General features: G+C 30.7%; 57 protein-coding genes, 1 tRNA gene and 1 pseudogene. 20 read left to right on the top strand and 39 right to left on the bottom strand.

Features of this window, described 5'->3' with window-relative positions:
• Positions 1-82 precede the first annotated feature (82 nt).
• Positions 83-163 (top strand) — tRNA-Tyr (locus tag CX675_RS14030).
• Positions 164-216: 53 nt separating this feature from the next.
• Here CX675_RS14030 and CX675_RS14025 read toward each other — a convergent pair.
• Positions 217-912 (bottom strand): SIMPL domain-containing protein, encoded by a 696-nt coding sequence (locus CX675_RS14025; protein ID WP_130735877.1) that lies wholly within the window; start codon positions 910-912, stop codon positions 217-219.
• Between the two features lie 40 nt (positions 913-952).
• Positions 953-1,585, bottom strand: a complete 633-nt coding sequence (locus tag CX675_RS14020; RefSeq protein ID WP_130735876.1) for a rhomboid family intramembrane serine protease — start codon at positions 1,583-1,585, stop codon at positions 953-955.
• An 83-nt stretch (positions 1,586-1,668) separates the two neighbouring features.
• Between CX675_RS14020 and CX675_RS14015 the strand changes: the two genes are divergently transcribed.
• Together CX675_RS14015 and CX675_RS14010 are read left to right on the top strand one after the other, a co-directional pair.
• Positions 1,669-2,541: a lysophospholipid acyltransferase family protein gene (locus CX675_RS14015; protein ID WP_130735875.1), complete on the top strand. Its 873-nt coding sequence runs from the start codon at positions 1,669-1,671 to the stop codon at positions 2,539-2,541.
• 2 nt (positions 2,542-2,543) lie between these two features.
• Positions 2,544-3,125 (top strand): non-canonical purine NTP diphosphatase, encoded by a 582-nt coding sequence (locus CX675_RS14010; protein WP_130735874.1) that lies wholly within the window; start codon positions 2,544-2,546, stop codon positions 3,123-3,125.
• Here the strand turns inward: CX675_RS14010 and CX675_RS14005 are convergent.
• Entirely contained in the window at positions 3,097-3,708 is a 612-nt protein-coding gene (locus tag CX675_RS14005) for a trimeric intracellular cation channel family protein (RefSeq protein ID WP_130735873.1), read from the bottom strand. The two genes, CX675_RS14010 and CX675_RS14005, sit on opposite strands and share 29 nt — an antisense overlap.
• 191 nt (positions 3,709-3,899) lie before the next feature.
• On the opposite strand from CX675_RS14005, the gene CX675_RS14000 reads away from it, so the two are divergent.
• From CX675_RS14000 to CX675_RS13985, 4 genes are all read left to right on the top strand, one after another.
• Positions 3,900-5,741 (top strand): DEAD/DEAH box helicase, encoded by a 1,842-nt coding sequence (locus CX675_RS14000; RefSeq protein WP_130735872.1) that lies wholly within the window; start codon positions 3,900-3,902, stop codon positions 5,739-5,741.
• 90 nt (positions 5,742-5,831) lie between these two features.
• A complete protein-coding gene (locus CX675_RS13995; RefSeq protein ID WP_130735871.1) occupies positions 5,832-6,605 on the top strand; it encodes a carboxypeptidase-like regulatory domain-containing protein in 774 nt (257 codons plus the stop codon).
• Positions 6,606-6,940: 335 nt separating this feature from the next.
• Positions 6,941-7,390 (top strand): hypothetical protein, encoded by a 450-nt coding sequence (locus CX675_RS13990; RefSeq protein WP_130735870.1) that lies wholly within the window; start codon positions 6,941-6,943, stop codon positions 7,388-7,390.
• Positions 7,391-7,404: 14 nt separating this feature from the next.
• Positions 7,405-8,976, top strand: coding sequence for a carboxylesterase family protein (locus tag CX675_RS13985; protein WP_130735869.1), 1,572 nt, complete (start codon positions 7,405-7,407; stop codon positions 8,974-8,976).
• A 62-nt stretch (positions 8,977-9,038) separates the two neighbouring features.
• Here CX675_RS13985 and CX675_RS13980 read toward each other — a convergent pair whose 3' ends face one another.
• From CX675_RS13980 to CX675_RS20165, 4 genes and pseudogenes are all read right to left on the bottom strand, one after another.
• Positions 9,039-9,695 carry an RNA methyltransferase gene (locus CX675_RS13980; RefSeq protein WP_130735868.1) on the bottom strand — a complete coding sequence of 219 codons (657 nt, stop codon included), beginning with the start codon at positions 9,693-9,695 and terminating at the stop codon, positions 9,039-9,041.
• Positions 9,696-9,726: 31 nt separating this feature from the next.
• The gene (locus tag CX675_RS13975) at positions 9,727-11,949 is read right to left on the bottom strand and encodes a TonB-dependent receptor domain-containing protein (RefSeq protein ID WP_130735867.1); all 2,223 of its coding nucleotides are present in this window, start codon (positions 11,947-11,949) and stop codon (positions 9,727-9,729) included.
• A gap of 66 nt (positions 11,950-12,015) precedes the next feature.
• A complete protein-coding gene (locus tag CX675_RS13970; RefSeq protein WP_130735866.1) occupies positions 12,016-13,314 on the bottom strand; it encodes a CDC27 family protein in 1,299 nt (432 codons plus the stop codon).
• Between the two features lie 86 nt (positions 13,315-13,400).
• Positions 13,401-14,618: pseudogene (locus tag CX675_RS20165) on the bottom strand (DUF4331 family protein).
• A gap of 106 nt (positions 14,619-14,724) precedes the next feature.
• Between CX675_RS20165 and CX675_RS13955 the strand changes: the two are divergent.
• The 9 genes from CX675_RS13955 (at position 14,725) to CX675_RS13915 (ending at position 24,438) form a co-directional block, all read left to right on the top strand.
• Positions 14,725-15,255 (top strand): RNA polymerase sigma factor, encoded by a 531-nt coding sequence (locus tag CX675_RS13955; RefSeq protein ID WP_130735863.1) that lies wholly within the window; start codon positions 14,725-14,727, stop codon positions 15,253-15,255.
• A complete protein-coding gene (locus CX675_RS13950; protein ID WP_130735862.1) occupies positions 15,248-16,030 on the top strand; it encodes an anti-sigma factor domain-containing protein in 783 nt (260 codons plus the stop codon). The genes CX675_RS13955 and CX675_RS13950 overlap by 8 nt, the downstream gene beginning before the upstream one ends.
• Positions 16,031-16,205: 175 nt before the next feature.
• Positions 16,206-17,552, top strand: a complete 1,347-nt coding sequence (gene purB / locus CX675_RS13945) for an adenylosuccinate lyase (RefSeq protein ID WP_130735861.1) — start codon at positions 16,206-16,208, stop codon at positions 17,550-17,552.
• A gap of 124 nt (positions 17,553-17,676) precedes the next feature.
• Positions 17,677-18,162 (top strand): MarR family winged helix-turn-helix transcriptional regulator, encoded by a 486-nt coding sequence (locus tag CX675_RS13940; protein WP_130735860.1) that lies wholly within the window; start codon positions 17,677-17,679, stop codon positions 18,160-18,162.
• A gap of 2 nt (positions 18,163-18,164) precedes the next feature.
• Positions 18,165-18,392 (top strand): YgjV family protein, encoded by a 228-nt coding sequence (locus CX675_RS13935; protein ID WP_130735859.1) that lies wholly within the window; start codon positions 18,165-18,167, stop codon positions 18,390-18,392.
• A gap of 102 nt (positions 18,393-18,494) precedes the next feature.
• Entirely contained in the window at positions 18,495-19,004 is a 510-nt protein-coding gene (locus CX675_RS13930) for a CAP domain-containing protein (RefSeq protein WP_130735858.1), read from the top strand.
• An 84-nt stretch (positions 19,005-19,088) separates the two neighbouring features.
• Complete coding sequence (locus CX675_RS13925; protein ID WP_130735857.1) at positions 19,089-21,536, top strand: CAP domain-containing protein; 2,448 nt, start codon at positions 19,089-19,091, stop codon at positions 21,534-21,536.
• Positions 21,537-21,748: 212 nt separating this feature from the next.
• Entirely contained in the window at positions 21,749-22,108 is a 360-nt protein-coding gene (locus CX675_RS13920; protein WP_205728636.1) for a cupin domain-containing protein, read from the top strand.
• 98 nt (positions 22,109-22,206) lie between these two features.
• Positions 22,207-24,438: a cation:proton antiporter gene (locus CX675_RS13915; RefSeq protein ID WP_130735855.1), complete on the top strand. Its 2,232-nt coding sequence runs from the start codon at positions 22,207-22,209 to the stop codon at positions 24,436-24,438.
• A gap of 107 nt (positions 24,439-24,545) precedes the next feature.
• On the opposite strand, the gene CX675_RS13910 is transcribed toward CX675_RS13915, so the two are convergent.
• From CX675_RS13910 to CX675_RS13860, 11 genes are all read right to left on the bottom strand, one after another.
• Complete coding sequence (locus CX675_RS13910) at positions 24,546-26,333, bottom strand: ABC transporter ATP-binding protein (protein ID WP_130735854.1); 1,788 nt, start codon at positions 26,331-26,333, stop codon at positions 24,546-24,548.
• Between the two features lie 71 nt (positions 26,334-26,404).
• On the bottom strand, positions 26,405-26,926 hold the full coding sequence (locus tag CX675_RS13905; protein ID WP_130735853.1) for a hypothetical protein: 522 nt from the start codon (positions 26,924-26,926) through the stop codon (positions 26,405-26,407).
• Positions 26,927-26,945: 19 nt separating this feature from the next.
• The gene (locus CX675_RS13900; protein WP_130735852.1) at positions 26,946-27,419 is read right to left on the bottom strand and encodes an STM3941 family protein; all 474 of its coding nucleotides are present in this window, start codon (positions 27,417-27,419) and stop codon (positions 26,946-26,948) included.
• 225 nt (positions 27,420-27,644) lie between these two features.
• Positions 27,645-29,117, bottom strand: a complete 1,473-nt coding sequence (gene guaB, locus CX675_RS13895; protein ID WP_130735851.1) for an IMP dehydrogenase — start codon at positions 29,115-29,117, stop codon at positions 27,645-27,647.
• A 128-nt stretch (positions 29,118-29,245) separates the two neighbouring features.
• Positions 29,246-29,458: a hypothetical protein gene (locus tag CX675_RS13890; protein ID WP_130735850.1), complete on the bottom strand. Its 213-nt coding sequence runs from the start codon at positions 29,456-29,458 to the stop codon at positions 29,246-29,248.
• Positions 29,459-29,462: 4 nt separating this feature from the next.
• Entirely contained in the window at positions 29,463-29,828 is a 366-nt protein-coding gene (locus tag CX675_RS13885; protein ID WP_130735849.1) for a rhodanese-like domain-containing protein, read from the bottom strand.
• Complete coding sequence (locus CX675_RS13880) at positions 29,825-30,139, bottom strand: DUF3817 domain-containing protein (RefSeq protein WP_130735848.1); 315 nt, start codon at positions 30,137-30,139, stop codon at positions 29,825-29,827. The genes CX675_RS13885 and CX675_RS13880 overlap by 4 nt, the downstream gene beginning before the upstream one ends.
• A gap of 1 nt (position 30,140) precedes the next feature.
• Positions 30,141-30,599 carry a hypothetical protein gene (locus tag CX675_RS13875; RefSeq protein ID WP_130735847.1) on the bottom strand — a complete coding sequence of 153 codons (459 nt, stop codon included), beginning with the start codon at positions 30,597-30,599 and terminating at the stop codon, positions 30,141-30,143.
• Positions 30,600-30,665: 66 nt separating this feature from the next.
• Complete coding sequence (locus CX675_RS13870) at positions 30,666-31,256, bottom strand: TetR/AcrR family transcriptional regulator (RefSeq protein WP_130735846.1); 591 nt, start codon at positions 31,254-31,256, stop codon at positions 30,666-30,668.
• Between the two features lie 677 nt (positions 31,257-31,933).
• Positions 31,934-32,203: a hypothetical protein gene (locus CX675_RS13865; protein ID WP_130735845.1), complete on the bottom strand. Its 270-nt coding sequence runs from the start codon at positions 32,201-32,203 to the stop codon at positions 31,934-31,936.
• Positions 32,204-32,814: 611 nt separating this feature from the next.
• Positions 32,815-33,237, bottom strand: coding sequence for a hypothetical protein (locus CX675_RS13860; protein ID WP_130735844.1), 423 nt, complete (start codon positions 33,235-33,237; stop codon positions 32,815-32,817).
• Between the two features lie 336 nt (positions 33,238-33,573).
• On the opposite strand from CX675_RS13860, the gene CX675_RS13855 reads away from it, so the two are divergent.
• Entirely contained in the window at positions 33,574-35,088 is a 1,515-nt protein-coding gene (locus CX675_RS13855; protein WP_240723643.1) for a sulfatase-like hydrolase/transferase, read from the top strand.
• A gap of 397 nt (positions 35,089-35,485) precedes the next feature.
• Here the strand turns inward: CX675_RS13855 and CX675_RS13850 are convergent, their stop codons facing one another.
• From CX675_RS13850 to CX675_RS13795, 12 genes are all read right to left on the bottom strand, one after another.
• Positions 35,486-35,926, bottom strand: coding sequence for a VOC family protein (locus CX675_RS13850; protein ID WP_130735843.1), 441 nt, complete (start codon positions 35,924-35,926; stop codon positions 35,486-35,488).
• Between the two features lie 54 nt (positions 35,927-35,980).
• A complete protein-coding gene (locus tag CX675_RS13845; protein WP_130735842.1) occupies positions 35,981-36,352 on the bottom strand; it encodes a VOC family protein in 372 nt (123 codons plus the stop codon).
• Between the two features lie 83 nt (positions 36,353-36,435).
• The gene (locus CX675_RS13840) at positions 36,436-36,870 is read right to left on the bottom strand and encodes a protease inhibitor I42 family protein (RefSeq protein ID WP_130735841.1); all 435 of its coding nucleotides are present in this window, start codon (positions 36,868-36,870) and stop codon (positions 36,436-36,438) included.
• A gap of 212 nt (positions 36,871-37,082) precedes the next feature.
• Entirely contained in the window at positions 37,083-38,501 is a 1,419-nt protein-coding gene (locus CX675_RS13835) for a di-heme oxidoredictase family protein (protein WP_130735840.1), read from the bottom strand.
• 34 nt (positions 38,502-38,535) lie between these two features.
• The gene (locus tag CX675_RS13830; RefSeq protein ID WP_130735839.1) at positions 38,536-39,708 is read right to left on the bottom strand and encodes an imelysin family protein; all 1,173 of its coding nucleotides are present in this window, start codon (positions 39,706-39,708) and stop codon (positions 38,536-38,538) included.
• A 225-nt stretch (positions 39,709-39,933) separates the two neighbouring features.
• A complete protein-coding gene (locus CX675_RS13825; protein ID WP_130735838.1) occupies positions 39,934-40,158 on the bottom strand; it encodes a hypothetical protein in 225 nt (74 codons plus the stop codon).
• Positions 40,159-40,247: 89 nt separating this feature from the next.
• Entirely contained in the window at positions 40,248-40,442 is a 195-nt protein-coding gene (locus CX675_RS13820) for a hypothetical protein (protein WP_130735837.1), read from the bottom strand.
• A gap of 25 nt (positions 40,443-40,467) precedes the next feature.
• Positions 40,468-41,100, bottom strand: coding sequence for an SGNH/GDSL hydrolase family protein (locus CX675_RS13815; protein WP_130735836.1), 633 nt, complete (start codon positions 41,098-41,100; stop codon positions 40,468-40,470).
• Between the two features lie 14 nt (positions 41,101-41,114).
• Complete coding sequence (locus tag CX675_RS13810; protein WP_370277769.1) at positions 41,115-43,553, bottom strand: TonB-dependent receptor domain-containing protein; 2,439 nt, start codon at positions 43,551-43,553, stop codon at positions 41,115-41,117.
• The gene (locus CX675_RS13805; protein WP_130735834.1) at positions 43,528-44,889 is read right to left on the bottom strand and encodes an HTTM domain-containing protein; all 1,362 of its coding nucleotides are present in this window, start codon (positions 44,887-44,889) and stop codon (positions 43,528-43,530) included. The genes CX675_RS13810 and CX675_RS13805 overlap by 26 nt, the downstream gene beginning before the upstream one ends.
• Before the next feature lie 14 nt (positions 44,890-44,903).
• On the bottom strand, positions 44,904-46,043 hold the full coding sequence (locus CX675_RS13800) for an imelysin family protein (RefSeq protein WP_130735833.1): 1,140 nt from the start codon (positions 46,041-46,043) through the stop codon (positions 44,904-44,906).
• A 55-nt stretch (positions 46,044-46,098) separates the two neighbouring features.
• Positions 46,099-47,304 carry a DUF4856 domain-containing protein gene (locus CX675_RS13795; RefSeq protein ID WP_130735832.1) on the bottom strand — a complete coding sequence of 402 codons (1,206 nt, stop codon included), beginning with the start codon at positions 47,302-47,304 and terminating at the stop codon, positions 46,099-46,101.
• A 149-nt stretch (positions 47,305-47,453) separates the two neighbouring features.
• On the opposite strand from CX675_RS13795, the gene CX675_RS20345 reads away from it, so the two are divergent.
• On the top strand, positions 47,454-48,194 hold the full coding sequence (locus CX675_RS20345) for a VUT family protein (protein WP_130735831.1): 741 nt from the start codon (positions 47,454-47,456) through the stop codon (positions 48,192-48,194).
• A gap of 3 nt (positions 48,195-48,197) precedes the next feature.
• On the opposite strand, the gene CX675_RS13785 is transcribed toward CX675_RS20345, so the two are convergent.
• The 5 genes from CX675_RS13785 to CX675_RS13765 all read right to left on the bottom strand — a co-directional run bounded on the left by CX675_RS13785 (position 48,198) and on the right by CX675_RS13765 (position 51,935).
• On the bottom strand, positions 48,198-48,581 hold the full coding sequence (locus CX675_RS13785) for a hypothetical protein (protein WP_130735830.1): 384 nt from the start codon (positions 48,579-48,581) through the stop codon (positions 48,198-48,200).
• 7 nt (positions 48,582-48,588) lie between these two features.
• A complete protein-coding gene (locus tag CX675_RS13780; RefSeq protein WP_130735829.1) occupies positions 48,589-49,452 on the bottom strand; it encodes a hydroxymethylglutaryl-CoA lyase in 864 nt (287 codons plus the stop codon).
• Positions 49,453-49,482: 30 nt separating this feature from the next.
• Positions 49,483-50,508, bottom strand: a complete 1,026-nt coding sequence (locus tag CX675_RS13775; RefSeq protein WP_130735828.1) for a quinone-dependent dihydroorotate dehydrogenase — start codon at positions 50,506-50,508, stop codon at positions 49,483-49,485.
• A 78-nt stretch (positions 50,509-50,586) separates the two neighbouring features.
• The gene (locus CX675_RS13770; protein WP_130735827.1) at positions 50,587-51,081 is read right to left on the bottom strand and encodes a hydrolase; all 495 of its coding nucleotides are present in this window, start codon (positions 51,079-51,081) and stop codon (positions 50,587-50,589) included.
• A gap of 89 nt (positions 51,082-51,170) precedes the next feature.
• Positions 51,171-51,935 carry an MBL fold metallo-hydrolase gene (locus CX675_RS13765; protein ID WP_130735969.1) on the bottom strand — a complete coding sequence of 255 codons (765 nt, stop codon included), beginning with the start codon at positions 51,933-51,935 and terminating at the stop codon, positions 51,171-51,173.
• Positions 51,936-52,051: 116 nt separating this feature from the next.
• Between CX675_RS13765 and CX675_RS13760 the strand changes: the two genes are divergently transcribed.
• The gene (locus CX675_RS13760) at positions 52,052-53,515 is read left to right on the top strand and encodes a TonB-dependent receptor (protein WP_165396059.1); all 1,464 of its coding nucleotides are present in this window, start codon (positions 52,052-52,054) and stop codon (positions 53,513-53,515) included.
• A gap of 54 nt (positions 53,516-53,569) precedes the next feature.
• On the opposite strand, the gene bcp is transcribed toward CX675_RS13760, so the two are convergent.
• Entirely contained in the window at positions 53,570-54,022 is a 453-nt protein-coding gene (gene bcp / locus CX675_RS13755) for a thioredoxin-dependent thiol peroxidase (protein ID WP_130735825.1), read from the bottom strand.
• Between the two features lie 71 nt (positions 54,023-54,093).
• On the opposite strand from bcp, the gene nth reads away from it, so the two are divergent.
• Positions 54,094-54,753: an endonuclease III gene (gene nth / locus CX675_RS13750; protein WP_130735824.1), complete on the top strand. Its 660-nt coding sequence runs from the start codon at positions 54,094-54,096 to the stop codon at positions 54,751-54,753.
• A 21-nt stretch (positions 54,754-54,774) separates the two neighbouring features.
• Here nth and CX675_RS19870 read toward each other — a convergent pair whose 3' ends face one another.
• From CX675_RS19870 to CX675_RS13740, 3 genes are all read right to left on the bottom strand, one after another.
• On the bottom strand, positions 54,775-54,918 hold the full coding sequence (locus CX675_RS19870; protein ID WP_165396051.1) for a hypothetical protein: 144 nt from the start codon (positions 54,916-54,918) through the stop codon (positions 54,775-54,777).
• A 56-nt stretch (positions 54,919-54,974) separates the two neighbouring features.
• Positions 54,975-55,559 (bottom strand): RNA polymerase sigma factor, encoded by a 585-nt coding sequence (locus CX675_RS13745; protein WP_130735823.1) that lies wholly within the window; start codon positions 55,557-55,559, stop codon positions 54,975-54,977.
• A gap of 258 nt (positions 55,560-55,817) precedes the next feature.
• On the bottom strand, positions 55,818-57,671 hold a 1,854-nt coding region (locus CX675_RS13740; protein ID WP_130735822.1), incomplete at its 5' end, for a glycosyl hydrolase family 18 protein.

The raw sequence follows: 57,671 nt of genomic DNA, 5'->3' as shown, positions 1-57,671 counted from the left end.
AAAAAATAGCTGATTTTTTATTTGCAAGTATTAAAAACTGTATTATATTTGCAATCGCTAAGTCAAAGTAGCGACACAGGCTGGGGAGATACTCAAGCGGCCAACGAGGGCAGACTGTAAATCTGCTGGGAAACCTTCGCAGGTTCGAATCCTGCTCTCCCCACAAAAAAAGCATCAATTTCTTGATGCTTTTTTTATTTATTGTATTTCTATTATTTATTCTAAAATAAAACTAATTGTTACACTTGCCGTAATTTCAATTTCACCAATTGCTAACGTTTCATTAGCAGCATCCATTTCTAAACCTTTTGCCATCACATTTCTGTACATTGGTTGTGGATAACTTGGTTGTGTTGTATCAGAAATTAAAATTGCTTTTCCTATTTTTTGTCCTAATACCGAAACATAATCTTCTGCCTTCATTTTAGCATCTAAAACTGCTTTTTTTCTAGCTTCAGTTTCGTAATGTTTCATTTTAGAAGATTTAAACTCTACTCCTTGAATTTGATTAATACCACTATTTACTAAATCCATCATAACCGCTTCATATTTTGACAAATCTTTTAAATGAATTTTTATAGTTTGACTGGCTACATAAGTATTCTTTTTTGTTTGATAATCGTAATTCTTATACAAAGAAACTTGTTGGGTTTGAAAATCAGAGACCGAAATTCCTTTACCTTTAATTGTTTTAATAACTAAATCTACAGTTTCATCATTCTTTTTCTTTACTTCTTTAGCATCTGAACCAGAATACTCCACTCCTACCGTTATGATAGCTTCATCTGGAGTAACTTTTATTTTTCCTTCCCCAGAAACTGTTACCTGAGGGGCTTGAATAATTCTGTTTTCTTGTGCTTGACTCATCATGGTTGTTACTACTAATACTAAGGTTAAAATTTGCTTTTTCATATTATTGTTTTTTGTTTATTTATTCAAAAGACGTGCCAAACTAGAGTTTGTTTGCCTTATTCATATAGAATAATATAGCAATTGGAACCATTAACAATACAATAATTTTCGTATTTGTCTCAAAAAGAGAAGGTTCTCTCATAAGTGTAATTAAATAACCTCCTATTGCTCCTCCAAAATGTGCGGTATGACCTATATTATCTCTTTTCGCTTTTATCCCATAAATAGAATAAAACAAATAACCAATACCAAAAATATATCCTGGAATAAAGCCATAAAACAGCATTTGTTGATCTACATCTAATAGAATAGAGGCGTAAATCACCCCCATTACCGCTCCAGAAGCACCAATAGCACGATAGGAATAATCATCCTTATGTAAATACAAGGTTAACAAACTACCAGTAATCATACTTCCAAAATAAACGTATAAAAAGTAAATATCTCCTATAAAACGAATTACATAAGGCGCGAAAAAATAAAGCGTAATCATGTTAAATAATAAATGCATGAAATCTAAATGTAAAAATCCAGAAGTAATCATTCTAATTTGCTCTCCAGCTCGAATTCTTCCTATATGAAGTTCGTATTTACGAAAAAAATCATAATCACTAAACCCTTTATAACTTATCAAAGCCGTTACTCCGATGATAGCTATTAAAATCATATCCATCTTTAGTCTTTTTTTCTGTAAATTTAATAATACTTTAGGTATTTTCTTATGATTTTAAAGAAGTATATTTGTAAAAAAATAATATGCAACTTTTACTATATATATTACTCTACCCAATTCTTTACCTTATTTCAATTTTACCCTTTAAACTATTCTATCTTTTTTCAGATATAATTTGTTTTTTAGTATATCGAGTAGTTGGATACCGAAAAAAAGTAGTTCGTGAAAATATAGCTCTAGCTTTACCTCTTTTATCAAAAAAAGAAAGGCTAGATATAGAAAAGAAATTTTATTCTCACATGTGTGATATGTTTTTGGAAATGATAAAAACGATGACTATTTCTAAAAAAGAAATTCAAAAAAGATTTAAAATTACTAACTTAGATGTATACCTTGAACTTGAGAAAAAAAATAAAAGTATTGCACTTCTCTGCGCACATTATGCTAGTTATGAATGGCTTATTTCTATGAACTACTACATTCATTACAAAGGATATGGAATCTATAAAAAAATAGCCAATACATATTTTGATCGTTTAGTACATAAAATTCGTTCAAAATTCAAAGCAAATTTAATCACCACGAAAGAATCTATCAAGGTAATGGAATACAATCAAAGAAATAACATTCTTGGTATTTATGGATTCGCTAGTGACCAATCTCCCAAATATTCCCACCGTATGCATTGGTATCAATTTATGGGTATTGAAACTCCTATACATATTGGTGCTGAATTATTAGCGAAAAGACTCAATATGAATGTTGTCTTCCTAAAAACTAAAAAAATCAAAAGAGGGTATTATGAAGCCACTTTGGAAATAATGACAGAAGATGCTCGTTCTATACCTAATTATGAAATATCTGAAGCATTTATTAGAAAAGTTGAAGAACAAATCTACGAAGCTCCAGAATATTATTTATGGACACATAAAAGATGGAAACACAAAAAGAGTTAATTATGAAATTAGTATTTGCATCCAATAATAAAAATAAAATAGCCGAGATTCAACAACTGCTTCCAGAAGGAATAACTCTTCTAAGTTTAGAAGAAATAGGTTGCCATGAAGATATTCCTGAAACAGCCACAACCATTGAAGGAAATGCTATTTTGAAAGCAAATTATGTTAGTGAAAAATTTGGGTACGACTGTTTTGCTGATGATACAGGTCTAGAAGTAGAAGCGTTACAAGGCGCACCAGGTGTTTATTCTGCAAGGTATGCTGGCGAACATAAAAATTCGGAAGACAACATGAACAAACTACTTCATGAATTACAACCATTTACTAATAAAAAGGCCCAATTTAAAACAGTTATCGCGTTAAACATAAACCAAGAACAACATCTTTTTACAGGAATTGCTAATGGTCATATTATTTCAGAAAAAAAAGGAAATAAAGGTTTTGGGTACGACCCTATTTTCCAACCAAATGAAGTAAATAAAACATTTGCAGAGTTAAGCATGGAAGAAAAAAGTTTTTATAGCCACAGAGCGAAAGCTGTAAAACAGTTACTTATTTTTTTAGAAAAACATTACCAGTAGGCAAACTCCAGTTTAATTTAAAAGCTATAATTCTAGCCGAAATAATAAAAACGCTTGATAACAGATAAATAAGATCTAAATCCAAACCCCATTTCAATAAAATAAAAAACAAAAGACCTCCTAAAATACTCAAAGTTGCATAAATTTCTTTTCGAAACAAAACTGGAATTTCGTTACATAAAATATCCCTGATAACACCTCCAAAAGTAGCTGTTAAAGCACCTAAAACAATACAAATTACTGGATGTAGATTATGCTCTATTCCTTTCTCAATACCAATTAATGTAAAAACACCAAAACCAATAGTATCGAAAAGAAATAAAGAAATTCTTAATTTTTCTAAATACTTATTAAATAAAAGAGACAGTATAAATCCGATAAAAATGATAGCTACATACTTTAAATCGAGCATCCATCCTACAGGAGTGTTTCCAATTAAAACATCTCGCAATGTCCCTCCACCCAAAGCAGTTACAAATGCAATACAATAAACTCCAAATAAATCTAATTTTTTATAAATAGCTGTTAAAGCACCTGAAATAGCAAAAACTAAAGTTCCAAGAACATCAATAATTTCAAACATAATCTATTGTAAAACAATTTCTCACAAAAGTATCGAATAATACTGTATTTTATTCTTTTATTTTTTTTACCAAAGCATTTTTTTTATCATAACTAACAATTAAAAAAACTCAATTATTTGAAAATCAATCACAAACAAATTAGTTTATCCAATTAAATAAACATACCTTTGCACCCAATTTAAAATATTTTATGAATAAATTTGAACAATTAGGTCTAAATGAATCGCTTCTGCTCGCGATTAAAGACCTTGGATTTGAAAATCCATCGGAAGTACAGGAAAAAGCGATTCCCCTATTATTGGAAAAAGACACTGATATTGTAGCTTTAGCTCAAACCGGAACAGGTAAAACGGCTGCATTTGGTTTTCCGCTTATTCAAAAAATTGATGCTGAAAATAGAGACACTCAAGCATTAATTTTATCGCCTACAAGAGAGTTATGTCTTCAAATTACGAATGAGATTAAACTATACTCTAAATACATTAAAGGATTAAATACTGTTGCCATTTATGGTGGCGCAAGCATTACAGAACAAGCCAACCAAATAAGAAGAGGAGCTCAAATTATTGTAGCTACTCCTGGTAGAATGCAAGACATGATTAACCGCAGCATGGTTAACATCAAAAACATTAATTATTGTGTTCTTGATGAAGCTGACGAAATGTTAAACATGGGATTCTATGAAGATATTACTTCTATCTTATCCGACACTCCAAAAGAAAAAAGTACTTGGTTGTTTTCTGCAACAATGCCACAAGAAGTAGCTCGTATTGCTAAAGAATTTATGAGAAAACCACTAGAAATTACCGTGGGGCATAAAAACTCAGGTAATGAAAATGTTTCTCACGAATTTTATTTAGTAAGTGCAAGAGACCGTTATGAAGCTTTAAAACGCTTAGCAGACGCAAACCCAGATATTTTTTCTGTAGTATTTTGTAGAACGAAAAGAGACACACAAGCTGTTGCAGAAAAACTAATCGAAGATGGTTATAGTGCAGCGGCACTACATGGAGATTTATCTCAAGCACAAAGAGATGGCGTAATGAAGTCTTTTAGAGGAAGACAAATTCAAATGCTAGTTGCTACCGATGTTGCTGCTAGAGGTATTGATGTAGATGATGTAACACACGTAATTAACTATCAATTACCAGATGAAGTAGAAACCTATACTCACCGTTCAGGGAGAACTGGTCGTGCAGGAAAATCAGGTACTTCATTAGTAATTATTACTAAAAGTGAATTGCGTAAAATTTCTCAAATTGAACGCATTATCAAAACGAAATTTGAAGAAAAACCAATTCCATCAGGAATAGAAATTTGCCAAATACAATTATTCCATTTAGCAAACAGAATTAAAGATGTTGAAGTAGACCATGAAATAGATGCTTATTTACCTGCTATTGAAGAAGTTTTAAAAGATATTCCTAAAGAAGAATTAATAAAAAAAATGGTTTCTGTAGAATTTAACCGTTTTATCAATTATTACAAAAAATCGAAAGACATCACAACCGATGGCGGTAACAGAAGAGACTCGGGAGTAATTCCAACTGATGGTGCCGTTCGTTTCTTTATTAATATTGGTTCCAGAGATAATTTTGATTGGATGACCTTAAAAGATTTCTTAAGAGACACTTTAGATTTAGGTCGAGATGATGTATTTAAAGTAGACGTAAAAGAAGGTTTCTCATTCTTTAACACAGATGCATCTATTGCTCCAAAAGTAATGGAAGTTCTAAATGCATTTAGCTTACAAGGACGAAAAATTAATGTTGAAATCTCTAAGAACGAAGGTGGATCAAACTCAAGAAGAAGAGATCACAATGGACGTGGTGGAGACAGACGTTCCGGCGGAGGTTTCAGAGGAGATAAAAACAGAGATGACAGACGTTCTGGAGGTAGCGACAGAAGATCTGGAGGCGATCGTAAATTTGACTCAAAAAAATCGGGAGATGGTGAAAGAAGAGGAAGAAGAAGCGACAACAACAATTCAAATGGTTTTTTCGACAAAGCAAAACGCTCTAGAAGAAGCTAATCAACAAATTCGTTAATTTTCTGATAAATTAATTATAAAGACTGTAAAATATCTCTTTTTGATTCGTATTTTTGAATCAATATTTAGCCCATGAGATACTTTACAGTCTTTTTATTTATAATATTGACCCATACAGTAGTAGGTCAAACAGACACCTTAACCAATACAATTCAAGGAACAGTTGTACATAGTCAAACTAAATTACCTATGAACAATGTACACGTAATCAATACAACCAAAGTAAGCGGTACAATTACCGATGGAAATGGTTTTTTTGAAATTGTAGCCAAGGCAAATGATACACTTCTCTTTTCATATTTAGGTTTTGAAACTATAAAAGTTAAAGTAACGCACGATTGGGTTAAGAACAAAACCTCTAAAGTATCATTAACCGAAAAAGCCTATGCTCTAGAAGAAGTTGTTATATCTAAATATAATTTAACAGGGTATGTTGAAGTAGACACTAAATTAATTCCAGTAAATGAAAGTGATTATCGCTATAGCATTTCAGGATTAGATGCAGGTTATGAAGCAGGAAATAAATCTCCAAGTGCTGTTACCAAAGTTCTAGGTGCTATTTTTAATCCAGCTGATTTTCTATACAATGCTTTTGGTAAACGTCCAAAACAAATGCGAAAACTCAAAGAAATGAAGAAAGATGATACTGTAAGAGAGTTATTATCTACTAAGTTTGACAGAGAAACCTTAGCGGCTTTATTAGAGATTGACAAAGATGACATTCCATTAATTCTTCAAAATTGTAACTATTCTCAGTATTTTATTAAAACGGCTAACGATTTACAAATCTTGGAAGCCATTAGCTCATGTTATGAAGAATATAAAATTTTGAAAAAGAATAAATAACAATATCACATTTTTCCATTACAAAGTCAATACTTATACGTATTGACTTTTTTATTTTATCAGTAAAGGTTCAATTAAAACAAAATAGCTATAGTTCACTAAAAAACAATTCAATTACTTACAAGACATATTATTTATAATTAAAAAATTAACATTTAAAACAAATAAATAAACAACTACAAAACCAAAACAAAACATTAAATTTTAACAAAAAATATATTTTATATGTATGCATAGTATTTTTTATTTTAATAAATTAGTAAAATAATTATTGATTTTTTATGAAAATCATAATTTCAAAACAAACTATTTATCAATAACAAAATCTTTAAACTATGCAACAAAAACTAAAGCGCATGCTATTCCTCGGAATACTACTGTATGCTTCTTGTGTATTTTCTCAAGAAAAGAACCACTTCTCACAAGAAGAAATCCAAACATTTATAAAAATTTACAAACATCAATTAGATCATCCTTTTGATATAGCTACTTCAATGGAAAAAGCTTTGGAAAAAACCACTTTATCAAAAGAAAGAATGACCGTTATTCTTCAAGCTCAATTTGCTGGCAATGAGATTGTATTAACCGATGCAGAAAAAAAAGAATTAGAAACAATTAAAGCTTTTATGGAAAAAGACAATGCTTTACATAAAGCTAATCTAAATGCATTGGTAAACGCTAACAACATGAAAACTAGCCGTTATCATGAAATAGAAAACTATTTTCATAATAATACCGACTTTCAAAACAAAGTAGCACAACTATACAACAAACAATCTAACTAACTCACAGCGGAAACATGAAAAAAATTATTCTCTCTATTATAGGAGTACTATTTTTTATAGTTACCTCCTTAGCACAACAATTGCCAAATCGTTATTTACAAAATATTTCTAGTACTTTTCAAGTAACTAAGGATGTTGTTTTTAGTACCAATATACCTACGGTAAAATCATTTAATTTATTTGGTAATCGTTTGGCTTATGAAGATACGTATGGAGATGTAAAAACAACTCTAAAAATGAATATTTACAGACCATCAAACGATACACTTACCAAAAGACCTGTAATTATATTTGCTTTTGGAGGTGGTTTTGTAAATGGCAGTAGAACAGAAACCAGTATGATTAAACTTTGCGAATCTTTTGCAAAAAGAGGTTTTGTAACAGCTACTATAGATTATCGTTTAGGAATGAACATTGGCGACAAAGAATTATCAAAAAGAGCTGTCTATAGAGCCTTGCAAGATGGTCGATCGGCTGTGCGTTTCTTTAGAAAAAATGCAGCTCTTTATGGTGTTGATCCAAATCAAATTTACATTTCCGGACACAGTGCTGGTGCTTTTTTAGCCTATCAAGCAGTTTATTTAGACAAAGATATTGAAAGACCTGCTTCCACTAGAAATTATTTTGGTAGACCCGATTTAGGTGGTTTAGATGCCATAGGTGATAATAAAACGTATACAAACGGTAATCTAGTAAGCGGTAAAGCGAATGGTGTTATGGGATTTGCTGGTGCATTGGGCGATTTAAGTTATATTGAAAACGCATCAGATATCCCAGGAGTTTATTTCCATAGTTCAAACGACAGTACCGTACCTTATAATAGTGGTGAGCCATTTTCATACATTAGTTGGCTACCCGGATTTAATTTACCAACGGTTTATGGTAGTAATCAAATGAATAATCGTACTAATGCATTAAACGCTCCACATGCATTTTATTCTTATACCAATCGTGGTCATAATGTTCATTTTAATGGTTCTAATTTATATTCCGACATTACTCCTAATGGAGCTCACTATTTTTACAACACATTTTTAAAACCAAACGGAATTACATTAGACGGGTACAGCTCTATTTGCAGTAGTTGTCTCACCCAAAGTTATTCAGTAATGGGCAATGCATTTTATTATGATTGGCAAATTACTGGTGGTACCTTAACCTACAGTAATCCTTTAGACAATACCGTTACAGTAACATGGGATTTGTATGCTACAAACAAAACCCTTACAGTAACACCATATAGTAGGCAATTAGCTAGAGGAACAACTATAAACTTAGAAGTTTCTGTTAATTCTAGAGGCTTTGCTAAAAATGAAACTGAATCATCAACAACATCTAACACCCTTGTTGCCCCAAATCCATTTACGAATACTCTAAATGTGACCATAACAAATGCTTATTTAGGTGAAGTTGAAATCGTAATTTACGATGTAACTGGTCGTATGATTGCACAAAGAAAAGTACTAAAAAATGAAACAGTCTTAACTGAAAATTTTGGTGATGCTTTTCAAAATTCAGGTATGTATTTTATGCAAATAAGTAGTGCTAAAAACGAACCTACCATTCACAGAATATATAAACAATAATTATATAGTTACTTTTTGATTAATTAAGGCTTGCTGACGTAGTAGTTAGTAAGCCTTTTCAATTATTCTTCATCATAAAATCGACTTTCAACAAACGCAATATCTTTTATAGATTTTCTGGTCCAATCTAATCGTTTCGCTATTATTTCATGTTCTGTTAATTTCCAATCAATATTAGAATTGCGTAATCTATTGGTCAAGTCTTGGATGATTATAGCAGCTGAAACTGATATGTTTAAACTTTCGGTAAAACCAACCATGGGTATTTTTAAAAACCCATCAGCTTGACGCATGACATCTTCAGAAAGTCCTTCTTTTTCGGTACCAAAAAATAAAGCAGCCGGTTTTGTTATATCAAATTCATGCAAAAAACAAGACTCATTATGCGGTGTGGTCGCAATGATTTGGTATCCTTTTTTTCGAAGTGAATTAATACAAGAAGCATTACTACCAAATTCATGAATATCAACCCATTTTTCGGCACCAAGTGCAATTTGCTTATCTATTGTTTTACTAAATTTTTGCTCAATAACATTCAAATCTTGGATACCAAAAACTTCACAACTACGCATTACTGCGCTTGTATTGTGCATTTGGTACACATCTTCAACTACAACAGTAAAATGACGGGTTCTATTGGCCAATATTTCAATAAAACGTTGCTTTCTATTTTCTGAAATAAACCCTTCTAAATATTCTAATAATGCTAAATCTTTCATTGAGACCAAATTTAGCAAACCAGATGAAAAATTAAAAGCTATAGCTTGCTTTTATTTTAGCAAAAAATGGAGTTCCAGGTGTAAAATGAATTTCTTCAACAGGTTGTGGTTCATTTTGCAAACGAGACGCTGTTAAAAACTGAGTTTCATTCCATGCTGTATCAAACAAATTTTGGATAATTATTCCTAAACTAAAACGTTTTGATACTTGATAAGTAAGATTGGCATCAGTTACAAAATACCCTTCTGCTATTACTGAATTGTCTTCGTTAGCTGGTCGATTACCTAAAAAACGGTATTGAATTCCTCCAGAAAAACGGTTATAATTCCGAATACTTATTCCTCCAACTGAAGTAAAATTTGGAGCCAAAGGTATGTAATTATTACCTTGTGGCTCATCAACACTTCTTGCAAAAGCATAATTCGCATCAAAGTCAAAAAAGACATAATCATTTAATTGATAACGAATTCCTAAATCAACTCCCCATCTTTTTGATTTACCAGAAGGTTCTACAATTCCTGCATCACCTACATATACAAATTCTTGTTCTGAATACAATGTCCATAAGGCTCCATTAATTAAAAGTGTTGTACTAGGCTTTAAAACAGCTCCTAAATCGATACCATAAACACTGGGTAAAATCTCTTTATCTTGTTGTAAAATAACTCTGGTATCATTAGAGTGAAAACCAATTCCTGTTTTCAAAAAGTAATTAATTTTTTCATTTTGAGCATAACTAAAGTTTAGTTTAGGCAATAATTTAATCTTATCATTAGCGAGTGTTTTATAATTTGGGTTCAATTTATCTTGATAGTTAAATTTAAAATACGCTAACCGAATGGCAGGATTTACAGTAAATTTACCGAATTGGAAATCGGTATTTACATAACCAAAAAAGTTAGATTCATCAATATCTCCTAATTGAATAGCTTGTAACACTTCATTTCTGTTTAAGGTGTGAGAGAGTTCAATATCTTTAATAGCGTTTACTTTTATCCCTACACCAGACTGCCATTTTAAATTAAAAGTTTCAAATTCTATTTTGGTATTATATTCTGAGTTAAAGCCATACAATGTTCTATTTTCTTTTTGTTTTATTTGATCTCCATGTACAGGGTCTTCTAAAAAGAATGTAAAATTTGAAAACAAAGTAAAATCGTATTTCGATAAGTAAGCGTTTGTTTTAATAGAACTCGTTTCATCAATCATTTTATCGATAACCAAAGCTAAATTAGTTCGTGATGTAAAACCACCTTCTGTATCATCTACTGCTCCAAAACGAGAAATCGTACCATTTTCGACCAAACGCATTGGAATTTGACCAGAAGCATCCCATTTACTAGTAAAATAAGAGCCTACAAAACTTATTTTGGTCTGATTTTCTAAAACTGAAGTATATTTCCCAAATACATTAAATCGGTTAAAATTTTGTGGTGATTCAAAAGGTCCGTCTGTAACAATATATTCTGAAGCTATATAAGCATTAGACTTTGATTGATTGCCCAGTAAATCAAATAAACCAACGGTACGAATCGTGTTAAACTGCCCTATTTCAGTACTAATTTTACTTTCTTCCAACCTATCTTTGGTAGAAAAATCTACATAAGCAGCTGTTGCAAAATTACCTTTAGAAGCTGTGTAAGGTCCTTTTCCAAAATCTATTTTATCTATGGTTTCAGGAATTACAAAATGCAAATCGGCATATCCCTGACCGTGAGCATGTGAAGGCATATTCACAGGAATTCCATCGGTAGTAATAGCTATATCAGTTCCGTGGTCTACATCATATCCTCTCAAAAATAACTGTTCTGCTTTACCACCACCAGCATGCTGACCAATAAATAAACCTGGCACTTTTCGCAATATTTCTTGAGAGGAATTAACCGGATTAGTGGATAAATCTATTTTAGTAAGAGTGGAATTAATATTAATAGAAGGGCTTAAAACCACTTCCGACAAGCTAAAAACATTATCTTCTAAAGTGATGGTAACTACTATCTCTAAAACAGTTATTTTATATTCTAAAGTTTTATAACCTAGTTTTGTAAATTTTATCGTTTGTCCTATACTTATTTTTGATAAATTAAAGCAACCTAACTCATTGGTATGAGCATGTAAATCTGTATCAATAGTATACACATAGACATCAGGTATTGGTTTCCCAAAAACATCAATTACTTTTCCATTGAAGTTTTGAGAAAAAGTAGAAAATGAAGCCAAAAAAAGAATATAAATAAAGAATTGCTTGTTCATTGTTTATTTGTTTGTTGTTTTGAAAATACAAGATGTTTACTAAATACTTACCATATCAGATGTAAATTAAATACTTCTAATTTGTTTTTCAAGATTAGGACCTAATTCATAAATACTTTCTACTAACTCATTTTTATGAGAATTATCTTCGTCTAATACATTATTTGCTTTTAAAATTAGTTCGTTATGATATAGGATTAAAGGTTCATGCGATTTATTTAAAGTATGTTTCTTTATAATATCATGCGCCCTTTTATAATCGCCATTATTGAAATAAGTCCAAGCTAATAAATCATATGATTCTGGTGTAGGTCTATTCATTATCTCTTTATTGGCTAATGCGAATGCTTTTTCTGTTTCACCTGGTGTTTCGGCATACAATAATGCATTGTATTTATTATACATATCTCCATAATTATGCTTGGATAAAACAGCAAAATAATCATTTAATGCCAGTTGTTTTTCTTTAGTATTGCCATTATAATCATATATATCCGCTTTTAGAAGGTATAAATCAGGCACAAGATGTTTGGATTCAATATAATTGATAATTTCAAGAGCTTGTGCTGTGTTTCTTTCGTAAGAAAAGCTAATCCATGCAATGCCTTTTAAAGCATAGGTATTATTGACATCAATGGCTAAGGTTTTAAGATAATAATCATACGATTCCTGAATTCTTCCTGCATGTCCATAAAAATCTGCAATATTAGAATAAAGCCATAATTTTAAGTCTTCATTCTTGGTTTTTTCAACCATAACCATAGCTTTTTCCATTACTTGAATGGCTGTATCCAAATCGCCTTTATGATCATTCCATTTAGCAAGTCTTATTAAATAATCAAAATCTTTAAAATCCTTAATTGCTGTTAGTTTCTCTTCTGCTAAATCATAATTCCCAAGTTCCATGTAAACGTCAAATAGCATTTTTTGAGTTCCCTTTTTATTTTCTCCAAGTTTATACGCTTTTTCCAAATGAGATAAAGCTTCTCTAAAACGATGTTGCGATATATAGTTTTTAGCAATGGATCGATGTATCCCTGCTTTTTCTCCATTTACTCGTTTATTACATTCTAAAAGAAGTGTTTCTGAATGCAATAAATCTTGAATTGCTCCATCTATTTCGAAACGTTGGGAATATAATCCTGAAAGCGTTAGTAAATAAGTAAATTGATTAGGTGCTTCGTTATATTTCTTTTCCCAGAAATCAATGTCTTTCTCAATATTTTTAAGCTTATTATTTTCCTTGGTACTTAAATATTTTTGAAAATCGTTTTTATGAGTTATTTGTAATGGCTTATCTGAATTACAACCAACCATAAAAACTATCCCTATTAATAAAGAGATTATATGCATTTTATTTTTCATGATGTTAGGTTTTAATTTGTTTATTTATAAAGAAAGAGCATCAGAGACACTCTTTCTTTATACTATAATATTTTAAGAGTATTGGCTTACCAAGGGGAAGCTAAATAAGGAAATGAGGTTAAAAATGCTTTGTCATTTGCATCAACATGATCAGAAGTTAATCCTGGGTTATCCGAATTATTTGGTCCACCAAAAATTAATATCAATTCAACATCAATAACGTCATCAGCTAAAGCTCTACCTGTTAATACATTGGTACCATCATAAAAAGTAGTGGTTGCTGTGGTAGAAACATTTAAAACATCGGTAGCTAAAACTCCTGTAAAAGCAGCAGCATCTAGTCCTAATAAATTTGTAGTATACCCAGCATTTAAAGCTAACAATTTAGATTGAAAAGCAGCTTGAAAATTTGAGTTCATAGTAGAAGGAGTGGTTGTATTAAAATTATCTTTATTGTTAGAGCTAACAAATACGGTATTAATTGCAGGTCTTCCCATTTGATCTTGTTGTGTATACGTTCCACTAAAATCTAATGGTTGTTCATATGTGATGGTATCATCATCACTACATGCAATTGAAAAAGAGGCAATAATAAGAGCAGTAAGTATTTTTTTATATTGTATTGATTTCATAATTTGTGTATTTAATTTAGTTTGTTATTTTCTTTTTGTTTCTACCCATGTATTCAAAGTACCTGTACCTCCTAACATAGATTTTGGTAGTTCTACCACTATAGACATTACATTTGAACCCGCAAAAGTATCTGTACCAGGGTTATTAAAGCTAGAGGCATTTCCTGCGATGATTTCAGAATATTGACCAAAATCAAAAAAGAAAGGATCATCTCTTAAGCCAGCAAATAAGTTTACACCAGACTGAACAGAAGTTATTGCATCAGAGCCATATGGTGTAATTTTTACATTCCCTAAAGCAGCATTTGTTTTAATAGTACTTGATGTTCCCGCAGTTCCTGGAGCTACTGGTCCAAAGAAATACATTCTTCCATTTCTAGGTATGGCTTGAATTACTAAATCTTCAACATTATCTCCATTGTTATCAATGTTAAATTCAACTAATACTCCTTCATCAAAAGAGGCAGAAGCACTAGCAGTAGGGCTCAATAATCCTTTTACATTAGCCACAAAAACCAGATTATTGGTATTGGCACCTTGAAAGGAATAAAAATCAGTAATATCTGCTGTACCACCTTGTACTGCTGGTGCATCAATATGATCGGCAGCAATTAAAATAATACTAGCTAATCCTAATAAAGAAATTCCTAAGAATAGTTTTGATTTTTTCATTTTGTTACTTTTTTAAATGTTTTATAACTACAGTTACGAGAAAAAGAATACTCTGGTTTTAAAAAGTTGTAATTTTTTTACTATATTAGTGATAACTTAGAAATTTATGGAACAAGAACTATTAGTTAAAGAATTACTTAGTAAAAGTAATCAGTCATTCACTTTACTATATGATAATTACGCAAAGAGTTTGTATGCAGTAATCTATAATTTAATCAAAAACCGAGAAGAAGCTGAAGATGTGCTTCAGGAAGTTTTTGTAAAAATTTGGAACAATATCGACTCTTATAATGAATCTAAAGGTAGACTATATACTTGGATGCTTAATATTGCTCGAAATACAACAATCGACAAATTACGTTCAAAAGGGTATAATAATAGTCAAAAAAACCAATCTGCTGAGAACTTCGTATATATGCTTGAAGACAATTCGAAAACTGTTAACAGAATTGATGCTATTGGAATTAGTCGGTTTATAAAAAAATTAAAACCAAAGTGTATTCAAATCATTGAATTATTATTTTTTCAAGGATATACACAACAAGAAGCATCCGAAGAATTAGAAATCCCTTTAGGAACTGTAAAAACGCAAAATAGAAATTGCATGAACGAATTAAGAACAATGATCAATGAATAGTAGAGAATTAATAGAATCTGGTACATTAGAACTCTTTGTTTTCGGAAAATTAACAGAAGAAGAAAACAAAAATGTAATAGATATGGCTAAAGAACACCCTGAAGTTCAGGAAGAAATTATTGCCATTGAAAATGCTGTTATTAACCTTTCGCAAAGTGTAGCACCTCATTTATCAGCTACTAATTACGAAAAAATCAGACAACGTATTTTAGCTAGAAAAGATGTAATAACAATGAATAGAAAATCATCTTGGACAAGTTATATTGGTTGGGCTGCTGCCGCTGTGTTTGTTATTGGATTTGGATTACAATACATGAAATTAAATGAATCTCAAACAGCGATTGATAAATTATCAAATGAAAAAAGCAGCATGCAAAAATCGATTGTCGATTTAGAATTTGAAAAACAAGAAGCTGAAACGGTATTAGCTGTTGTAAGAGACAACAACAACGTTCAGGTCGCTCTTGGTGGTCAGACTGTAGCACCTACAGCTTACGCAAAAGCCTATTATAACAAAGAAACAAAAGAAGTTTATATAGATGCTTCTGGTTTACCTGCTCCTCCTGAGGGAAAAGTTTACCAAGTATGGGGATTAAAATTAGAACCTTTAACACCGCAAAGCATTGGTTTATTAGAAAACTTCACCGCAAACAATACCAAACTGTTTAAAGTAGACAAAGCAGAAGATGCTGAAGCATTTGGAATTACGCTAGAACCAGCTGGTGGTAGTGAAAGCCCTACTTTAGAACAATTATATACTTTAGGAAAAGTATAGAAAAAAGCAACCTAAAAATTGAAAAAGCGTCTTTATGACGCTTTTTCTCATTAATACAAAGGCCATTTCTTTCAGATTCTCTCAGAAAAAAATTATAAAAAATAATAAACACATAACTCATAACTTACAACTTATAACTATTTTTGCACTTTGTTAAAAACTACACAACTACAACATGTCACATTTATCAGAACTAAATGCTATTTCTCCAATTGATGGAAGATATAGAAACAAAACACAAAATTTAGCCCCTTATTTTTCGGAAGAAGCACTTATTAAATACCGCGTTCTTATAGAAGTAGAATATTTCATTGCTTTATGTGAACTGCCTTTACCACAATTAACCAGTGTTGATGCCAAAGTTTTCGTCCCTTTGAGAGAAATGTATACTAACTTTTCTACCGAAGATGCGCTTTGGATAAAAGAAACAGAAAAAACAACCAATCATGACGTTAAAGCAGTAGAATACTTTATTAAAAGTAAATTTGATGCTTTAGGATTAGAACAATATAAAGAGTTTATTCATTTTGGATTAACTTCTCAAGATATTAACAATACAGCTATTCCATTATCAACTAAAGAAGCATTTGAAAATGTATATTTACCAACATTAATTGCTGTCATCCAAAAATTAAAAGAACTAAGTGTAGAATGGACCGATGTTCCTATGTTAGCCAGAACTCATGGACAACCTGCTTCTCCTACCCGTTTGGGAAAAGAAATTTTAGTTTTTGTAGAACGTTTGGAAGAGCAAATGCGCTTACTATTTAATATCCCCTTTGCTGCCAAATTTGGAGGAGCTACCGGAAATTATAACGCCCACAAAATTGCTTACCCAGCCATCGATTGGAAACAATTTGGAACCGATTTTGTAGAAAACAGTCTCGGATTACACCATTCTTTTCCTACCACTCAAATTGAACATTACGATCATTTCGCAGCCTTTTTTGATGCTTTAAAACGCATTAACACCATTTTGATTGATTTGGATAGAGACATTTGGACTTACGTTTCCATGGATTATTTCAAACAAAAAATAAAAGCTGGAGAAATTGGTTCTTCTGCGATGCCGCATAAAGTGAACCCTATCGATTTTGAAAACAGTGAAGGAAATTTAGGCATTGCTAATGCTATTTTTGAGCATCTTTCTGCCAAATTACCTATTTCAAGATTACAACGCGATTTAACAGATAGTACGGTTTTAAGAAATGTAGGTGTTCCATTTGGTCATACTATAATTGCTTTTGAAGCAACTTTGAAAGGATTAAACAAACTATTATTAAATGAAGCGAAATTTGAAGAAGATTTAGAGAAAAATTGGGCAGTTGTAGCCGAGGCTATTCAAACGATTTTAAGAAGAGAAGCTTACCCAAACCCTTATGAAGCCTTAAAAGAATTAACGCGTACCAATTCGGTTATTAATAAAGAAGCCATTCATAATTTTATTGAAACACTATATGTTTCAGATAACATTAAAAACGAACTAAAACAAATTACACCTAGCAATTATTTAGGTATCTAAACCTAAATTAATTTCCATTATAAAAATCCATTAGCATTTACTAATGGATTTTTTTATTCTTTTTTACTTACATATGTAACTAGTTACATATTTTTTATATATTTGCGTAACCAGTTACATAAAAATGAAAGATTATTTAATTGTATTAGAAATAGAAGGACTTAGCAGTCGCATTAAAAGATTGAGTGATGCTTTATTATATAGTACAAGAGATTTATATAAATCTGAAGACTTAGATATTGAACCCAATTGGAATTTAATATTCAGATTATTACAACAAAATGAAGCCATGACCATCACTGAAATAGCCGATGCCTTACAATTTTCACATCCTGCAGTTATAAAAATTATTAATAAGATGAAAAAAACAGGTTATGTTACAGCAAATTTGGACGATAAGGATAAAAGAAAACAAAACATCATCTTAACTCAAAAAGCAATAGACAAGCTCCCAATATTAGAGAACTATTGGAAAATTGGTACAGAAGTCATACAAAATTTAATCGATGATAGTCCTAATTTTTTAGAAGAACTATTAAAAATTGAAGAGAAAGTAAACCAAAAAAGTTATAAAGAACGAGCCTTAGAAAAGCTGAAAGAAACAAAATAAAAATGAAATTACTAATTGAAATTATAGGTTATATTGCTATTATTGCTGGGTTTTATGCGGCTACCAAAAAAGAAATGACACATTTTAGAATTTGGCATACTATTTCTAGTGTGTTTTATGTCGTCTATGGTTTTTTTCTAGATTCTATTCCTTTAATTATATCAGGAATTATTTTCTGTTTCATCCATATTTATCATCTTAAAAAGAAAGACAAAAGCGTAAGTAAATAATACAAAGCAATTTAAATCCATTAGTCCTAACGAATGGATTTTTTTATTAACATGTCATTAACAATTGGCACGAAATTTGATATCATATAAAAAAACTTTCTTATGAAAAATACTTTGTTTTTATTTTTGTTTTTCTTTAATTCATTGGTTGTTGTTTCACAAGAACTCCATTTAGATGATTCGGCCTTAGAAACTGAAATTTTACAATTAATCAACCAACATAGAAAAACGTTTAAATTAAACGCTTTAGAAAAAGATCCCGTTTTGTTAAAAGCTGCTCAAGATCAAAGTAATTATATGCTACAAATTAAAAAATTGTCGCACGAACAAGCTACAACTCAAAAAAAATATCCCAAAAACCGTATTAAATTTCATGGTGGCATCGATTTCTTTGCTTATGGTGAAAATGTGTTGTATTTAACCGTTGAACCAAAAGAATATACTAAGGAAGAAATAGCAACCTTAGCCCAAAAAATCTATAAACAATGGGAAGAATCGCCTCCACATTATCAAAACATGACCAGTAAAGATTTTGGTTTTGCTAGTTTAGCTTTTGCCTTTGATACTAAAGCAAAACGCTTATACGCTACAACAGTTTTTGGTAACAAATAAGTAACTTAATCGCCTTTATTAAACCTATACTTTATCAATTACAACATTGATAACAACCCAGCTATTAACGTAACCCAACCTTTTATGAAGTATTTTCTCTCTGTACTATTGGTATTGGTAACCTTAAAAACCACTTCACAAGAACTTACTATCGACTACAATAAACTAAGTGAAAAAGTAATAGCGCTTATTAATGAACATAGAAACCAATTACAGCTTTCAGAATTAAAAAAAGATGTTATTTTGTTTAAAGCTGCTAAAGATCACAGTCTTTATATGCTGGATCAAAAGGTTCTGTCACACGAACAAAATAATAAAATCAAACAATTTCCAAAAGATAGAATTTTATTTTATAAAGGCAATATATTTCATTCTTTTGGAGAAAACATCTTGTTTACAACCGTAGAACCTAAAAAGTACAACACAACAGAAACAGAAGCTTTAGCCAAAAAACTATTCTTACAATGGAAACATTCTCCTCCACATTATAAAAACATCATTAATTATAATTATGACTTTACTGACCTTGCTTTTTCGTATGATAAAAAATTAAAACGCTTGTATGCAACCAATGTTTTTGGAACAAAAGGAGTTATTATTCCCAATCAACTTTCAGAAAATGCTTTTGGAATAGACGAGAAAAGCCCTTTATGTAAAAAAATAACATTTAATGATAAAATTCACTTAGGAAATGGACTGCAAATGGAAGGTAATGATGTTATATTATATTATTATGACTTAGAAAAGTTTAAAACTATTTTAGATGAACCTAGTGATGCAATTGCTATCGATTTTATAGATTTAGAACAGTTTCAATGTGGACAAAAGAACCAGTTTGATGTTTCCACGATTTACGATGGAACACTCTCTAAACCCATTTATAGAAAAGAGTTATTAGAAAATAACAGTGCTAAAAATAAATTAAAGTTAATTACTAAAGTTGGTGAAGTACCACAACATTTAAGAGGTAAACAATTGGCTCTAAGCATAGTGTTTATCTTAAACAATTGTGCGTGTGAATATGTATCTCCTGTAAAAGTAGCCTCTAGATCTTTATCCTTATTACCCGTTGAACCAAAATTAGAAATACCAAAAAATACCGTTTTATCAAATAAAGGTATTATTAAAACAGACGAGCATCAATTTGCATTTGGACGAAATGAAATCATTGAAAAATTAGAAAATTCAAGAAGTGCGTTTTATCAGGAAAACAGTTTGCTTTTAGAAGATTTTGATATTGAAATTAGTTACGACACTATTCCTAAAGAAACTATAGAAGCCGATGCAATTGATGAAGCTATTGTACGAGATGGGGATATTGATGAAATGCCTTTTGAAATTTTAAATACGACCCTACATTCTTCCCAAATTTATAGTTTTAGCTCGGTTGAAGGAAACGAAACAAATAACATTACATTATATCAAGAAAGAGCTAAAGCCATTGAAAAGTATGGTATAGAAAAATTAGGCATCAATATAAAACCAAACAAAATTATAGCAGAGGAAAATTGGGAAACTTGTTACATTCAATTAGAAATGGAAAACTTAACTCATCTTGCACAGCAACCTAAAAGCGAGATTCGTAAATACATTAATTTACATAAAGAAAAATGGGAAAAATATTTAAATAAGCAACGCATATCTAAACTCGTTGCCAATTATTATGGAGAAATTAAGCCCATCAATCCAAATCATCCCGAGTATTTACAATTGCTATATCAGGTAAATCTTCGTACCGGAATTTATGAAAAGAACAACCCTAAAACCAATTTAGCTTTAGCAAAATTAGCGAAATTAGACTATGACTTCACTATTTTTGAAGAGCCTATTTTTCAAGAAATAATGACCAATGCTAGTTTAGTTCAAAATGCAGCAGCTGTTCTCATTCAAAATAACCATTATGATTATTTCAACACCATCCGTTTCTTAAAACATTGGTTTACACAATACGATACATTATCACAAAATACTCAGTTTAATTTACTCATCTTATATTGCGTTACCAATGACCAATTATTACATTCTTGGGATATTGAAACTAGTAAATTAATTAATGTAACCAAACCAAAAACCTTAGAAAGTCAATTCAATTTCTTTAAAACGAACCGCAATCTAATCGCAAATTATCATTATGTTTCTTTGTACTATTGCAATCATATTAACGATTATAATGGCATCAATTATTATTTTGAAAAAGTATATACCAGTTTTAAAAATAGTATTCAAACACCTAAAGATCGCGTAAACTTAGCGTTATTCTTAAACAAATGGAGTTCCTATGACTCCACTATTTCTCTCTTAAAAAACGAGATGAAAAAGCCTTCATTTAGCAAAGAAGAAGCATTAATACTAGCCCAAACATACCCAATAAAATTTGATGATAACGGACAAACTGATGCCGATTTAGAATACCTATTAAAAAAAGTCTACAGGCTTAACAAAAATGAATGGTGCGAATGGCAAAAAAACAACAGTAACCTTTTAAGAAACAACCTCATAAAAAGAGAATATTGCAAAATGTGCCATGAGTAACTAAAACAAGGTTATTTCATCTCTTTTCAGTATCTTTCATCAGAGAAAATAAAATTTTTACCAAAGAATTTTTATTCAAATAATTGGGCGTTACCACAAGGGTCGGGCTTTTTGTTACAATCTTTTTTTAAGTACTGTTTACTTAAAAAAAGGATTTACACTTCAATCCCTAACGCAAAAACAAAATAAAACAACTCATAAAACTAGTACTCTTGAAAAATTTAACAAAATCATTTGAAACCATTACGCACTATTTTTCTCCTAAAGTTATTGCAGAAGTAAACGATCAATATGTGAAAATTGCCAAAATAAAAGGAGAAGATATTCCTTGGCACAATCATGAAAACGAAGACGAACTCTTTTACATTATTGAAGGTAGCCTACTCATGGAAATTGAAAACGAACCCAGTTTTACCATGCACAAAGACGATGTATTTGTCGTAAAAAAAGGAGTCAATCATAGAGTTTCTGCTACGGAAGAGTGCAAAATTATGCTTATCGAAACTAAAACCACTTTACATACTGGAAAGGTACAAGCAGCTGTTACTAAAAGTATTGAAGAGCAACTTTAATTCTAAACTAATGCAACTTAAAAAGTATCTGTTAATTTTTCCTAAAAGCATTGGAGGCTTTTAGGTTATTTCTTATTTTTAAAAAAAGTCAATACCTTATGTTATTACCCCTATTTACTAATACCACCATTCATTTACCCGAATTAATCAAAGATTTAGGATTAATATTAGTAACCGCTGCAATTGCTGTATTAGTATTTAGAAAATTAAAACAACCTCTAGTATTAGGATATTTAGTAGCAGGTTTTCTAGCTAGTCCAAATTTTAATTTTTTCCCAACTGTTCAAGGTATTCATAGTATAGAAGTTTGGGCAGAAATTGGTGTTGTTTTCTTACTTTTTAGTTTGGGTCTCGAATTCAGTTTCAAAAAACTGCTAAAAGTGGGTGGAACAGCTTCTATAACTGCTTTATTTCAAATTATAACTATGCTTGTTTTAGGCTATTATGTGGGAAAATTAATGGGTTGGGAAAACATGAATTGTATTTTTCTAGGGGTTATTCTTTCTATTTCATCAACAACGATAATCTTAAAAGCGTTTGATGAATTAGGTGTCAAATCAAAAAAGTTTGTGAGCAATGTTATTGGTGCTTTAATTGTACAAGATATCGTCGCTATTTTAATGATGGTCTTATTATCAACGATAGCTGTGAGCCAACAATTTTCAGGTAGTGAACTTTTTAAATCATTATTAAAATTATTCTTTTTCTTATCCATTTGGTTTATTTCAGGTATCTTTTTTATACCTACTTTATTAAAAAAATTAAAAAAACTACTTACCGACGAAATGTTACTTATCATTTCGTTAGCATTATGTTTAGTAATGGTCATTTTTGCGGCAGAAGTAGGTTTTTCACCAGCTCTAGGTGCTTTTATTATGGGATCAATAATTGCAGAAACCAATGAAGCAGAACACATTGAGCACCTAGTAAAGCCTGTAAAAGATCTATTCGGTGCTATCTTTTTTGTATCGGTAGGTATGCTAATCAATCCGGAAACCTTAGTTATTTATGCGGTTCCAGTAATGGTATTAACCATAGTAACTATTTTTGGACAATCGATAAGTTCGACTATTGGTACTCTACTTTCTGGCCAATCGTTAAAACAATCTATCCAAACAGGAATGAGTCTTTCACAAATAGGTGAATTCTCATTTATTATTGCCACATTAGGGGCATCCTTAAAAGTAACTAGTGATTTTTTATATCCTATAGTTGTGGCTGTTTCTGCTGTTACAGCATTTACAACGCCATTTATGATAAAATTTGCAACACCTACAGCAGATTTTATTGAAAAGAAATTGCCCAAAAAATGGATTAAGAAAATAGAAATTTACAGTGCTAATTCACAAGCTATAAAAACGGTGAGCACTTGGCAAATTGTTATTAAAGCTTATGTTTTACAAGTAGCTTTATTTTCAATAATTATTTTTGCGATAATCTTACTCTCTAAAAATTTCTTATTACCTCTTCTACAAGATTTCATTTATGGCAATAGTATCGCTGCATTGATTACGTTTCTAGTTTTAGCTCCATTTTTATGGGCTTTATCATTAAAAAGAGTCGCAAGAAATGAAACACAAGAGTTATTAAAAAACAAAAAATATTACGGTCCTGTCATTGTATTGGTACTTTTAAGAATTTGTATTGCTTTACTGTTTATTGGAATGATGTTAAACAATTTCTTTTCTCCTGGAGTAGCTTTACTAGCATTTGTTATATCAATAGCATTTATGATGTTGTTTCCAAAAAAAATTAACACCTTATATCATAAAATTGAAAATCGTTTTATAACCAATTTAAATGAAAGGGAAAATACAACTCAGAAAATAAACCGAAATAATTTATCGCCTTGGGATGGTCATATGGCTAACTTTACGATTAATGCAGAATCTGATTTAGCAGGAAAAACATTAGAAGAGATTAAAATTAGAGAAAACATTGGTGTTAATATCGCTTTTATTAAAAGAGGTGGTTTACACATTTATATTCCTACAAAAGATGAAAAATTATATCCAAATGATGAAATTAGTATCATTGGAACTGATCTTCAAGTAAAACAATTTTCAGACTATTTAGAAGCACATAAGCTAGAAAATGAAAAAACAGACGAATCTGAAATTGCATTACAACAATTTGAATTAATAGAACAATCTTTTATTGGAAAAACAATTAAAGAATCGAAAATCAGAGAAATAACGCAAGGATTAGTCGTAGGAATTGAACACAATGGAAGGCGTATTCTTAACCCAGAATCTAACTTAATTTTAAGCAAAAATGATATTGTTTGGGTTGTAGGTGATAAAAAGAAAATTAAATTCTTTTTTTCTTAATAACTATACGAAATCTATTAAAAGAACAATACCATTCTATAAATAAAACCTAACTCATTTTCAAATGAGTTAGGTTTACAAATAGTTAAAACTGTCTTTTCTACAATTTAATATTCACTAAATTGTAACGTACTTAAGTTTTTATAAATTCCATTTTCTATTTCTAGTAATTCTTTATGTGTCCCGTTTTCAACAATCTTACCTTCATTTAAGACTAGAATAGCATCGGCACTTCTTATAGTAGACAAGCGGTGGGCAATAATAATACTAGTTCTTCCTTTCATTAAGTTTTCTAAAGCATCCTGTACTAATTTTTCACTTTCACTGTCTAATGAAGATGTGGCTTCGTCTAAAATTAAAATACTTGGATTTTTCAATAACGCTCTAGCAATAGCAATACGTTGTCTTTGTCCACCTGAAAGTTTGATTCCTCTTTCTCCTACAAGTGTATCAAACTTTTCAGGGAAACCGTTTACAAAATCAAAAGCATTCGCTTGTTTCGCTGCCAATATAATTTCTTCATCAGTAGCATTGGGTTTACCATACGCAATATTTTCGCGAATACTACCTCCAAAAAGAATAACATCTTGAGGTACAATACTCATATTCCCTCTAAGATCCTCTAAATCATAGTCATAAATATTTTTATCATCAATTAAAATAGAGCCACTATTTATATCATAAAAGCGAAGCAACAGTGAAGAAATAGTAGATTTTCCGGCACCACTAGGGCCTACAATAGCTATTTTCTGACCATAAGTTGCCGTAAAAGTTACGTCTTTTAAAACTTGAATTTCAGGTCTTGATGGATAGAAAAAACCAACATTAGTAAAACTTACATTTCCTTTTATTTTTTCTGAGGATACACTTTGAGTAGCATTAATTTTTTCAGGAACTTCATCTAACAATTCAAAAACACGCTCTGTTGCACCTACCGCTTTTTGAATTTGAGCGTATAATTCGGCTATACCTCCAAAAGAAGCACCAATAAACGTAGAATATAATACAAAAGAAATTAATTCTCCTACTCCATCAATATCACCATTGATACATAATGTAACTCCATACCAAACTACTGCTACTATAGCTCCAAATAAGCAGAAAATAATAAAAGAAGCAAAATAACCACGGTAAATTCCTCCTTTAATTGCCAGTTTCACCACCTCCTGAATTTTTCCTTTGTAACGAGCAATTTCGTACCATTCGTTAGCAAAAGCTTTCACATTCGAAATCCCTTGCATGGTTTCTTCAACTATAACCTGACTTTCCGCTACTTGATCTTGTACACTTTTAGAAAATTTTCGAATGAATCGTCCAAAAATAACGGCTGCAACTGCCACTACTGGAACAATGCAAAGCATTAATAAAGTTAATTTTAAACTGATGGTTGCTAAGAAAATAATGCCTCCAATAATTAATATAAATTGTCTTAAAAATTCGGCAATAGTTGTGGTTAAAGTATCTTGAATTTGCGTAATATCAGAACTGATGCGACTGTTTAATTCTCCCACCCGTTTTTGAGAGAAAAAATGCATCGGTAACTTGATTAAATTACTGTATAAAGCCAAACGAATATTCGCTAACGTATTTTCTGTAAAATTGATAAATAAAGACAATCTAAAAAAGGAAAAGAAAGATTGTAACAACAAAATGACCATCAATCCTAAAGCGATATTTCGAGCTTGTACTAAATCCTTATTGTTCACACAATCCACTAACATTCCTAATAACTTTGGAAAAGCCAAAGCCGTTCCTCCTGTTAGCAATAAGAAAAGCAAACCGAGATAAAACTTCCATTTGTGGTGGGTTGCATAGTTAAAAATTTGAAGTGCTTTACTTAATGTACTTGCATTAAGTTTCGATTTAGGCAAATCGTTTTCTTGGAATCGAGCCATTTGTTTTTTTATTTTTAATTATTTTAAAAAAGACGACAAAATTATAGTTCCATTATAGGATAAACAAAATTTTAACGTACTCCTTTTAATTTTAAATCGGTATAAACTTCTTGTACACCATGATATTTTTTACCAAACTGAATACCTATACTGTATTCTATTCGATATAAGTGTAATACTTCGTCTATCTTTCTTTTTCTATTCTCAACTATCTTAAGCTCATTTCTATGATTGTTTAATGCACCAAAAGCTAATCCTAATGGCAACAAACCTACCGACATAATAATAATTGGAGTTGTAGAAATTACTCCTTTATCTAAAGCATATTTTCCTAACAAGAAGCCACCTAAAATGACACTTAAACCAATGAACAAAAAAACAACAAAATAAAGGTAAGTTATTGGCTTTTCACCTATCAGTTTTTGATATTTTACATTACTATCTTTCAGTTTAGTTTCAAATTTTTCATGAAGTTCAATCTTAATACAGGTTGTATTAAAGGAAGGTTTTTTATCTGTTAAACCACAAGTAGTTCCTTGAATTAAGTCAATTTTTTGATGATCACATAATTCACAATGTCTCGTTAAGTCCATTTTATAGAATAGTTATCGTTTAGCTGTTTTTGGATAAACTTTTCATTTTATAATCCATCATCAAATGCAGTAAATCTTCTGTTGAAATAGTGTAAGTTGATTGAATAGCACCTTCCATACCCGATAATAATTTAGCCATTTTTTTTTCATTTTTCCATTTGGTATGCTCTTCTGTAAAATCAAAAAAAATCATCTTATTGCCATTTATATTTCCTCTTCTAAAATTAGTAACCTCAGACCATTTGGTAAAACTGGATCGAAAAAGAGTTTTTACTTCGAAACCTTCATCGTCCAATTTAAGGTAAGTGGCATTAGGAAAAAATTGTATTATAGATACAATAAGACTTAACCCAAAAAACAGGATGATACTCCATCCCAACCATGTTTTTTCTTTTGTAATAAAAATACCACCGCAAACAAAGAGCAGACTAATGATAAATAAAAAAAAACTTTTGAGTTTATTTTGATGAAAAATTTTAGCTTCTTTTTCCATAAATTATAGTTCGTAAAGTAATTAAAATCATAGCCTTTTTTCTATATGATTTCAAAAATACATTCAATTAATACAACCTTCAAATATAAAGCTAAAAATGACATAACATTGTTTAAAAAAACAAAACTTCCCGAAAAACGAGAAGTTTTTAAATATAATTATAATAAATAGGCAAAAGCTAATTCTTTCAAACTACAGACTCGAGGTTTTTGACTTTTGACTTAACTATCTAGAATAATTTGGTGCTTCTTTTGTAATGGTTACATTGTGCGGATGACTTTCCCCTATTCCACTAGTTGTAATTCTCACAAAACGTCCTGATTCTTGTAAAGTAGCCACATCTTTTGATCCACAATAGCCCATTCCTGCACGTAAACCTCCAATAAATTGTTGCATGCTTTCATTTAATTCTCCTTTATAAGGCACACGACCCACAATTCCTTCTGGAACTAATTTTTTAACATCATCCTCTACATCTTGGAAATAACGGTCTTTCGATCCTTCTTGCATCGCTTCAACGGAACCCATTCCTCTATAAGATTTGAATTTTCTTCCTTCAAAAATGATAGTTTCACCTGGAGATTCTTTAGTACCCGCTAATAATGACCCTAACATAACACAATCTGCTCCAGCTGCAATGGCTTTTGGAATATCTCCTGTGTAGCGAATTCCTCCATCTGCGATAACTGGAACGCCACTGCCTTTGATTGCTGCTGCAACTTCTAGTACTGCTGAAAATTGGGGAAATCCAACACCTGCTACCACACGTGTCGTACAAATTGAACCCGGACCAATACCTACTTTAACACCATCTGCTCCATTTTCCACTAAGTATTGGGCTGCTTCTGGTGTGGCAATATTTCCAACTACCACATCCAATTCTGGAAAAGCTGCTTTTACTTGTTTTAAAACATCAACTACACCTTTGGTATGTCCGTGAGCAGTATCTATGATTACCGCATCAACTCCAGCCTGAACCAAAGCGCTTGCCCTTTGTACTGCATCGGCGGTTACTCCTAAAGCAGCTGCTACACGCAAGCGTCCAAAAGAATCTTTATTTGCAATTGGTTTCTGTGTTAATTTTGTAATATCTCTAAACGTAATTAATCCGGCTAATTTATTACCTTCCGCAACAACTAATAGTTTTTCAATTTTATGATCTTGTAAAATTTCTTCTGCTTGTTGCAACGTAGTACCTACTTGAGCGGTTACTAAGTTTTCTGAGGTCATAACTTCTGTAATAGGTCTTTCATTTTTCTTTTCAAAACGCAAGTCTCTATTGGTTACAATCCCTTTTAAGGTTAGTGTATCGTCTACCACAGGAATTCCTCCAATACCATGTTCTTTCATGGCTCTTTTTGCATCTCCTACAGTTGCTGTTAAAGGCAACGTAACAGGATCGATAATCATTCCTGATTCGGCACGTTTTACTTTTCTTACCTCAGCCGCTTGCTGCTCGATGGTCATATTTTTATGTAAAACTCCTATACCTCCTTCTTGAGCCATAGCAATTGCCATTGCACTTTCGGTAACTGTATCCATCGCTGCTGATACAATAGGAACATTTAGTGTAATGTTTTTAGAAAATTTAGTTTGAATACTTACTTCACGTGGAAGAACTTGGGAATAGTTTGGAATAAGTAGAACATCATCGTATGTAAGACCTTCTCCGATGATTTTAGTTGTGTGTGCTTTCATCTTGCAATTTAGATTAAATTGCATGCAAATATAGGGAAAATTTAAAAGTTATACAGCAGAAAAAAGAAGTTTTTTTCTTTATTTCTCTACTTTATAAATAATTCATTTTATTATTTGACTTTAATCTATTAATCTTCTAACGCCACACATTCATGTCCGTTTTCGTTAAAAATTGTAATTACTTCATCTGATATTTCTAGTGGACTATCAATTCGGAAAATATTGTCACAATCTTCCAAATCAAAATTCCATTTGGTATAAGAGAATAACTTATTTAGTAAAGGTTTAATTTTTTGAATTTCATGTAGTGTACGAACACTGGTTTTAAAAACTAAAATCATTGCTCTATTTATTTAGTTTGACAATTTGTTCTTGTAACTCTTCCCAAGCACCACCATTACTCACTTTTTTAAAACCTCTCTCTTTCAATAGGTTTGCAGCTTTTACACTTCGCAATCCGTGAGAACAACAAGTTATATAGGTTACAGATGTATCTAACTCAATATACCTAGTTCTTAATTCGCCTAACGGAATAGAAATAGCTCCAGCAAGATGATCTTTTTCAAATTCAGATGGAGTTCGTACATCTAAAATTACTGCTCCTTCTTTTATTTTGGAAATTAAGTAAGGCTCTCTTGTAAAAAAAAGAAATGTTTTATATGATCCATATAATACTACGAATATAAGCATAATTATAAGGAATGTTTTCATGATTTCGAATTTATTTTACTTAAAATTTTTGTATCAATATAAAATGTTCCAAAAGGAATTAAACAAGCCAAAAGTACACGCCAAGTGGTTGCTTTAAATTTCCAGTTTTGTTCCACACCTACACTTAGTGTATTGAAAATAAAAAGCAGAAATAAAGCACCATGAATAGGTCCTAATACTTTTGTGACACTATCATCTTTAAAAAAATATTTCATTGGGGTTGCCCAAAATAATAACAGAAGTAAAGAAATTCCTTCTAAGGAACCTATTAGGCGTAATCTACCCACTTTTGTTTGTAATAAATGTTTCATATTATCTAAAATAAGGTCTGTTTGCAAGAGGTGAAAAAGGCCAAGGAATAGCCATAAGAATAAGTAGCAAGGCTATTAGAAACCAAATAAAAATAGTTTTAAACTGATCTTGGTCAGTCTTTTTTCTTTTGGCTAATGCTGATCCAATAGTAATAATAATTACTGCTAAAAACATCATAATGATGTGAATGAGACCAAAGAATAATAAATCCAGATGTTCTTTTGCTTCCAAAAAATGCTTCCAGAAATAAGAAATTATAGGACTTTTAAAATACAGTAAAATGCCTAAAACTAATTGAATATGAGCTACTGTTGCTGTCCAATGACGAAATGCATTATCTATTCTTGTAAAATGCGCTTTTTTTGTATAGCCTTTGTAAGCAGTATATATGGTATAAATCAAGCCCATTAAAAGCAACCAACGGGTAATCGAATGGAAAAATAAAAGGGAATGGTACATCGTATATGTTTTACGATGCAAATATATTCAAAAAACATACTAATTAGTATGTTTTTTGAATTATTTTCATTTTAAAGTCTCAAAATAGCGTTTAAGCTCCTCTAAATAAATGACATAAACTTCTTTAGAATTTTCTAGTTTCCCAAAATTTCGTATGCCCCAATAACCTGATAACACAAAAGTAGTGAGGGCTTTTGCATCAATACTATCCTTAATGACACCTTCTTTTTTACCTTTTTCTAAAAGATCTGTCATACTTGTAATCCAAAGTTGGGTAACTTCCTGTAAAGCAAGGCTAAAATCTATATTCCATGGTGTCATTTCTTGAGTAAAATTTGCCACTGGACAACCATAGGCAACACGTAAAAAATCGTTTTTTAATAACAAATGATCCATCAGATTGTAAATAATATCCAATGGATTCTCATTACTCTCCAAAGGTGAGATAAAACTAGTGGTGAGTGTTGGTTTTAATAATTCATTGATAATAGACACACCCATTTGCTCTTTATTTTTAAAATGGTAATAAAAAGCACCTTTAGTTACTTTTGTTGTAGCAAGAATATCATCTATACTAGTGGTTTGATATCCTTTTTCATAGATAAGTTCAAAGGCTTTTTGCAAAATATGCATTCGGGTTGTGGCTGCTTTCTTCATAAAACATACTTATTAGTATCTTTACAAAGTAAGACATACTCTCTGAATTTTACAAATAATTGCTTATTTAAAAATAAGTATCTGGTTTGTAATTTTTACTAAGACATTTTAGTCCTCTAATTTAGTATAAAAAACCAAAAATAAAATGATTACAAAAAAAAGCAATCTTTTGAATGTTATACTAAATTATTGTGTTAGTTTTGTTTGATGTGTTTTTATTTACTTTCGAAAAATCTTAATTAGAAAAAATATACCAAAAACCAATTGCGTGGCGATAGTAATTCCTACTGTTAAAAAAAACGCATAGGTTAGATATCTATTGGTTTTAATTGATCTTAAAATTTCTTCTAATGTTTTAGTCGAATGATTGTTTAACTTACCCAAGATGTAGCAAGTAAGAACGAGCCCAAGTATTGATATAATTACGTGTGAATTTAAAATCCAATGGCTCATTACAAGCCTATTATTTAAAAGGTAAAGATGAGCCAATCCTAAAACAACATAAAGGATAAAGAGTAAAATTCCAAAATGTGAGTTTTGAATGACATAATAAGTATCCTGTATATTAATATCGAAAGTTTCATTTGGTTTTCTATAGAAAAAGAATAATATGATAAAAGCAAACAAAAATAAATAGAAGTATGTTTTATTGAGGATATTCATGTTGCTTTATTTTTTTAATTGATAACCAATTCATCAAATACAAATGTAACAAAAGTAAATAGCAATAAAACTCCTGAGCTAAATAGTACAACTAATGAACCACCTCCTTTAAAATTTTCGACATCATAAAATAGAAATCCGTTTAAAGAAAGACTAATGATTAAGTAACTTATAAAACGAAATTTATTGCGCTTTGACTCACTTACTATTTTATAAATAATATAGCAACAAAGTAATCCATATAAGATGTAGAGCAATACAAATTCGTGATCAATCGGCAGCATGTTAAAAAATGAAATTATTATTATTGGATAGCATATATTTATTTTATTTTATTTCTCAACATGACATTTTTTTGAGAAGGAATGTCTCTTTTCTTTTGGAAAAGTAAATCTGTTTCCCTTTATTCAATTTTAGTATATATTTTTCCTCTCCAAAACATAAGCTTTGTAGGGCTTCTGGATGATTAAATTGCATATCAAATGTTGCTTTTAACACTTTTTTTGCAGCAACTTTTTGTCTATTTTCATGCTCCCTTGGTTACAAGTATATGTTTTTTTGATCCTGTAATACTATTCAACTCAATTCTTGGATTACCAATCTTATCTTGAACAATGTAAAATTTTAAAGTACTATGTGTTGCTTCATTGGCTAAAGTATAACATTCGATAGAATCTTTGCTCAACTGTTTGGCATAAATTGCTGTACAACCCGAAAACTCATATCACCAAGCTTCACATTCTAAAGACTGTTTTTTTGAAAATGAAAAATCCCCATCTAAATTCTCTACCTATTGTATGATTACATCTTTATAAAAAGAAGAAAATAAAATGTCCAAATAAATATAATAGTGTATTTCATTTTTATGTTAATATTCTAGTAACAATCAGATAATTTAGTTTTCCAACTGCAATTTTACCGTATCAATTAATATTCTATTGTGATCTAATTTATAAAGAGTTTTGGCATTTATCCAATTTTCATTCTTATACATTAGGATAGTATCTCCCTCTAAATCATACCATAATTCAAATTCAATTTCTTGCTGGTTAGTTGCATGGACTAAAACCAAATATTGATTCTCTTTTTTTAATTCTTCTATATCAACTTCAGCATTAATTGCTTTTAAATTAATATGATTCTTCCAAAAATTGGTATTATCAAATTCAGGAATTACAATAAATATGAGCTTTCTTTTTCCTATTTTTAATTTTGGAAAATCTTTATATTCGGGATACCAACTTTTAAGAATCACTTTGGGTTTTTGCATCAATTTAATGGTGTCTTGTCCATAACCGATGTTTGTGAATAAAGACATTGTAAAATATAAAAAAATAACTCTATTTGCCTGCATTTCAATTGATTAAAATTTTTACAAAATAATTCTATTTTACTTTTACAAACTAATTATTTTAATCTAATATACAACTATTCTTTAATAAACTCCAACAAATCTAAACTATTCCATATACCAAAATACAACAGTAACTCAAAATCCTCCTTCCCCATTCGTTCAAACTACCTAATTGTAAAAACAGGTAATTCTACGCTAGTATACAATTTCATTTTATTAGAAATTAGCCTCAACAAATGATAACAAACGTATTCTAAAAAAAAACGTATCATTTTTAATACAAACACTTTAAACTTGAACATGATGGATTTTAAACAAAAACTGAAAGAAATTACCGAAAAACCAGATCTGATTCTTATTATTACAGACGAACAACGTGCTACACAGCATTTTCCACCAAATTGGGAAAAAGAAAATTTAAAAACGCTTACTTTCTTAAAGGAAAATGGGTTTAGTTTTGATCGCGCGTTTTGCAATACGTGTATGTGTTCGCCAAGTCGTACTACTTTGTTTACGGGTATTTATCCTGCAAAACACGGTGTAACACAAACCCTTACAGAAGGAGGTTTATTATCACCTCAAGAACCTACTCTAGATACCTCATTACCAAATTTAATGAATACTTTTTGGGCAGATGGTTATGATGTACAATATCGTGGCAAATGGCACATGAGTAAAGGAGTTGCTCCTACTGGTACAAAAACAAATTATGAAAGTTTAACAGCTGCTGATATTTCATTATACGGTGCTATGGGTTGGATAGCTCCCGATGCTGGTGAAGATGTAAATCCGTTGAATTTTGGGGGTGGTTTTGCCAATCATGATGCGCGATATACCGCAGAAGCTATTCAATATTTACAAGAAGTAAAAGAAAGACGTAAAAAAGGAGATCACAAACCTTATTTATTAATTCTTTCTTTGGTAAACCCTCATGATGTATTGGCTTACCCAAAAACTGCAGGAACTTGTGGATATCATCCAGATAGTTGGTCTAAAAGAGATATTAGCTTACCAGATACCGAAAGTGAAAACTTATTATTGAATAAAAAACCAATGGCTCAGGAGCAAATTAAACTGAACATGGCCATGAGTTTGGGCGAAATTATTTCTTTGGAAGACAAATTAAATTATGTGAATTTCTACGCCTCTCTTTTAACAGAAGTAGACAAAGAAATTGGTCGTTTTGTAGACGAATTATACAAAAAAGATGAAAACGGAAATCGTTTGGCTGATTCAGCGATTGTTACCTTCACGTCAGATCATGGAGAAATGGGCTTAGCACATGGAGGTTTGCGTCAGAAAACGTTTGTTGCCTATGAAGAAGCTTTGCGTATTCCTTTAGTAATTTCAAACCCAATTTTATTTGATGGTGCTCAAAATAAAAATTCAATGAGCTTAGCGACTTTGGTCGATATTATGCCTACTTTCTTAGAAATAGCCAATGTTTCTAATGCGCCAACAGGTCTTGCTGGAAATAGTTTGTTACCTATTATTGAAGAAGACAAAGCGGTTCAGGATAGTATATTATTTACATATGATGATATTAAAGCTGGTTCAAATCACAATTGGAATATTGTAAGAGCAGCCAATCGTATTCGATGCATTCGTACCGAAAAATGGAAATATGCCTATTATTTTGATGTTTTTGGCGCGTATTACCAACAATATGAATTGTATGATTTGGAAAATGATCCTTCAGAATACAACAATTTAGCTTATGATCCAGATTATGCTGGTATTAGAGAAGAATTAGCGGTACAATTGCATCATTTAGAAATTGAAAAATTAAGAGTGCATACGCCTGCCCATCAATAAATATAAAGATATTCTTTAGTGTTAATCAAGGCTGTTAAAAATAGTTTGTTCACCGTAACCTTCAAGAACAATTATTTTGACAGCCTTACTTCTTGCATTTTTTTAAAGAAAACGTCCAAATTTGAATTTTTTAGCATAAAAAACACCCAAAAACCTAAAATTTTAAGTCCTTGGGGTAAAATTTTATGTCTACCAACCTAAAATTTTATGTCCTTAGGGTAAAATTTTACGTCTCCTAACCTAAAACTTTAGGTCCTTAGGGTAAAATTTTACGTCTACCAACGTAAAAGTTTAGGTTCTTAATCCAAAATGTTTTTTTTTGATGCGTAGGCATAAAATGATAAAAAATCGCACCAAGTAATGCGATTTTTTTATCATAGTATTTTATTTAAATCTTTTAGTCTTTAGGTTGCTCATCAAAATTAACCATCCAATTGATACCAAATTTATCAGTAAACATACCGAAATAAGCCCCCCAAAAACTTTGATTCATTGGCATTGTTATTTGTCCTCCTTCAGAAAGAGCTGTAAATAATTTATCTGCTTCTGCTTTACTTTCTGCATTAATTGAAATAGAAAAATTATTCCCTTGTTGAAAACTTGATGCCCATTCGCCACCAGTATCACTTCCCATTAAACAAGTTTCTTTACTAATAGGCAAGGTTACATGCATGATTTTTTCTGCGTCGGCTTCGCTTACTTCTGGGCATTCTTCATTTTTAGGCATGTCTTTAAACTTTCCTATATAAGGAAATTCACCTCCAAAAACCGATTGATAAAAGGTAAAAGCTTCTTCACAGTTACCATTAAACGTTAAATATATATTTACTGTTGCCATCGTATATTTCAATTTTTAGTTTTTAATTTTTAGTTTTTAATTTTTAGTTTTTAATTATCTGTGTTGGTCAATTAAAATTGAATTGCCATCAGGATCGGTTAACGTAATATATTCTGGCCCTTGAGTAGAGGCATCAGCTTCACGAGTTAATTCGATACCAGATACTTGCAATTGTTTTTGAATCTCCCTTACATCATCAAAAGTATCGAGAGGTTTCGCATTCCCATCCCAACCTGGATTGAATGTCATGATATTTTTATCAAACATCCCTTGAAAAAGACCAATAACCGCATTTTCATTTTTCAAAACAATCCAATTCTGATCTATATTTCCTCCTTTGTAAGTAAAGCCTAATTTTTCATAAAAGGCTTTCGATTTATGAATATCTTTAACAGTAAGACTAATAGAAAAAGCGCCTAATTTCATAAGTATATATTTTAGTTTAGCATATAAAGTTACTATTTTTTATACAAGAGACGTTACTAATGTAGTATTCTTTATAAGTATTTTTAATTGATTACCGTAACAAAAAATTCATTTTCAACACTACTGGTAGCTTCTGAGTATTCACTACATGGTTTCTTTTCTCGTAAAGCAGGACATTTGGCTATCTTAATAGTATAGTTCCCTTTTTGAGAGGCTTTAAAAGTTAAGGTCTTAATTTCCCCTGCTCCACTGGCTCCAAATAATCCGCTTAAACTGTTATGTGTTGCTTCATTTACTAATGTTACTCCCGTTGCTTGATTTTGGTTTATCCAACAATTAATATAACCTGTGGACGAGTTTTCTCTTAATTTAATTTGAAATGTATCACCTACAGTAACTTGAAAAGTGTCGCTTTCATTATAGTTGTAATACTCATAAAATCGAGTATATAAGAAGGTTACAATGATAGTTATGCTAATCAGTACGGCACTACTAATTTTAAAAAAGTTACTTTTCATTTTATCAATTTTAAATTTCGAAAGGCATATTTCTAATAAAAATAATCTTAATTAGTGTATTTTACAAAAATTACACCCATAACTCGTTTAAAAACAACACATCATATCATTTTAAGCTTATTTTTAAATTAAAAAAGCCGTAGCTGAACTAACAAAAACAGCTACGACTCTTTTAAAAATAGGGCTTACAAAAGTAGCCTTTGCATTTATCCTTATAACGAATTGATAAAATCCAATACTTTTTGACGGTCGGTTTGACTTAAATTTTTAAAGTTATTTTTGGCAGCAGTTGCTTCTCCTCCATGCCATAAAATTGCTTCTTCCACATTTCTTGCTCTACCATCGTGCAACAAATAGGTATGATTATTTACTGTAGGTATTAAACCAATTCCCCATAAAGGAGGCGTTCTCCATTCATTTCCATCGGCTAAATAATCGGGTGCATTATCTGCTAATTCTGGTCCCATATCGTGTAATAATAAATCGGTATATGGTCGAATTATCTGATTTCTAAATGCTTCTATATAGTAATTATTACTCGTTGTCATTTTCGGAATATGACATTTAGCACAGTCAATAGCATTAAAAATTTCTTTTCCTTTTAATACTTGTTGCGATTGATAATTACGTCTGGCTGGTACCGATAATGCACTAGAATACAATACAACTTTTTCCAAAGTTTCATCTGTTATTTCAGGTGTACCACCATTTGGAATGGAAGAACCATCATAACCAGCTGGTATATTTTCGTTTGGAAAAATAGAGGATGTAATACCAATATCCCCAGAAAAAGCAGCTGCAACTTGTTGTTTTACATTGGGTTGATTAGCTTTCCAACCAAACCTTCCCATTTGAGTAGTTTGAGAAACCACATCATAGACATAATTTACTTTTCCAGAAATTCCGTCACCATTACTATCAGTTATGTCTTGATAACTCAGTAAAGTAGCTTCTGGAATAGCTTCTAATAATCCCATTCCTACCATTTGGTTAGCCACTCTAGGAGAAATAGCTACTGAACCTGACAAAGCACCATAATTAAGGCTTACAATGGAATAGTCTGGTTTTCTTAATTCAACTTGCGTTCCATCGGCATAAGTTTCATAAAAATACTGATAGGTAATCGTATATTCTCCTTCTTTATCGTGACCTAAAATAGCCACATCCTGTAATTGATTACCATAAGTAGTTTCGGGTAAATAACCTCCATGAGCATCGGTTTGTGGTAAATTAAGGCGCAATAATAACCCCGTTCCTAATTCACCATTATACATTGGTGGTCTTCCTCTACCGTCTTTAAAGTGGCAACTTGAGCAAGAAATAGCATTATAAAAAGGCCCTAAACCATCACGAGCCGTTGCACTTGCAGGGGCGGTTACCCAATTCTGTCTGAAAAAGGAATTTCCAATTCCAAAATCGGTTTGTTGTTCAAATGTTAAACTAAACGAGAAAAAACCAAAAGCTTCTCCTGAAGTGTTAAATGAAGTTCCATTTCTACCACCAGAATACTGCTCGTTTTCATCGGGTAAGAGTTGGTATTCCCCATTATCTTCATCAGAAGAGCATGAGGTAAAAAGAATACAATTTGTAAAAAGCAATACATAAATACTTTTAAATAACTGCTTATTCATTTGTATAAAATTTTACTATTAGAAAATATAAAAATTAGTCAATTGTAATACCTAAGCTTTGCGCTGCTGCATTTAAATTTGACCCCATTAATTGCATAGCTTCCACAGCTGCTTTCACTTTTGCTCCTTCCGTTGAAGTAGGTCCATCTTGAATAGCCATATCAAAAGGAATCAAAGTAGCGTTTGTTTTTTCTTTAGCATCAGCAATAGCTTCATTTACTTCGTTTGCTAAATTAAAGTTACTCTCTCTTACTAAGTTTTCCAATGAAACTCCAGAAATAGTACCATAATCACCTTGGTATACATTAATAACACCTTGTAAATTTAAGCGAATATCTCTGTGCGTATTATCACTAAAACAAGAATGTTCATCTTCCTGATCTTGATTATACAAAGCCACATTTACTCTTTCGATAGCTAATTCAGAATAAACTAATACAATAGCACCTGTAAACATTTTTTTAAGTGCTACATTTTCATTTAAGTTTAAGAAATAATTTCGGTAAGTTCCGTTTGGTTTCCATTGGTCTACTAAATAAGCTAAATTATCAGTCAGTAAATCGGCACAAATATTCAAATATTCTCTTCTTCTATCTTGGTTAGAGGCTGTTCCTGCATCCACAAAATCAGTATATGGTCTTTGCCCTGGTAAATTAGCAGATGGTGCTGTTAAATCCTGTCCCCATAAAAGGAATTCGATAGCGTGATAACCTACGCTTATATTTGTTTCATTAGATTCATCAATTGCATTTAAGCTTACCAATAAAGCTTTAGAAAGTGTAGGATACGTTGCTGTATTATTGATAATTCCAGCAGTAGGCGCACCATCTACGTAATCAATATAGTTCTCATCCATAGGCCAAGAATTCAATAGCGCTTCTGGTCCGTTTTCATCGTCAATTGGTCCGTCAATAAAACGAAAAGCTTCCGTAGTTCCATAGCTTTCTCTAGCTGTTTGCCAAGCCATTTTCGCCTCATTAAATAACGTTTGCGAAGGTGCAGTAGTAAAATTCGTAATTGCCGTTTTTAGTGCAACAGCGTCATTATAGGCTTGTAAATAATTAGCATGTACAATAGCAGCATAATTTTTAATTACTTCCGTTTTTGATATTCTTTGAATGGCATCATCATCACTTTGACACCCGTTAAAAGCTAAAGCTAAAGTTGCAACTAAAAGTAATGGCTTAAAAAAACGAACTTTTTTCATCTGTATAAAATATTTATTGATAAGGAAGATTAATGCCCACTTAATTTCTTTTAGGTTAGTTTGCCATTTGTATTTTGGGGACATTTACTATCTACCTAATGGATTATTAACTGGTGCAAAATTATCATTATTTAGATTTAATACAAATAAAAATAAAAATATTTTTAACAACTTAATGATTTATTAATATCTAATGCGTTGTATGTTGTATTTAGTAGGGTAAAATTAATCTCCATCAAAAGCATCATGAACTTCTAGTAGTTCGTTGTATCTAAAGCCTATAAGGCTTCCTTTTTGAGCACTCTTAATACCTTTTATGTAACTTACTTTGTTCGATGTTGTATTCCTGATTTCTATACCAATAGTCATACTATTTTCAATAGCATAATAGGTGTCAAAAATACAGTATTCATAATCGGCATTTATAAATTTTATATAATTTAAATCCATACCTTCGTTTTGTATACCACCTCCTCTAAAATAAAAATAGTAGTTGAATGCTTGCCAACTATTTTTATCTTTTTTAGGAAATTCTAATTCTACTTTTTCAATGGTACCAATTTTTCAATGGTACCAAATCTATAGATAATATAAGCATTGTTTTTATCTTTTGCTAAAACTAGTTTTTTTCCTCTTTGTGTTTCAAAACCAAAAATTAGTTCTTCATTTGGCAACAAATAGTTTTGTGCAAAAAAAAGGGAGTAAATCCAAAAAGTAAGATTAGTAATAACCATTTATTAGTTTTAAGCATCTTATTTTTTATTTGTTATGGAACAAATACTTCACTATAACTTGGGCAGCAACTTTACTTCCTTTTAAAGAAGGATGAAACGCATCAGTACTAAAATAATCTAAATTATTTGTGCTGTCGATATATGATTTCCAAACTTCACCTACAGGGAGAATTATAGCATCGTTCATAGTAGCAGCATCCTTGTAATTTTGAATTACTTTATCAAACGTTTGATAATTATTTATCGATGGCCACACCATAAAATAACAAAGTTGGGCGCCATGTAATTGACATAAATCACGGTATTTTTTTCCACTTGCTAGTAACATATTTCTACCTTCAGATTGAGAAGAAGGTCCTTGTTGTATGATTACAAAGTCATAGTTTTTAGAAGCAATACGTTTTTGAACTTTGCCTTCATTCCAATGATCTTCTATAGCATAATTTGGGTAGGCAAGCATTTCAACGGATACTTTTATTCCTTTTTGTTTGGCTTCTTCTTTTACTAATTTTGGTAAATCATTAGTATAGGTAAGGCTATTTCCAACAAATAAAATATTATATTTTACATTTGAAGAAGCAACCATTTCTTCATTTTGAAAAAAAGAATTTCCAAAAAGGGTACTTAAAATGGCAAAAATGAAACCTACTTTATACATACAAGAATTGTTTCTTAAAATCTAAATTCGATAGTGGTATAAAAAACTCTTGGTTCAGATGGGATAATACCGGGTCCTGGATAACCTGTTGCTCTTTTTGTAAAATACCAAGAATTTAATACATTGTTTATTCCAGCTTCAAATTTAAGTTTTTTCCACTTATATGAAGCAGAAAAGTCTAGAACTTGATACGCAGGAATTTCACCATAAATACCAAAAGTATTATCATTAACATTCGTTTCATTATTTATAGCATCTGTAAACTGGGAAGAAACGTAGGTAAACTGTAGGCTTGATAAAAAGTTTTTATAGCCAATTCCTGTTCCGAACTTTAAATTAAAGTTAGGCACAAACTCCACTTTATTGCCTTTTACAGCCATGTTTTCTGATTTTATATATTCCGAATCAGTTAAAGCAACATTTGAGAAAACAGTCCAAATAAAATCGAGATGTTCTCTAAAGAAAGTTTTGCTAATATTCCAATCCAGTAACGATTCAAAACCATAAGTTAAAGCGGTACCAATATTATCTCTAAAACGAACAGGCACTGCTTGTGTTGGACTTAAAATAAATGTTTCCCCTATTTTATCATTATAATACAAGGCATACACACTGGCATCAAAAGAAATAATATCTCTGATTTTCCCTCTCATACCTATATCAGAAGTATATCCTTTTTCATCCGTAATATCGGGACTAATTTCAAAACTTGGTGCAGCAGTACGTATGTCGTTAAACGTTACCGAACGATAATTTTGAGAAATATTTCCGTATAATTCTAAGCCATTTTTCATTTTATAACTGGTACCAATACCGAAAAGAAAAAATTGCCTTTCTTTTATATTTTCTTCATTAATCGTGTTATCCTGTAAAACATTACCTGCTAAATCTGTATTAATCCTTCTGTAATAACCATTGGCTTGTGTTTTGATATTTTCATAACGAAATCCTGGTGTAATAGAAAATGCATCGGTAATTTTAAAAATATTTTCACCAAATACAGAAATATTTAAGTTTGGATATGAATAATCTGACTGATTTGCATAATTAGGAAATTCATCTGTTGCCACATTGAAATTGGCATCGCTACCGGAACTTCCTGGTCCTTGAATACCTGCATTTTTAGCCTGATAATATTTAGCTCCTAATAAAAAAGCATTGCGTTTACCAAAGAAATCATATTTTTTTAGATAACGAGCTTCTGCTCCCCAATTCACAAAATCACCAATAATTAAATCTCTTCCTGTGCCTTCCACATCTGCACTAGAAACACGATTAGAGCGATATCCAAGTGCCTTTCTGGAAGCATTTAAACCAAATAATTGCAGTGAAAAATCGGCATCATGTTGAAAATGATGTTTAAAACGTAAAGCATACAAATTCCAATTGACATCAAACCAGTTTCTATTTCTATTACTTTGTTTTGGATCTTGATTAAACATCACATCGGTTAAGCCACCTGGTTGTTTGGCTAGATAATCAAAATAGGTATAATCAAAGTGTAGCGAAGTATTGGCTGTAAATTGATAATTTAAATTAGCAAAAAAAGATTTCGAATCAAATTGAGAATTAGGTCTAAATCCATCTCCTGTTTTATAATTATAATAAGTATAATAACTGAATTTACCATTTGTACCGCTCACACTAGAAAAATTGGTAAACAAATTATAGGAACCTATGGTATTTCTGGTAATTACTTCGATAGGTTTTAAGGTAGGTCTTTTTATTTTAAAATTAATCATACCTCCAAATTGAGTTCCATACTGTAAAGAAGCGGCACCTCTTACGATTTGAATTGATTCTAAAGCTTCTGTAGGGGTTGCGTAATAACTTTCTGGATACCCCAAAACATCTGCACTTATATCGTAATCGTTTTGTCTGGTATTAAAATTTGAAGTTCGATTTGGGTTTAACCCTCTACCTCCAATGGACAATTGCAACCCTCCATCATTACTTTCATTAATAGTTAAACCTACCACTTGAGCATACACTTGTCTTGGGTTATTTGTAGCTTTATTGGCTGTAATTTTATCTAAGGAAATGACTTCTGTTTTTTTACCTGCGTAAATAGCGGTTTCTTCAATATCCTTCAATTTATTGAGGGCAAATTGCTTTTCTTTTTCTTTAATGATAACCACTTCTGAGAGAGCTGTGGTTAATTCTTTTAATGTAATTTGAAGATTACTAGTGCTTGGTTGAATGGTTTTTTCTTCAATTTGATATCCTTGTAAAAAGAAAACGATTGTATTATTACCATCATTTAACGAAGTAATTTCAAATTCTCCATTAGCATTACTATGTGTATATTGATAGGTTGTTTTATTATACACTTCAACATGCTCAAGCGGTTTATTAAGGTTATTTGTAATAACTCCTTTTACATTTTTTTGTGCAAAAGTGGTTATTATAAAAAAGAATACAACTATATTAAAAGCCTTTGATGGTATCTTCAAAAGGTAAAATCCACGTTTTGTGTTGGAATGATTCATATTGTTTAGCTAAATCTATATTAGGATCAATATATCGTTTACTTAGTCTTCCGTTTAAAGCAACATAGCTATCTACTGTGACTATAGGATTATTTACTCCTGTTTTTTGGTAATAATTGTGTAAAAAATGTGCATATTCTAATATAAAGTCGGGTTGAAAAGCCATTTGTTTTTCTTGAAAAGGCGTTAAAAAACGACTATTATCAATTACTTTTTTTTGTTTTGTTGTAGCGTCTGTTACATAAAATTGGGCGTAACCCGCTTTTTCCATTAACATGACTCTCCAAGAAAATCGAAACCCTTCTTCGGTCCAAAACAACTCATCTGGGTAAAGTAAATAACGAAACGGGAAAAGCAACTGAAATACCATAAATAAGGCTAAAAAATACATTTTTAGATGATTTAGGGATTGCTTTTCATTCCGATTATTTCTTTCTTCTACTTCAAAAACACCAACTTTACTTTTAAACGCGGCAAAGATATGATTCATAATTCGTTTATGAAACCCAGCACTAAAGAAAATTAGCGTACTAATAATCATTACATAAGGAAAAACACCTATTGGGAATAAAATTTTGGTTAACACATGAAACACTACCACAAAAACAAAAGCAATATTCCTCATTTTTTTGTTCCAAAGTAAAAAAGGAATAATCAAATCATATAATGCTCCAAACCAGCTAAAAGCATACTGAACCCATTCATGATGAAATAAATTTCCAATAATTGGTGTGTTTGATTGATTAGGTAACCAAATTTTTAATGGCATCGCTTCAAGTAACCAATCGGAATTGAGTTTGGCTAAACCAGCATAGAAATAGACAATGGCCAACGTTAATTTCAGTATATCAATGTTCCAACTAGGAATTTGTAATTTCTTTACATTTTTATTCAGAAAAGCATCGAATGAGTAATTAGCATTAGCGGGTAAAAAAATAAGAATAAAACTAACAACTGAAATAAAATAATAATGATTCAGATAGGTTGTTTTATCCATTAATTCGATGTAAGTAAAACTTAAAAAGAAAATGATAATTGCGATTTTGTATCTGTAACCAATTGCAACAAATAACGCTGCTAAACCACAAATAAAAAATAAAATATAGGTGTAAGTACCCCATGGTTTTACCCATTCGAAACCATAATAAGTAAAATGAAATCTCGGTTGAATGTAAAATTTATCAATCCATCCATAACTAGCAAATCGAATAAGACTAAAAAGCATCATTAAACCAAACGCCAGCCTAAAAAAAGCTAGCGTTACGGTTTCTGATTTTTTATTTAGATAAGCTTGTATCATTTTTAAGTATACTTTTAATCACCATCTGCATCTACATAATCAACTGTAATATTCAAAGCTTGCATCATATCTAATTTTAAATAAACCACATTTTGTTGCATGGCATCAAAACTAGCAATCATAGCTGTATTATTTGTATTAACTTGATTAGAAAAACTATCACTTAAAGAAGTATTTGTTGTAAAAATAGTTTGAAATTGAGTCTCAATAATAGTACTCAAATTTTGACCATTTCTTTTAGCATTCAAATAATCTAAATAGGACTTTAAACTAGATCCTTCATTGTCATTATTAAAGTATTTTCCATTGAAGAAATCTTTTGAAGCTTGGATTGACTCATTTAATAATACTTTTGAAACATCATTTTTATAATAGGCTTCTACTTTGTCAGGATATAAAGTTCCGCTAGAAAAAAGTCCGGCTGGAATTCCTACTTTACCAGAACGAATGTCTCTTTCAAAGTATTTTATAAAATTATTTACCATTCTATTGGTACTACTACTCACAGAGTTTCCGCTATTGCTGATAAATGTATTTCTAAAACTATCATTCCAATCGGTTACAACTGCATTAATATTTACTTTTAATTGATTAACCAAATCGGTTAGGTATTGTTTGTATTTGGCTGCATCTACATGAGTCGTATAGAAATCGATAATCTCTGCATCTGTAGCAGCTAAACCATTAATCATAAAGTCAACAGCAGGCAGTCCTTGTTTGTCATATTGTGATAACAACGCAAAATTATATGTTCCAGAAGAAATATTAGTTTGAATTCCAACTGGGTTTGTAGGATAAATATTAGTCGCACTATTTAAATTTATAGTTTCTGCTTTACCAACAGAAAACATACCTACGTACTGATAGGCTTTGTAAGCTTCTAACCAAGCAGTTCTTACTTCGTCTAAATTAGTTTGATTAGGGCTACTTATAAAAGCACTCATTTTTGACTCCAACTGCACCACTTCAGTTTGATAATTTTCATATCTTGGAATAATAATATTATCAGCCCAATTGGTTAATAATTCGGTTCTATTATAATTATCTCCACTTATATCTGGCTCATTTGTATCAGTTGTATCAGTTGAATCGCTAGAACACGCAACAAAAACAGTTACAGTTAAAACAACTAGTAAAAAAAATATCTTTTTCATTCTAATAAAATTTATAATGTTGTATTCTGTTAAGACAGTCTATTTTCGATCAATCTTAGTTTACTGTAGCTGCTTGATCTACTGTAAAATTAAAACGTGTAGCAATAGTAGTTGCAAGTTCGTCTAACTTAGTATCCAAATAGTCAACATCCCATAATCCATTAGTACCTGCCGTTAAATCACTTAGAATAACATTAACTTCAGTCTTAGAAAAATAAGGCGCATTGGTTATTGGATTATTCGTATAACGTATAGCCATAATAAAACCATAAGCTTCAGAAAGTGCATGAAAAGCCTTCGCTCCATTATCTGTAATTAATTTCCCTTTTCCTTCTTTCAGGTAATAAACCGCTCTTACTGCTGGAACTAAAGCTAATTTAGTTTTGATAATTTTAATTTGTGCATCTCTTACTGCATAATTATTGGCAACTATAGCTGCTCTACCTTTTCTGAAAGCTAGTTCAATATCATTCTTGATTGTATTAAAATCTGCATCAGCATTTACCTGATTGATGTAACTATCCCAAAATTTTCCACCATCTGCTCCATAAACATAACCATAAGCTTCATCCCACAAGTGTTCCATTTTAGTGTAACTTTTATCAGATTCTAAAACCTTATTACTGTTATTAACTTTATTGTTCCCTTCATCAAGAACTGCAGTACTTAAATAATTGTTTACAATTTGATCCATAAAACAAGCTCCCATCATCCCTTTTAATAAAACTTGTTGAGGCTCTAAACCATTAGCTGCAAAAAGTCGAACAGAAGAACCATCTAAATATTTTCCAGCTACATTAGCTTCCGCATTATTTCCTTGGCTAGCTGCATTAGCATCTGCAAATTGAGATTCAAAAAAAGCTCTTACCTCTGTTTGTTCAATAGCTGAACCACCACCACTAAGATTTACAAAATAATCTCTAGATGCTGCTGTTTTATCTTTTAATTGCTTTCCAGAAGTATTCATTTCTGTAGTAGAAAACGGATCGTTTTGATTAGCATACATATTATTTAGCACAGCAACATCTACTACAGTAGCAGCTACAGCTTGATTTTTTATATAATTACCCATTTCTGTAAGCATTAACAATCTGTTAGATTGCCCACTAAAATCAACTGTAGATTCGTTACCTCTATTAAACTCATAAGTTGCTGGAACTGTCACATTATTTTCAGAAACAATATTCTCATCTTCTGAACAAGAAACAAAACCAATAGCCGTTAATAAAGCTGTACAAAATAAAATACTTTTAGATCGCATAAAACTTATTTATTTAGATTTATTTAAAATAATTTCGGTGCAAAAATAGGAACTTATTTGTAAAGAAAAAATTTAATTTAGAATAAATTAAAATAAGAAGAGTTGTTTTTTTTTATATTTTTAATTTATAAAATCATATCACTTATAAGATGGAATCATTTCTTTATTTACTTTTAGAAACACTATTAATAGCTATTATGATAGTTTCTATGCATTTTTCAATAAAAAAATTTGGTATTGGTCCATTATTTATTTTCTTGGGAGCTATACAATTTTTTCAAACAATACTATCTGCAAGTGTTTATAATCTATATTTTGATTTATTTATTTTCTCCCCTGGCTCAAGCATTTTATATACGTCTTCATTGTTTAGCATTCTTCTTGTTTTTCATACAGAAAGTATAAAAAAAACAAGAAGCTTGATATATGGTTTAATCTTTTCAAATATTGCAATAACCATATTATCTTATATTACACTTCAACAAATATTTATTGATCAATATTCACTCTATAAAGACAATCTTGAAAGAATATATAATTTTGACATAACTGTGTTTCTAATTGGTACAAGCTTATTATATATTGATTCCATTTTATTGATTATTATATATGAATTTTTAAATTATAAATTTGTAAAAAAAATGTTATTCTTTAAACTTTTCATATCCACAAGCATCATCAGCTTATTTGATTCTTGCATTTTTTACACTTTAAGTTTCTCTATGGAGGAGCAGTTTACAACGTTAATGCTTGGAAATATTATTGGAAAACAAATTAGCGTAATAATTTTTAGCATTATTTTTTATTTTTATTTAAGAATCATGGGGAAACCTTTTAGAGTAATTATTCCAAAATACAAAAAGGATATAATAAAAATTTTTAGTTTCTAAGTTTTATCTTAATAATACAACTATAAATTTAAGAATGATACAAAAAGTTAAAATATACATACTGACTAAACCAGAAAACATAGTTACTCCCATACCTGTTTTATCAGTTAATGCTTCGGCTAAAGCTTTAAAAGAGAAAATGGTAACAAGTATAAAAATAACTAAATAGATTCCTAGCGTAATCCAAAAGAAAGAAGTATAAAATAATAACACACCTAAGAATAACGAACATATCATAGGAATATAAAAAAGAATACTGGCTAAAACGTCGTGAGGTCCTTTTAATTTACAGTAAAGAAAAACAAAAGACAAGAAACCAAAAACCACTAAAAAAAAGGGAATAAAAACAGTATACCAACCTAAATATTGTAAAAATGAATCCATCATAAAGTAATTAATGGTAGTTGTCAAATATTTTTAAAGACTCGTTATAAGCGCTTTCAAAATGTATTGCATGACAATTTGTATCTACTTTATTAGCTGTAAAATAAGAAAGCATCTTCTCTGTGGGCATATTTCCAGTTAAATCATCTTTAGCCATAGGACATCCTCCAAAACCTTTAATGGCACCATCAAACCGAAGACATCCCGCTTTGTAAGCAGCATCAATTTTTTCAAACCAAGAATCGGGTGTGGTATGAAGATGCGCTCCAAACTCTATGTGTGGGTATTTAGGAATTAAATTAGAAAATAAATAATCAATTACCTCTGGTGTTGAACTACCAACAGTATCTGATAAAGAAAGAATTTTTACTCCCATATTCGCAAGTTTTTCGGTCCATTCTCCCACAATATCAACATTCCAAGGATCGCCATAAGGGTTGCCAAATCCCATCGAAATGTAAGTCACAACTTCTTTATTCGATTTTGCAGCAATGTCTAAAATCTCCTGAAGAGTAACGATAGACTCTGCTATGGTCTTATGTGTATTACGCATTTGAAAATTCTCAGATATAGAAAAAGGAAACCCCAAATAGTTGATTTCTGGATGTACAGAAGCTAACTCAGCCCCTTTTGTGTTAGCTATAATAGCTAGCAACTTACTTTTCGTTCCAGATAAGTCAAGTTGTTTTAAAACTTCAGCAGTATCCTGCATTTGCGGAATGGCTTTTGGAGAAACAAAACTTCCAAAATCGATAGTATCAAAACCTACTCTCAAAAGAGATTGTATGTATTGTACTTTCTTTTGAGTAGGAATAAAATCTTTAATGCCTTGCATGGCATCTCTAGGGCATTCTATTATTTTGACATTTTTCATGGGTAGCCAAAGATAGTAAAGAATTCTATTTTACGAAATCGTTTTAGAAGATAAAATTGCCTTGTTAATATTGCGCACTAATTTGGGCCCTTCGTATATAAAACCAGTGTATAATTGTATTAAACTAGCGCCTGCTTCTAATTTTTCAAGAGCATCTTCAACAGAATGAATACCTCCTACCCCAATAATAGGAAAAGATTGGTTACTTTTTTCTGAAAGAAAGCGTATCACTTCTGTACTTCTATTTGTTAATGGTTTACCAGACAAACCACCCACTTCTTTTTTATTTTCAGATTGTAATCCTTCTCTTGAAATAGTTGTATTAGTAGCGATAACACCAGCTATTTTTGTATCGTTTACAATAGTAATAATGTCTAACAATTGTTCGTTTGTTAAATCGGGAGCAATTTTTAGTAATATTGGTTTTTGTGTGGGTTTACTTGCGTTCTTCTGTTGTAAGGTTTGCAAAAGAGCAGTTAACGGTTCTTTATCTTGCAAAGCACGTAAATTAGGTGTATTAGGTGAACTCACATTGACAACAAAATAATCTACATAAGGGAAAAGAGCCTCAAAACTGACTTCATAATCCTGAACCGCAGCTTCATTTGGAGTTACTTTATTTTTTCCAATATTTCCACCTATCAAAACACCTGAATTCTTTTTAAGTCTTTCTACAGCTTCAAAAACACCGCCATTATTAAATCCCATTCGATTAATAATTGCTTGGTCATCTTTTAAACGAAATAATCTTTTTTTAGGATTACCTTCTTGTCCTTTTGGAGTTAATGTACCAATTTCAATAAAACCAAAACCGAAATTTGAGAGTTCATTATATAATTTAGCGTCTTTATCAAAACCAGCCGCTAATCCTACAGGGTTTTTAAATTTCAACCCAAAAACTTCTCTTTCTAATTGACTGTCTGCAACAGTATACATTGATTTAAAAACGGAACCAAGTCCTAATTTGTGACAAAAACGAATAAGTGAAAAAGTAAAATAATGTACTTTTTCTGGGTCAAAAAGAAAAAGTATAGGACGAATAAGTAGTTTATACATAAAATAAAGTAGTTGTGTGATGCAAAAATACAGATTCGTTTCAAATAAAAAAAGCTCCTTTTCAAGAGCTTTTTTATTTTATTGTAATTTTTGTTTTTCGTATAAAATAGTTTCTACAGTTTCAAAATCGGTAGGTTTATCATCGTTGTAAAAGTATTTCACTAAAATTTGCCCCCATAATTCCGTATTAGAAAATTCAGCAATAATCCATCTATGATTTAATATTTTAGCTTTATTAATAATAAAGTTTTTCCCATCTATTGGTTCATATGGAATTAAAGGATTACCATTGGGTTTGGTATTTAAGTCTACCATATCTTCGTTTACTTTTTGCATCACTTTTACATAATCCAAATTTTTAGAGTAGAAATAATCTTGAGCGTCTTGGTCTTTTTCAATATCAAAATAATCGTTATATCCTACCGTTATGATAGAATCTCTGGCTATTTTTAAACGTTCCTTTGTTAACTGAACTTCTTTTTCTTTAGCATCTAAAATTTTATTCGAATTTACATATTGAAAAATGTTTAGTAAAAGGGCAAAAATAAATAAGTATAAAAAAGTGTTTTTCATTCGTTTCATTTTTAGTAAAGTTAAAAACATTCTATTTGTATTTTTAACTTTAGTTAGGTTCTGTTTTTAAAGTTTTGGTATCTAATATTTTAAATTAAAATTTCTAAATTATCATAAGCTACAAATACATTTTCAGGTAATTTTTTTTGAATTTCTTCATGAAAACCTAGCATATGACTTATATGTGTTAAATAAGCTTTTTTAGGTTGCACCAAAGATATAAAATCTAAAGCTTCATCTAAATTAAAATGGGAGTGATGTGGTTCTTCACGCAAACAATTAACTACCAAAACGTTGCATTCTTTAATTTTTGCAATTTCTTTACTTTCAATAGCTTTTATATCTGTTAAATACACTAAATCGGCTATTTTGTAACCAAAAACCTGTAAATCTCCATGACTGGCATTAATTGGTTCTATATGCTGTTCTTTAACCCAAAAACTATTGTCTTCTTTTACTTCAGTAGTAGTTACAGATGGTGCGCCAGGATATTTATTTTCATCTAGAAAAATATAATCAAATCGTTTTTCTAAATTTTTTAAAACCCTCTCATGTGCATATACAGGAATATCTCCTTGTCTAAAATAGAATGGTCGAATATCATCTAAACCAGCGGTATGATCTGCATGCTCGTGTGTAAACAAAATCGCATCTATAGCATTACATTTAGAAGTTAACATTTGTTGTCTAAAATCGGGACCACAATCTATTACGATTGAAAAATCATGAGAATATACCCAAACGGAAACCCGTAACCTTTTATCTTTATGGTCATTACTTAAACATACAGGATGATTACTCCCTATAACTGGAATTCCTTGTGAAGTACCGGTTCCTAAAAAATAAACTTTTATGTTGTTCATATTGTACAAAAATAATAATATTTGCAGTAGTTTTTATCATTTTAATTAACTTTGCAGTATTAGAAAGATTAACTGCTACTATCCTAAAGATAAATTTGATGAGAAGTATTGTGACAGACATAAAAGTGAGAGGTGATAAAGTTATTGAACAAATCCCTTCAATTAAAGACAAAGCTTTACGTATAAACTTAAATGAAAGCATTTACGGTACTTTTGCAGAAATAGGTGCCGGACAAGAAACGGTACGCCATTTTTTTAGAGCTGGAGCTTCTTCAGGTACTATTGCAAAAGCGATGTCTGCTTATGACAAGGATTTCAGTGATGCAATTTATGGTATTGAAGATGATGGTAGATATGTAACGGAAAGTCGTCTAAAAAAGATGTTAGCTCATGAAACACAATTAATAGAAGAACGTTTAAAAAGAGACAAACATCCTAACAAATTGTTTTTTAGTTATGCCAATACAGTAGCCACAATCGATTTTGCAAAACAATATAAAGGTCATGGTTGGGTAGGAATTAAATTTCAAGTAGAACCAGATGAAGAATATAACGAAATTATATTACACATTCGTTTTAAAGAAACTGACGCTAAACTGCAGCAAGAAACTCTAGGAATTTTAGGTGTTAATTTAATTTATGGTGCGTTTTATAAACACAGTAGTCCCAAAAAATTACTTCGCTATTTATACGACCATTTAGATAAGGATCAATTAGAAATAGATACTATTAATTTTTCTGGTCCACGTTTTGCTGAAGTAGACAATCGATTAATGAGTTTACAATTAGTTAAAAACGGTATGACCGATGCAGTAATGTTTGGTCCTGACGGAAATAACATTTTGCCTGCAGCAGTATTATATAAGAAAAACATTTTAGCTTTAAGAGGTAGTTTTAGACCTGTTACAAAAGTAAACATGAACATGTATATGAAATCGTACAACATGTTTATAGAAGAAAAAAAGGTAGATATCGATAATACTTTTGTTGTATTTGAAATTACTTTATCCAACTTAAAAGCAGAAGGCGAAATCGATGAAAGAGATTTCTTAGATAGAGCTGAATTACTTTGTTCTTTAGGACAAACCGTTATGATTTCTAACTTCCAAGAATATTTTAAAGTAGTTGAATATTTTTCTAATTACACTAAAGCTCGCATGGGACTAGCTATGGGAGTAAACAATTTAGTGGATATTTTTGACGAAAAATATTACCGCCATTTATCTGGAGGTATTTTGGAGGCTTTTGGTAAACTTTTCTATCGCGATTTAAAAGTATATTTATATCCAATGAAAGATGATGAAGGTAATTTGATTAATTCTGAAAACTTAAAAGTACATCCTCGAATGAAAGAGTTATATAAATTCTTTAAGTTTAATGGAAAAGTAGTAGATATTACAGATTTTGAAGAAAAAAACCTAGATATTTTCTCAAGACAAGTATTAAAAATGATTGGAAATGGAGAAGAAGGTTGGGAAGATATGTTACCTGAAGGAAATGCAGAGTTAATTAAAAAACACCGTTTATTTGGATACCAACCCAAAGAATCATTGAGTCAAACAAGCAAATAGTTATATATTAAAAAAAGCTGTCAAAAACGACAGCTTTTTCTTTTTACCGATTTTTTATCCCAATATTTGAGAACTATGCTCTTTTGTTTTTACTTTTTCAATTACCTCTTCAATTATTCCATTTTCGTCAATAATAAAAGTAGTTCGATGAATACCATCATACTCTCTTCCCATAAATTTTTTGGGTCCCCAAACCCCAAAAGCCGTAATCACTGCTTTATCTTCATCAGCTAACAATGGAAAAGGTAAATTGTATTTTTCAATAAATTTTGTTTGCGCTTTAGCGCTATCGGCACTTACTCCTAACAAAGCATAATTATTAGAGTTAAATCGTTCAAAATTATCTCTCAAATCACAAGCTTCAGCAGTACAACCTGGTGTACTTGCTTTAGGATAAAAGAAAACAACTAGTTTTTTTCCCTTATAATCTTTCAGCGTATGCTTTTTTCCATCCTGATCTAATCCTGAAAAATCAGGTGCCTTATCCCCTTTTTTTAATGTTGTCATTTTTGTTTATTTTACAGTGTTAAAAGTTTAACTTTGCTTTAAAGTTATTATAAGACAATAAAAATACAAAAATGACTAAAAACGAAAAAGTAACATTTGTTATAAATAAGTTAAACGAATTATATCCTGAAATTCCAATTCCATTAGATCATAAAGATCCATATACTTTATTAGTAGCTGTTTTGCTTTCAGCTCAATGTACTGATGTTAGGGTAAATCAAATCACACCCTTATTATTTGCCAAAGCTGATAATCCTTATGATATGATAAAAATGAGCATTGAAGAAATTGCAGCTATTATAAGACCATGTGGATTGTCTCCAATGAAATCGAAAGGTATTCATGGCTTGTCTGAAATTTTAATTGAAAAATACAATGGTGAAGTTCCACAAAGTTTCGAAGCTCTTGAAAGTTTACCTGCTGTAGGACATAAAACAGCAAGTGTTGTTATGAGCCAAGCCTTTGGTGTTCCTGCATTTCCAGTAGATACTCATATTCATAGACTTATGTACCGTTGGAATTTAAGTAATGGAAAAAATGTACAACAAACTGAAAAAGATGCCAAACGTATCTTTCCAGAAGAGACTTGGAACGATTTACATTTACAAATTATTTGGTACGGTAGAGAATATTCACCAGCAAGAGGTTGGGATTTAGAAAAAGATATTATTACGAGAACTATAGGAAGAAAATCTGTAATAGAAACCTACTTAAAAAAGAATGCTTCATAAAGTTTTTATGAAGCATTCCAATTAATTAGCAATAATTTCAAAAGACATATTACCCATTTTCTTAATACTTAAAGCTTTTGAATAATTAAGTATAAACGCAATTGTTTCTTTTTTAGGTAACATGTGCTTTGGAGCTAATTTTTGTTTTGAGTAAAGTTTTGCCATCAATAAAAAATTTTGTTATTTAATAATTTAATAACGGCAAAAAAAAATATTTAGTATTAATTCGTTAAAATAATTTGATTTTTTTCAATAACTTTTCTCAGGTTCATTAAAGCGTAACGCATTCTACCTAAAGCTGTATTAATGCTAACTCCCGTTGAATCAGCAATTTCTTTAAAACTTAAATCTTGATAAATACGCATTTGAAGCACTTCTTTTTGATCTTGTGGAAGTTCATCAATTAATCTAGACAAATCAAACTCTACTTGGTCAAGAATAATTTGATCCTCAACATTTAAGTTATTGTCTGTAAGATAAGAGAAAATAGAATAATCTTCACTATCTCTTTGTAAAGGCATTTTTTTAGATTTTCTAAAATAATCTATAATTAAATTGTGCGCAATACGCATTACCCATGGGAGAAACTTTCCTTCTTCGTTATAGGATTTAGATTTTAACGTTTTAATTACCTTGATAAACGTATCCTGAAATACATCATCACAAACATCACGATCCTGAATTTTGGTGTAAATAAAACCGTAAATTTTCGATTGGTGTCTTTCTATTAATATACTTAAGGCTGTTTCATCACCCTCAATATATTTCTTTACCAGAAGTGCATCTGAAATCAAATTATTAGCCATAACAATACTTTTTAAATTAATTTGGGTTCTATTATTTTTAAAAAGTAGTTTTCGTGTATAAGCCGATAATTTTAATTGTTAATGGTCAAATTTAACATTTTTTTTTATTAATAAACAAATACAAACTAAAAAAATTAACATTAGAATTAAAAAAAATGTTCAAAAAAGTTAGTTTATTCATACAATAATTTAAAAAACCTCCATTATACCAAGGCATAACGGAGGTTACATAACAACCAATATTTATATTGAAAAAAATTAATATACTTTTATTTCAGTTACAATCTCTTCTTTATCAACCACTTTTACAATAAAAATTTGCTTTGTATTGAAATAGTCATCAAAAACGGCCACTTCATTTTTATCTCCCATAAAACTTTGTTGGGTAATTAATTGTCCTAAAAGGTTGTACACACTTACTTGTTTTATTAATGATTCTTTCGTTTTAACTGTTAATTTATTTTCAACAATAAACCCTTTTACATCATTAGTATTAATTCTACTTGTAATAGGTGAACCATTAAAATAATTCCCTAAAGTGTTAGAAAACCCATAACTAGAAGCACAACTTGCAGCAGCGTCCCAATTTACTGACCAAGTCATTACTCCTCTTAAACCAGGATAAGGTCCTCCAGATTGCATTGTATAAGTACGTCCAGAGAAATTAGTTCCAAATCGTAAGTAATCTAAAGCTTTTACGACTTCTGAAGGAGCTAAATAACCTGTTCCTGCAGCTCGTTGACATGCTGGTAAGGCTACTACCACTTTAGAAGGTGGTAATGCATCAAAATGAAAACCAGTTGTACTAACATTAAATCCTTTCAAAAGCATATCTGTCATTGAAGTGACAAAGTTTGGTGTGGCAGAAAAATAATTTTGATTGTCTAAACCACCTACTGGACCTGAATTATACAATTGAACCATCAATAAGTCTAATTCATTTCTTAAATTATGTAAAACGGGTAAAAATGAACCAGCTGTTCCTGCATAACTTTGGTAACCTACTTGAACATAAAAAGTTTCTGGTGCTGCAGTTAAAATAAAACCTGGTCCATAATGTTGTTTTAATTCTTTAAAAGCATCAACTACATTTTTAAGTCTTGGATAAGCTGAAATTCCTGCATAAGAAAAATCAGTTAATCCTGCTGCTCCAAAATCCATCGAACCTCCTTCAAAATCAATATCTACACCATCAAATTGAAATTCGTCTATAATCGCTTTCAATCCTGTTACAAATGTATTCTTTTGTGCCACGTTTTCTAATACAACATGCCCGTTTTGTCCTCCAATGGATACAATTACTGGTACACCACTATTTCGTAATGCTTGTATATCATTTTTTAATAATTGTCTGTCAAAAACACCATTGGTAACATAACGATTATCATTCGTTGTCAAAACTGGTGTGTAACCATCTCTGTTTACCGTTTCAATAAAAGCATAAGCCACTACATTAAATTTTGTTCCAACCATTTGATTGAAATATAAAAATGTTGCTTCAGCATTTTCCCATGAATGAGCATAACCCAACACTACTTTATCTGGTAAAGGAATAAACCGATTATTAGAAATTGTAGCTATGGTAATTGTTTTATCTAAAGACTTTTGTCCGGATACATTGTCAGTAGCCTTAATAACTATTGGATAAGCCTGATAAGCCGTTGGTAAAAAATTATATGTAAAGGTATTATTTGCACCAGCAGTCATATTATGTGTACTTCCATTAACTGTAATAGTTACGTTTGCTATTGTTCCATCGGTATCTGTTGCTGAAACCGAAATAGGTACAGTTTGTAAAGAACTTTGATAAATAATTGTGCTTGTAGGAGCATTCCAAGTAATTACTGGTAATTGATTAGGACAATTAGATCCTGAACAAGTTAATGTAAAGTTATATGTTTTTTCATCAGTTGTACCATTTGATGCTGTTGCTGTTACTTTTAAAACATGATTTCCAGAAAACTGATTGGCTGTAGGTGTCCAACTCGCATTATAAGTACTCGATGAATTACTTACACTTAAATTTTGTCCATCTAAATTAAACACTACTGCTGTAATGGTAGTACCATCATTGGCACTTAAACCTACATTAGCAACAAAATCTACTGCACT

Source organism: Flavobacterium sp. J27, assembly GCF_004303025.1.
Classification (GTDB): domain Bacteria; phylum Bacteroidota; class Bacteroidia; order Flavobacteriales; family Flavobacteriaceae; genus Flavobacterium.
This window is presented reverse-complemented; position numbering and strand designations above follow the sequence as displayed.

What these genes read in the sequence shown, in the direction of transcription:
- CX675_RS14025 (WP_130735877.1), bottom strand. Translation starts at nt 912, where the DNA reads ATGAAAAAGCAAATTTTAACCTTAGTATTAGTAGTAACAACCATGATG.
- CX675_RS14020 (WP_130735876.1), bottom strand. Translation starts at nt 1,585, where the DNA reads ATGGATATGATTTTAATAGCTATCATCGGAGTAACGGCTTTGATAAGT.
- CX675_RS14015 (WP_130735875.1), top strand. Translation starts at nt 1,669, where the DNA reads ATGCAACTTTTACTATATATATTACTCTACCCAATTCTTTACCTTATT.
- CX675_RS14010 (WP_130735874.1), top strand. Translation starts at nt 2,544, where the DNA reads ATGAAATTAGTATTTGCATCCAATAATAAAAATAAAATAGCCGAGATT.
- CX675_RS14005 (WP_130735873.1), bottom strand. Translation starts at nt 3,708, where the DNA reads ATGTTTGAAATTATTGATGTTCTTGGAACTTTAGTTTTTGCTATTTCA.
- CX675_RS14000 (WP_130735872.1), top strand. Translation starts at nt 3,900, where the DNA reads ATGAATAAATTTGAACAATTAGGTCTAAATGAATCGCTTCTGCTCGCG.
- CX675_RS13995 (WP_130735871.1), top strand. Translation starts at nt 5,832, where the DNA reads ATGAGATACTTTACAGTCTTTTTATTTATAATATTGACCCATACAGTA.
- CX675_RS13990 (WP_130735870.1), top strand. Translation starts at nt 6,941, where the DNA reads ATGCAACAAAAACTAAAGCGCATGCTATTCCTCGGAATACTACTGTAT.
- CX675_RS13985 (WP_130735869.1), top strand. Translation starts at nt 7,405, where the DNA reads ATGAAAAAAATTATTCTCTCTATTATAGGAGTACTATTTTTTATAGTT.
- CX675_RS13980 (WP_130735868.1), bottom strand. Translation starts at nt 9,695, where the DNA reads ATGAAAGATTTAGCATTATTAGAATATTTAGAAGGGTTTATTTCAGAA.
- CX675_RS13975 (WP_130735867.1), bottom strand. Translation starts at nt 11,949, where the DNA reads ATGAACAAGCAATTCTTTATTTATATTCTTTTTTTGGCTTCATTTTCT.
- CX675_RS13970 (WP_130735866.1), bottom strand. Translation starts at nt 13,314, where the DNA reads ATGAAAAATAAAATGCATATAATCTCTTTATTAATAGGGATAGTTTTT.
- CX675_RS13955 (WP_130735863.1), top strand. Translation starts at nt 14,725, where the DNA reads ATGGAACAAGAACTATTAGTTAAAGAATTACTTAGTAAAAGTAATCAG.
- CX675_RS13950 (WP_130735862.1), top strand. Translation starts at nt 15,248, where the DNA reads ATGAATAGTAGAGAATTAATAGAATCTGGTACATTAGAACTCTTTGTT.
- purB (WP_130735861.1), top strand. Translation starts at nt 16,206, where the DNA reads ATGTCACATTTATCAGAACTAAATGCTATTTCTCCAATTGATGGAAGA.
- CX675_RS13940 (WP_130735860.1), top strand. Translation starts at nt 17,677, where the DNA reads ATGAAAGATTATTTAATTGTATTAGAAATAGAAGGACTTAGCAGTCGC.
- CX675_RS13935 (WP_130735859.1), top strand. Translation starts at nt 18,165, where the DNA reads ATGAAATTACTAATTGAAATTATAGGTTATATTGCTATTATTGCTGGG.
- CX675_RS13930 (WP_130735858.1), top strand. Translation starts at nt 18,495, where the DNA reads ATGAAAAATACTTTGTTTTTATTTTTGTTTTTCTTTAATTCATTGGTT.
- CX675_RS13925 (WP_130735857.1), top strand. Translation starts at nt 19,089, where the DNA reads ATGAAGTATTTTCTCTCTGTACTATTGGTATTGGTAACCTTAAAAACC.
- CX675_RS13915 (WP_130735855.1), top strand. Translation starts at nt 22,207, where the DNA reads ATGTTATTACCCCTATTTACTAATACCACCATTCATTTACCCGAATTA.
- CX675_RS13910 (WP_130735854.1), bottom strand. Translation starts at nt 26,333, where the DNA reads ATGGCTCGATTCCAAGAAAACGATTTGCCTAAATCGAAACTTAATGCA.
- CX675_RS13905 (WP_130735853.1), bottom strand. Translation starts at nt 26,926, where the DNA reads ATGGACTTAACGAGACATTGTGAATTATGTGATCATCAAAAAATTGAC.
- CX675_RS13900 (WP_130735852.1), bottom strand. Translation starts at nt 27,419, where the DNA reads ATGGAAAAAGAAGCTAAAATTTTTCATCAAAATAAACTCAAAAGTTTT.
- guaB (WP_130735851.1), bottom strand. Translation starts at nt 29,117, where the DNA reads ATGAAAGCACACACAACTAAAATCATCGGAGAAGGTCTTACATACGAT.
- CX675_RS13890 (WP_130735850.1), bottom strand. Translation starts at nt 29,458, where the DNA reads ATGATTTTAGTTTTTAAAACCAGTGTTCGTACACTACATGAAATTCAA.
- CX675_RS13885 (WP_130735849.1), bottom strand. Translation starts at nt 29,828, where the DNA reads ATGAAAACATTCCTTATAATTATGCTTATATTCGTAGTATTATATGGA.
- CX675_RS13880 (WP_130735848.1), bottom strand. Translation starts at nt 30,139, where the DNA reads ATGAAACATTTATTACAAACAAAAGTGGGTAGATTACGCCTAATAGGT.
- CX675_RS13875 (WP_130735847.1), bottom strand. Translation starts at nt 30,599, where the DNA reads ATGTACCATTCCCTTTTATTTTTCCATTCGATTACCCGTTGGTTGCTT.
- CX675_RS13870 (WP_130735846.1), bottom strand. Translation starts at nt 31,256, where the DNA reads ATGAAGAAAGCAGCCACAACCCGAATGCATATTTTGCAAAAAGCCTTT.
- CX675_RS13865 (WP_130735845.1), bottom strand. Translation starts at nt 32,203, where the DNA reads ATGCTGCCGATTGATCACGAATTTGTATTGCTCTACATCTTATATGGA.
- CX675_RS13860 (WP_130735844.1), bottom strand. Translation starts at nt 33,237, where the DNA reads ATGTCTTTATTCACAAACATCGGTTATGGACAAGACACCATTAAATTG.
- CX675_RS13855 (WP_240723643.1), top strand. Translation starts at nt 33,574, where the DNA reads ATGATGGATTTTAAACAAAAACTGAAAGAAATTACCGAAAAACCAGAT.
- CX675_RS13850 (WP_130735843.1), bottom strand. Translation starts at nt 35,926, where the DNA reads ATGGCAACAGTAAATATATATTTAACGTTTAATGGTAACTGTGAAGAA.
- CX675_RS13845 (WP_130735842.1), bottom strand. Translation starts at nt 36,352, where the DNA reads ATGAAATTAGGCGCTTTTTCTATTAGTCTTACTGTTAAAGATATTCAT.
- CX675_RS13840 (WP_130735841.1), bottom strand. Translation starts at nt 36,870, where the DNA reads ATGAAAAGTAACTTTTTTAAAATTAGTAGTGCCGTACTGATTAGCATA.
- CX675_RS13835 (WP_130735840.1), bottom strand. Translation starts at nt 38,501, where the DNA reads ATGAATAAGCAGTTATTTAAAAGTATTTATGTATTGCTTTTTACAAAT.
- CX675_RS13830 (WP_130735839.1), bottom strand. Translation starts at nt 39,708, where the DNA reads ATGAAAAAAGTTCGTTTTTTTAAGCCATTACTTTTAGTTGCAACTTTA.
- CX675_RS13825 (WP_130735838.1), bottom strand. Translation starts at nt 40,158, where the DNA reads ATGGATTTAAATTATATAAAATTTATAAATGCCGATTATGAATACTGT.
- CX675_RS13820 (WP_130735837.1), bottom strand. Translation starts at nt 40,442, where the DNA reads ATGGTTATTACTAATCTTACTTTTTGGATTTACTCCCTTTTTTTTGCA.
- CX675_RS13815 (WP_130735836.1), bottom strand. Translation starts at nt 41,100, where the DNA reads ATGTATAAAGTAGGTTTCATTTTTGCCATTTTAAGTACCCTTTTTGGA.
- CX675_RS13805 (WP_130735834.1), bottom strand. Translation starts at nt 44,889, where the DNA reads ATGATACAAGCTTATCTAAATAAAAAATCAGAAACCGTAACGCTAGCT.
- CX675_RS13800 (WP_130735833.1), bottom strand. Translation starts at nt 46,043, where the DNA reads ATGAAAAAGATATTTTTTTTACTAGTTGTTTTAACTGTAACTGTTTTT.
- CX675_RS13795 (WP_130735832.1), bottom strand. Translation starts at nt 47,304, where the DNA reads ATGCGATCTAAAAGTATTTTATTTTGTACAGCTTTATTAACGGCTATT.
- CX675_RS20345 (WP_130735831.1), top strand. Translation starts at nt 47,454, where the DNA reads ATGGAATCATTTCTTTATTTACTTTTAGAAACACTATTAATAGCTATT.
- CX675_RS13785 (WP_130735830.1), bottom strand. Translation starts at nt 48,581, where the DNA reads ATGATGGATTCATTTTTACAATATTTAGGTTGGTATACTGTTTTTATT.
- CX675_RS13780 (WP_130735829.1), bottom strand. Translation starts at nt 49,452, where the DNA reads ATGAAAAATGTCAAAATAATAGAATGCCCTAGAGATGCCATGCAAGGC.
- CX675_RS13775 (WP_130735828.1), bottom strand. Translation starts at nt 50,508, where the DNA reads ATGTATAAACTACTTATTCGTCCTATACTTTTTCTTTTTGACCCAGAA.
- CX675_RS13770 (WP_130735827.1), bottom strand. Translation starts at nt 51,081, where the DNA reads ATGAAAAACACTTTTTTATACTTATTTATTTTTGCCCTTTTACTAAAC.
- bcp (WP_130735825.1), bottom strand. Translation starts at nt 54,022, where the DNA reads ATGACAACATTAAAAAAAGGGGATAAGGCACCTGATTTTTCAGGATTA.
- nth (WP_130735824.1), top strand. Translation starts at nt 54,094, where the DNA reads ATGACTAAAAACGAAAAAGTAACATTTGTTATAAATAAGTTAAACGAA.
- CX675_RS19870 (WP_165396051.1), bottom strand. Translation starts at nt 54,918, where the DNA reads ATGGCAAAACTTTACTCAAAACAAAAATTAGCTCCAAAGCACATGTTA.
- CX675_RS13745 (WP_130735823.1), bottom strand. Translation starts at nt 55,559, where the DNA reads ATGGCTAATAATTTGATTTCAGATGCACTTCTGGTAAAGAAATATATT.